This is a genomic window from Paraburkholderia sp. GAS334 (assembly GCF_050436625.1).
Classification (GTDB): domain Bacteria; phylum Pseudomonadota; class Gammaproteobacteria; order Burkholderiales; family Burkholderiaceae; genus Paraburkholderia.
Genome location: NZ_JBNDMO010000001.1, coordinates 227,888 through 285,558 on the forward strand (window position 1 = coordinate 227,888; position 57,671 = coordinate 285,558).

Annotated in this window: 46 protein-coding genes (2 of these 46 running past the window's edge); 33 read left to right on the forward strand and 13 right to left on the reverse strand. The window is 62.9% G+C overall.

Annotation, left to right across the window (positions count from 1 at the left end):
* A protein-coding gene (locus P3T21_RS01000) for a flavin reductase family protein (RefSeq protein WP_429254064.1) crosses the window boundary here: on the forward strand, positions 1-294 show its end. The gene continues 324 nt to the left of window position 1, outside the view; 294 of the gene's 618 nt are visible here — the last part of the coding sequence; the start codon falls outside the window, past its left edge; its stop codon occupies positions 292-294.
* 122 nt (positions 295-416) lie between these two features.
* Here P3T21_RS01000 and P3T21_RS01005 read toward each other — a convergent pair whose 3' ends face one another.
* The 3 genes from P3T21_RS01005 to P3T21_RS01015 form a co-directional block, all read right to left on the reverse strand.
* Positions 417-2,384 carry a methyl-accepting chemotaxis protein gene (locus P3T21_RS01005; protein ID WP_429254065.1) on the reverse strand — a complete coding sequence of 656 codons (1,968 nt, stop codon included), beginning with the start codon at positions 2,382-2,384 and terminating at the stop codon, positions 417-419.
* Positions 2,385-2,507: 123 nt separating this feature from the next.
* Complete coding sequence (locus tag P3T21_RS01010; protein ID WP_429254066.1) at positions 2,508-4,961, reverse strand: heavy metal translocating P-type ATPase; 2,454 nt, start codon at positions 4,959-4,961, stop codon at positions 2,508-2,510.
* Positions 4,962-5,197: 236 nt separating this feature from the next.
* The gene (locus P3T21_RS01015; RefSeq protein ID WP_429254067.1) at positions 5,198-5,839 is read right to left on the reverse strand and encodes an FMN-binding negative transcriptional regulator; all 642 of its coding nucleotides are present in this window, start codon (positions 5,837-5,839) and stop codon (positions 5,198-5,200) included.
* 250 nt (positions 5,840-6,089) lie between these two features.
* Between P3T21_RS01015 and P3T21_RS01020 the strand changes: the two genes are divergently transcribed.
* Positions 6,090-7,502 (forward strand): DUF1254 domain-containing protein, encoded by a 1,413-nt coding sequence (locus P3T21_RS01020; protein WP_429254068.1) that lies wholly within the window; start codon positions 6,090-6,092, stop codon positions 7,500-7,502.
* Between the two features lie 247 nt (positions 7,503-7,749).
* A complete protein-coding gene (locus P3T21_RS01025; protein WP_429254069.1) occupies positions 7,750-11,541 on the forward strand; it encodes a DUF748 domain-containing protein in 3,792 nt (1,263 codons plus the stop codon).
* 37 nt (positions 11,542-11,578) lie between these two features.
* Here P3T21_RS01025 and P3T21_RS01030 read toward each other — a convergent pair whose 3' ends face one another.
* Positions 11,579-13,144, reverse strand: a complete 1,566-nt coding sequence (locus P3T21_RS01030; protein ID WP_429254070.1) for a PLP-dependent aminotransferase family protein — start codon at positions 13,142-13,144, stop codon at positions 11,579-11,581.
* Positions 13,145-13,272: 128 nt separating this feature from the next.
* On the opposite strand from P3T21_RS01030, the gene P3T21_RS01035 reads away from it, so the two are divergent.
* From P3T21_RS01035 to P3T21_RS01065, 7 genes are all read left to right on the forward strand, one after another.
* Positions 13,273-14,364: an ABC transporter ATP-binding protein gene (locus P3T21_RS01035; RefSeq protein ID WP_429254071.1), complete on the forward strand. Its 1,092-nt coding sequence runs from the start codon at positions 13,273-13,275 to the stop codon at positions 14,362-14,364.
* Between the two features lie 75 nt (positions 14,365-14,439).
* Entirely contained in the window at positions 14,440-15,489 is a 1,050-nt protein-coding gene (locus P3T21_RS01040) for an ABC transporter substrate-binding protein (RefSeq protein ID WP_429254072.1), read from the forward strand.
* A 269-nt stretch (positions 15,490-15,758) separates the two neighbouring features.
* Positions 15,759-17,030 (forward strand): ABC transporter permease, encoded by a 1,272-nt coding sequence (locus P3T21_RS01045; RefSeq protein ID WP_429254073.1) that lies wholly within the window; start codon positions 15,759-15,761, stop codon positions 17,028-17,030.
* 19 nt (positions 17,031-17,049) lie between these two features.
* A complete protein-coding gene (locus P3T21_RS01050) occupies positions 17,050-17,886 on the forward strand; it encodes an ABC transporter permease (RefSeq protein ID WP_429254074.1) in 837 nt (278 codons plus the stop codon).
* 233 nt (positions 17,887-18,119) lie between these two features.
* The gene (locus tag P3T21_RS01055) at positions 18,120-18,887 is read left to right on the forward strand and encodes a hypothetical protein (protein WP_429254075.1); all 768 of its coding nucleotides are present in this window, start codon (positions 18,120-18,122) and stop codon (positions 18,885-18,887) included.
* 106 nt (positions 18,888-18,993) lie between these two features.
* Positions 18,994-19,626, forward strand: coding sequence for a response regulator (locus P3T21_RS01060; RefSeq protein WP_429254076.1), 633 nt, complete (start codon positions 18,994-18,996; stop codon positions 19,624-19,626).
* A gap of 11 nt (positions 19,627-19,637) precedes the next feature.
* Entirely contained in the window at positions 19,638-20,408 is a 771-nt protein-coding gene (locus tag P3T21_RS01065) for an Hpt domain-containing response regulator (RefSeq protein WP_429254077.1), read from the forward strand.
* 128 nt (positions 20,409-20,536) lie between these two features.
* Here P3T21_RS01065 and acnA read toward each other — a convergent pair whose 3' ends face one another.
* The 6 genes from acnA to P3T21_RS01095 all read right to left on the reverse strand — a co-directional run bounded on the left by acnA (position 20,537) and on the right by P3T21_RS01095 (position 28,872).
* Positions 20,537-23,254: an aconitate hydratase AcnA gene (gene acnA / locus P3T21_RS01070; RefSeq protein ID WP_429254078.1), complete on the reverse strand. Its 2,718-nt coding sequence runs from the start codon at positions 23,252-23,254 to the stop codon at positions 20,537-20,539.
* A 49-nt stretch (positions 23,255-23,303) separates the two neighbouring features.
* Positions 23,304-24,755 carry a bifunctional 2-methylcitrate dehydratase/aconitate hydratase gene (locus P3T21_RS01075; RefSeq protein WP_429254079.1) on the reverse strand — a complete coding sequence of 484 codons (1,452 nt, stop codon included), beginning with the start codon at positions 24,753-24,755 and terminating at the stop codon, positions 23,304-23,306.
* Positions 24,756-24,777: 22 nt separating this feature from the next.
* Positions 24,778-25,266, reverse strand: coding sequence for a hypothetical protein (locus P3T21_RS01080; protein ID WP_429254080.1), 489 nt, complete (start codon positions 25,264-25,266; stop codon positions 24,778-24,780).
* A gap of 100 nt (positions 25,267-25,366) precedes the next feature.
* On the reverse strand, positions 25,367-26,542 hold the full coding sequence (prpC, locus tag P3T21_RS01085) for a bifunctional 2-methylcitrate synthase/citrate synthase (RefSeq protein WP_429254081.1): 1,176 nt from the start codon (positions 26,540-26,542) through the stop codon (positions 25,367-25,369).
* A 124-nt stretch (positions 26,543-26,666) separates the two neighbouring features.
* Positions 26,667-27,683 (reverse strand): HpcH/HpaI aldolase/citrate lyase family protein, encoded by a 1,017-nt coding sequence (locus P3T21_RS01090; protein WP_429254082.1) that lies wholly within the window; start codon positions 27,681-27,683, stop codon positions 26,667-26,669.
* Between the two features lie 205 nt (positions 27,684-27,888).
* Positions 27,889-28,872 carry a malate dehydrogenase gene (locus P3T21_RS01095; RefSeq protein ID WP_429254083.1) on the reverse strand — a complete coding sequence of 328 codons (984 nt, stop codon included), beginning with the start codon at positions 28,870-28,872 and terminating at the stop codon, positions 27,889-27,891.
* Positions 28,873-29,378: 506 nt separating this feature from the next.
* On the opposite strand from P3T21_RS01095, the gene P3T21_RS01100 reads away from it, so the two are divergent.
* From P3T21_RS01100 to gltA, 7 genes are all read left to right on the forward strand, one after another.
* Positions 29,379-30,203: a GntR family transcriptional regulator gene (locus P3T21_RS01100; protein WP_429254084.1), complete on the forward strand. Its 825-nt coding sequence runs from the start codon at positions 29,379-29,381 to the stop codon at positions 30,201-30,203.
* Positions 30,204-30,348: 145 nt separating this feature from the next.
* Positions 30,349-30,762: a succinate dehydrogenase, cytochrome b556 subunit gene (gene sdhC / locus P3T21_RS01105; protein WP_429254085.1), complete on the forward strand. Its 414-nt coding sequence runs from the start codon at positions 30,349-30,351 to the stop codon at positions 30,760-30,762.
* 2 nt (positions 30,763-30,764) lie between these two features.
* Positions 30,765-31,133 (forward strand): succinate dehydrogenase, hydrophobic membrane anchor protein, encoded by a 369-nt coding sequence (gene sdhD / locus P3T21_RS01110; RefSeq protein WP_429254086.1) that lies wholly within the window; start codon positions 30,765-30,767, stop codon positions 31,131-31,133.
* A 4-nt stretch (positions 31,134-31,137) separates the two neighbouring features.
* Positions 31,138-32,913, forward strand: coding sequence for a succinate dehydrogenase flavoprotein subunit (gene sdhA / locus P3T21_RS01115; protein ID WP_429254087.1), 1,776 nt, complete (start codon positions 31,138-31,140; stop codon positions 32,911-32,913).
* Positions 32,914-32,937: 24 nt separating this feature from the next.
* Positions 32,938-33,642: a succinate dehydrogenase iron-sulfur subunit gene (locus P3T21_RS01120; RefSeq protein WP_090536777.1), complete on the forward strand. Its 705-nt coding sequence runs from the start codon at positions 32,938-32,940 to the stop codon at positions 33,640-33,642.
* 1 nt (position 33,643) lies between these two features.
* The gene (locus tag P3T21_RS01125) at positions 33,644-33,916 is read left to right on the forward strand and encodes a succinate dehydrogenase assembly factor 2 (protein ID WP_429254088.1); all 273 of its coding nucleotides are present in this window, start codon (positions 33,644-33,646) and stop codon (positions 33,914-33,916) included.
* 83 nt (positions 33,917-33,999) lie between these two features.
* On the forward strand, positions 34,000-35,301 hold the full coding sequence (gltA, locus tag P3T21_RS01130) for a citrate synthase (RefSeq protein WP_429254089.1): 1,302 nt from the start codon (positions 34,000-34,002) through the stop codon (positions 35,299-35,301).
* 122 nt (positions 35,302-35,423) lie between these two features.
* On the opposite strand, the gene P3T21_RS01135 is transcribed toward gltA, so the two are convergent.
* Positions 35,424-38,333, reverse strand: a complete 2,910-nt coding sequence (locus tag P3T21_RS01135; protein ID WP_429254090.1) for an autotransporter outer membrane beta-barrel domain-containing protein — start codon at positions 38,331-38,333, stop codon at positions 35,424-35,426.
* Between the two features lie 160 nt (positions 38,334-38,493).
* A complete protein-coding gene (locus P3T21_RS01140) occupies positions 38,494-39,357 on the reverse strand; it encodes a helix-turn-helix domain-containing protein (protein WP_429254091.1) in 864 nt (287 codons plus the stop codon).
* Between the two features lie 134 nt (positions 39,358-39,491).
* On the opposite strand from P3T21_RS01140, the gene P3T21_RS01145 reads away from it, so the two are divergent.
* Complete coding sequence (locus P3T21_RS01145; RefSeq protein WP_429254092.1) at positions 39,492-40,736, forward strand: DUF1479 domain-containing protein; 1,245 nt, start codon at positions 39,492-39,494, stop codon at positions 40,734-40,736.
* A 99-nt stretch (positions 40,737-40,835) separates the two neighbouring features.
* Here the strand turns inward: P3T21_RS01145 and P3T21_RS01150 are convergent, their stop codons facing one another.
* Positions 40,836-41,786: a substrate-binding domain-containing protein gene (locus P3T21_RS01150; protein ID WP_429254505.1), complete on the reverse strand. Its 951-nt coding sequence runs from the start codon at positions 41,784-41,786 to the stop codon at positions 40,836-40,838.
* Between the two features lie 426 nt (positions 41,787-42,212).
* Between P3T21_RS01150 and leuC the strand changes: the two genes are divergently transcribed.
* The 15 genes from leuC to P3T21_RS01225 form a co-directional block, all read left to right on the forward strand.
* A complete protein-coding gene (gene leuC, locus P3T21_RS01155) occupies positions 42,213-43,622 on the forward strand; it encodes a 3-isopropylmalate dehydratase large subunit (protein ID WP_429254093.1) in 1,410 nt (469 codons plus the stop codon).
* A 5-nt stretch (positions 43,623-43,627) separates the two neighbouring features.
* The gene (locus P3T21_RS01160) at positions 43,628-43,786 is read left to right on the forward strand and encodes an entericidin A/B family lipoprotein (RefSeq protein ID WP_429254094.1); all 159 of its coding nucleotides are present in this window, start codon (positions 43,628-43,630) and stop codon (positions 43,784-43,786) included.
* Positions 43,787-43,867: 81 nt separating this feature from the next.
* Entirely contained in the window at positions 43,868-44,521 is a 654-nt protein-coding gene (gene leuD, locus P3T21_RS01165; RefSeq protein ID WP_429254095.1) for a 3-isopropylmalate dehydratase small subunit, read from the forward strand.
* A 92-nt stretch (positions 44,522-44,613) separates the two neighbouring features.
* Positions 44,614-45,681 (forward strand): 3-isopropylmalate dehydrogenase, encoded by a 1,068-nt coding sequence (leuB, locus tag P3T21_RS01170; protein ID WP_429254096.1) that lies wholly within the window; start codon positions 44,614-44,616, stop codon positions 45,679-45,681.
* Between the two features lie 345 nt (positions 45,682-46,026).
* Positions 46,027-47,148 carry an aspartate-semialdehyde dehydrogenase gene (gene asd, locus P3T21_RS01175; RefSeq protein ID WP_429254097.1) on the forward strand — a complete coding sequence of 374 codons (1,122 nt, stop codon included), beginning with the start codon at positions 46,027-46,029 and terminating at the stop codon, positions 47,146-47,148.
* 137 nt (positions 47,149-47,285) lie between these two features.
* Positions 47,286-49,598 (forward strand): FimV/HubP family polar landmark protein, encoded by a 2,313-nt coding sequence (locus P3T21_RS01180; RefSeq protein WP_429254098.1) that lies wholly within the window; start codon positions 47,286-47,288, stop codon positions 49,596-49,598.
* Positions 49,598-50,404 (forward strand): tRNA pseudouridine(38-40) synthase TruA, encoded by an 807-nt coding sequence (gene truA / locus P3T21_RS01185; RefSeq protein ID WP_429254099.1) that lies wholly within the window; start codon positions 49,598-49,600, stop codon positions 50,402-50,404. Before P3T21_RS01180 ends, truA begins: the two co-directional genes overlap by 1 nt.
* On the forward strand, positions 50,401-51,129 hold the full coding sequence (locus tag P3T21_RS01190) for a phosphoribosylanthranilate isomerase (RefSeq protein WP_429254100.1): 729 nt from the start codon (positions 50,401-50,403) through the stop codon (positions 51,127-51,129). Before truA ends, P3T21_RS01190 begins: the two co-directional genes overlap by 4 nt.
* 60 nt (positions 51,130-51,189) lie before the next feature.
* Positions 51,190-52,383 carry a tryptophan synthase subunit beta gene (trpB, locus tag P3T21_RS01195; protein ID WP_429254101.1) on the forward strand — a complete coding sequence of 398 codons (1,194 nt, stop codon included), beginning with the start codon at positions 51,190-51,192 and terminating at the stop codon, positions 52,381-52,383.
* An 11-nt stretch (positions 52,384-52,394) separates the two neighbouring features.
* Positions 52,395-53,282, forward strand: a complete 888-nt coding sequence (locus P3T21_RS01200; protein WP_429254102.1) for a DNA-methyltransferase — start codon at positions 52,395-52,397, stop codon at positions 53,280-53,282.
* Between the two features lie 74 nt (positions 53,283-53,356).
* On the forward strand, positions 53,357-54,172 hold the full coding sequence (gene trpA, locus P3T21_RS01205; RefSeq protein ID WP_429254103.1) for a tryptophan synthase subunit alpha: 816 nt from the start codon (positions 53,357-53,359) through the stop codon (positions 54,170-54,172).
* Between the two features lie 82 nt (positions 54,173-54,254).
* On the forward strand, positions 54,255-55,127 hold the full coding sequence (gene accD, locus P3T21_RS01210) for an acetyl-CoA carboxylase, carboxyltransferase subunit beta (RefSeq protein WP_429254104.1): 873 nt from the start codon (positions 54,255-54,257) through the stop codon (positions 55,125-55,127).
* Between the two features lie 163 nt (positions 55,128-55,290).
* Positions 55,291-56,601, forward strand: coding sequence for a bifunctional tetrahydrofolate synthase/dihydrofolate synthase (folC, locus tag P3T21_RS01215; RefSeq protein ID WP_429254105.1), 1,311 nt, complete (start codon positions 55,291-55,293; stop codon positions 56,599-56,601).
* A 28-nt stretch (positions 56,602-56,629) separates the two neighbouring features.
* Entirely contained in the window at positions 56,630-57,544 is a 915-nt protein-coding gene (locus P3T21_RS01220; protein ID WP_429254106.1) for an SPOR domain-containing protein, read from the forward strand.
* Between the two features lie 7 nt (positions 57,545-57,551).
* Positions 57,552-57,671, forward strand: the 5' end (the start) of a protein-coding gene (locus P3T21_RS01225; RefSeq protein WP_429254107.1) for a CvpA family protein. It continues 375 nt past the right edge of the window; 120 of the gene's 495 nt are visible here — the first part of the coding sequence; its start codon is at positions 57,552-57,554; its stop codon lies off the right edge, out of view.

Below are 57,671 nucleotides of genomic sequence, written 5' to 3' on the forward strand. Positions count from 1 at the left end.
CTATCGGGGCTGACGCCCGCGGCGGGCCGTAACATCGCGGCGCCGCACGTCGCGGAAGCGCCGGCCGCGCTCGAATGCAAACTGCTGCAGATCGTCCGGCTGCACTCGCTCGACGGCAAGCCGATGGACAACTATCTGGCGCTGGGTCAGGTAGTCGGCGTGCATATCCAGAAGGCGTTTCTGAAGGACGGCCTGTTCGACACACACGCCGCGCAGCCGGTCATGCGCGCCGGTTATCGCGCCGACTACGCGCAGATCGGCGAGATGTTCCAGATGTTCCGGCCGACCGCCTAGGCGCATTCACGCGCGACAGACCTGGCACACCTGACACACCTGACACTCCGGCGCGGGCACGCCGGATCGGCTGGCTTCAACAGCGCCAGCCGGCCGCGTGGTCGACCGAGGCCGAGCGTGTATCACTCCCGCCCGGACGCACCCACCTTGAACACGCTGACCACCTGCGCGAGCCGCCCGGCCTGATCGCGCAGGTCGGCGGCCGCGCGTTCCGCCACGCCCACAATCGTTGCGTTCTGCTGCGTCGCCTCGCCGATCTGCGTGACGGCGAGATTCACCTGCTCGATGCCGCCCGACTGTTCGCGCGAGGCGACGCTGATCTCGCCCATGATGGCTTGCACGCGTCCCACCTGTTCAACGATGCCGTTCATCGTCGAGCTGGCTTCTTCAGCGATCCGGTAGCCGGATTCGACGCGCGCCGTCGATTCGCCGATCAGCGCTTCGATTTCCTTGACCGCTGCTGCGCTGCGCTGCGCGAGCGCGCGCACTTCGGAAGCGACGACCGCGAAGCCCTTGCCGTGCTCGCCCGCGCGCGCTGCTTCGACGGCCGCGTTCAGCGCGAGGATGTTGGTCTGGAACGCGATGCCTTCGATCACGGTCGTGATGTCGGCGATCTTTTGTGACGAACGGCTGATGTCGCCCATCGTCGATAGGACGCGCTGCACTGCGCGGCCGCCGTCGAGCGCGGCCGCAGACGCGCTCGTGACGAGTGTGTTCGCCTGCGCGGCGTGGGCGGCGTTCTGCTGCACCGTCGACGTGATCTGTTCCATGCTCGCCGCGGTTTCCTCCAGGCTGCTCGCCTGCGTCGCGATGCGCGCGGCGATATCGCCGCTGCCGGCGGCGATTTCCGCCGTGCCGTGCGTCATGTCCGCGGAAGCGCCGCGCACCTGCGTGACGATTCGCGCGAGCCCTTCGCCGATGCCGTCGATGGCAGTCAGCAGGCGACCGATCTCGTCAGTGCGGCCGTTCGCGACACGCACGCTCAGGTCGCCCGCAGCAAGACGTTCCGACGCCTTCGCGGCTTCGTCGAGCGGACGGCTCACCATCCGGCGCACGGCGATGAGGAAGAACGCCGCGAAAGCCGCGACCAGCACGAAACCGGCGATGAGAAAGCGGTTGCGCGTGGCCACGACTTCGTCCATCACTTCGTCGCGCGGCGCAATGCCGCCGACGAGCCATTGCCATTCCGGCACGCTGATAAAGGAGACGTACTTGTCGCGCGCATGCGTTTCGCCGAGCGTCGTGTCCGTCGACGTGTACGCCAGTCGCCCTTCCTTCGCGTCAAGCATCTGTTTGTACGGCGCATTCGCGTCGTCGGCGGCCTGGCCGGTGGCGGCCGGATGGACGATGAACTTGCCGCGGTCCGGCCCGTTCGACGCATTCAGGACGAAGTAGTAACCGCTGTCGCCGATCTTCAGCTGACGGATGCCGTCTTCGATCGACTTGATCTGCGGACCCACGTCGACGCCGACGAAGAGCGCACCGATCACGCGGCCACTGGCGTCCATGACGGGTTTGTATTGCGTGATGAAACGTTTGCCAAACAGCGCGGCAAGACCGGTGTACGTCTTGCCGGCCAGCACCAGCGAATACGCCGGGCCCTTGCGGTCGAGCGGCGTGCCGATCGCGCGTGAGCCATCCTGCTTCTTCAGCGATGTCGTGACGCGCACGAAGTCGTCGCCGGTGCGCGCGAACACGGTTGCGATCGCGCCGCTGCGCTCCAGAAACTGGTCGGGAATCGAAAAGTCGAGATTGAGCGGCTTGTCGCCGGCTTTCATGGTCGGCGTGGCGACGCCGTTGATGTCCACCTTCTGGGTTTCGTCGACCGTATAGTTCGGCGGCAGGAAGCTCGCAAAAAGCGTCATCGAACGGCCGACTTCGGCGACAAGGCTGCTGTCGAACAGCGAGATCATCGCGGCGATCGAGCGATCTTTTTCGCCGATGCGGGCCACCACCTGCTCGCTGACCTGGTCGCCGGCGGAACGGGTGACGGCCCACGTGAACGCCGCGAAAATGACCGCCACGATCGCGCACGAGAGCATGGCCAGCCTGGCGCCGACGCTCGCGCGGCGCAGAGAAAGAATATCCATGGATTTTTGGCGTTAGAAGGACAGGACACCGTCTGCGATGCGGCACGCGCGACGGCATGACAGCTATCCCCGTTTATCGGCCACCAATCCTGATTTCTTTAACCTTACACAACAATTGCGGTTTTAGTCCTTGACTCGCCAGGTCCGCAGCAGCAGCGCATTTGTCACGACGCTGACGCTCGAGAACGCCATCGCGGCGCCCGCCAGCATCGGATTGAGCAAGCCGAACGCGGCCAGCGGAATGCCGATCAGGTTGTAGACGAACGCCCAGAACAGGTTCTGCTGGATCTTGCGCCACGTGCGGCGCGAGATATCGATTGCCGCCGCGACCAGCGCCGGGTCGCCGCGCATCAGTGTGATGCCGGCCGCCTGCATGGCGACATCGGTGCCTGTCGCCATCGCGATGCCGATATCGGCGGCGGCGAGCGCGGGCGCGTCGTTGATGCCGTCGCCCGCCATCGCAACGATGCCGGCCGTGCGGATCTTGAGATCGCGGATCACGCGGGCCTTGTCGTCCGGCAACACCTCGGCGTGGAATTCGTCGATGCCGAGCGCGGCCGCGACACTTGCCGCGCTGCCACGGTTATCGCCTGTCACGAGCACGCTCCGGATGCCCATCTGTTTGAGATGATTGATGGCTTCCTTCGCGGTCGGTTTGAGCGTGTCGCCGAATGCGATCAATGCCAGCGTGGCGGGCGGCGTATCGACGCCCATCAGCCACGACACGGTATTGCCTTCGGCTTCCAGTTGCTGCGCGCGTTGTGTGAATGCGTCCGGCACGGTAGTGCCGAGTTCGGCGAGCCAGCGTGCACTGCCGATCGCGAGCCTGCGTCCGTCGACATCTGCTTCGACGCCACGGCCCGGCACGGCGCGCGCGCCGCTGGACACCGCATGCCGCGCGCCTTCCGCCCGCCCGTACTCCGCCGTAACCGCCCGCGCCAGCGGATGGTCGCTATGCCGCTGCACGGCCGCAGCGAGCGAGAGTGCTTCGTCGCGCGCCATCCCGATAGCTTCGAACGCGGTGACCGACGGCTGGCCAAGCGTCAGCGTGCCAGTCTTGTCGAATGCCACCACGTTGACGCGATGCGCGATTTCGAGCGCTTCCGCGTCCTTGATCAGCACGCCCTGGCGCGCGGCGACGCCGGTGCCGGCCATGATCGCAGCGGGCGTCGCGAGGCCGAGCGCGCACGGACACGCGATGACCAGCACGGCGACCGCGTTCAAAATGGCGGTCTCGAATCCCGCGCCCGCGAGCAGCCAGCCGCCGACCGTCAGTGCGGCGATCACGAGAATCACCGGCACGAAGATCGCGCTCACGCGATCGACGAGCCGCTGGATCGGCGCCTTCTCCGCCTGCGCCGATTCGACGAGCCGGATGATGCGGGCGAGCGTCGTTTCCGCGCCGATCGCGGTCGTCGTGACGGCAATCGCGGCTTCGCCGTTGATCGAGCCTGCGGTGACGGTGTCGTCCGGCTGCTTCGCGACCGGCAGGCTTTCGCCGGTAATCAGCGATTCATCGATATGCGTACGGCCTTCGAGCACGGCGCCGTCCACGGGCACACGCTCGCCCGGTCGCACGATGACGATCGTCCCGACGCGCACCTGCGCGAGCGGCACTTCGCGTTCTTCCGCACCGACGCGGATGCGCGCCCGGTCGGGCCGCAGCGCGTTGAGGGCGCGGATGGCGTCAGTGGTGTGGCGCTTCGCGCGGGCTTCGAGCCACTTGCCGAAGCGAACCAGCGTGATCACGACGGCGGAGGCCTCGAAATACAGATGCGCGATGTCGCCCGGGTGCGTGACCAGTTGATAGACGCTGATCCCATAAGCCGCCGACGTGCCGAGTGCGACCAGCAGATCCATATTGCCCGCACCGGCGCGCACCGCCCGGTACGCGGCCCGGTAGAAACGCGCGCCGAACACGAATTGCACGACGCTCGCCAGCGCGAGCTGCAGCGCCGCGGGCAGCATTGCGTGCGCGCCGAACCATTCGCCGACCATCGGCACAATGAGCGGCAGCGTCAGCAGCGCGGAGAGCAGGACGGCGTAGAACTCGCGGCGGGTTGTATCGCGGGCACGGTCTGCCACCGCGGAGACAGCACCGGCATCCGCGGTGGCCGTTTCCCCAACGATGGGCGTCGCTTCGTAGCCCGCCTTCCTGACCGCTTCGACCAGCTGATCCGTACTCACGGCTTCGCGCAGATTGACCGTCGCCTTTTCCGTGGCCAGATTGACCGAGACGCTGCCGACGCCCGGCACGCGCGCGAGCGCCTTTTCAACGCGCGCTGAACACGAAGCGCAGGTCATGCCGCTAATCGAGAATTCGGTCACTTCATGCGCGACCGGTGCGGCTTCATAGCCCGCTTTGGCGACGGCGGCGACGAGTTCGTCAGCGGCGACGGCCGGGGCTGCTTCGATGGTGGCGATTTCAGTCGCCAGATTGACGGATGCACGCGTCACGCCGGGCACGTGTGCGAGGGCTTTCTCGACGCGGTTCGCGCACGAAGCGCAAGTCATGCCGCCGATGTCGAGTTCGACGGTGGCCGGCACGATGCGCTGGTGAGTGGAAAGATCGGTCATGGTTGAGTCAGGGTCCGGTGGGGGCAGGGTCGCCGCCCGATAGACCCAGTATCGACATTCCAATGATGGGAAGGTCAAGGGCTAATGATGCGATCTGCGGGCATTCCGGCGCAAAGCCTTATGCGAAAAGGCTCCGCGCGGCATCGGTGCAGGCTCGACGCAGGTTCGACGCGATCAAAATGGCTCAAGCGCGGCTCAGGCAGCCTGAAGTAAGCCCGCGCAAACTCTGAAGCCGCTCAGATCGCAGGCGGCGCCTTCAGCATGGCTTTGGCCACATCCCGCTGCTCGTCGCTGCCACGTTCGCGCAGCGCCTCGGCGGCGCCGCGGCGATCGGCCGTTTCCTTGTTCTGGCCCAGTTTCCATTTTCCGGTGAGCTTCGTCACCTCGATTTCGATGCCGACAATCGCGCCGACCATCTGCGAAAGGAAATCGGCCGGCGCATCGCCCATCTTCCACGGCTTCGGCTCGTTCGCTTCCATCTTGCGCGTCAGTCGCGCCACCAGACCGCGCACGAAAGTTTCATCGTCGTGGATGACAATCCTGCCGTGCGCATGCACCACCATATAGTTCCAGGTGGGCACCTGGCGATGCGTCTCATGCTTGCTGGGATACCACGTTGGCGATATGTACGCGGTCGACCCCTGAAAGATCACCAGCGCGTCGGGCCTTTCGGCGGCTTCGCGCCATAGGGGATTAGCCCGCGCGACGTGCGCCCTCAACGTGCCAAGCGGCCCGCGCGACGGATCGAACTCGAACGGCACATGGTTCGCGTCGAGGCCGTCTGGTCCGTGGGTGACGAGTGCGCCGAATGGATGACGTTCGATCAGACTGTGCAGTACCTCGGGACGCTTTTCTTCGAAATGGGCGGGGATGTACATACAACGCTCCGGGGCGAAATGACGACTTTTTGAATGTGCGAAAGGTGCCCGGGTTAGTGTAAAAACCGGGTTGGCGAATGCAGAACGAGTCTTTACGCGCCTTTGCGCTTGCCTGGCCGTCAAGGATACGATACAACCCGATGTCGGGATCAGAATCGCGCGGCTTCACAGATAACCCGGGGGGGCGCCTGTGAACAGGATCGCATGATCGTCGGCACCCAATGGACCGTCTGTTCCGCAAGATCATCGAATGATAAAAAATCGACGAGAACTGTTTTCCTTTCACTGGACCTGCGCGTCGCTTGCAGGCCTTGCGTTCCTCGCCGGTTGCGCCTCGACGCCGGCGTCCTCGCCGAAAACTGCCGGCTGGATCAAGGACGAGGTCGCCGATTCCTATGTATTCGGCTATCCGCTGGTGCTGATGGACGTCGCGCGCGAGGCCGCCACCGGCACCGATCCGGGACAGGCGCCGGTCAATACGCTGCGTCACGCGCAGGCGCTGCCGCCTGTCGGCGCGGCCCGCCCGTCCACGCCGAGTATCGACACGCTCGATTCGACCGGCTGGCTCGATGTCAGCGCCGAACCCGTCATCGTCGCGCTGCCCGATTCGCACGGCCGCTATCTCGACGCCCGCGCGCTCGACATGTGGACGAACGTGATCTGGTCGACAGGTGCGGATTCGGGTGTGCGCCCGGCCAGTGCAAAATCGCAAACCATTGCATTCGTCCAGAAGGACTGGCACGGCGACCTGCCCGGGAACGTGAAGCGCGTCGAGGTCACGACGCGCTACGTGTGGTTTACCGCGCGCATCCAGACGAACGGCTCGCGCGACATCACAGCGGTGCGCAAGCTTCAGCGCAGTATCCGCGTGGCGCCGCTCAGCGTGTTTAACGGTGATACGCGTGTGGCCTCGGTCGTGACGCGCAACATGATGCCCGAGATAAGCGCAGCGGGCGCGCCGCCCGCGAAGGTGGCCGCGCTCGACGCCGCCGGCTTCTTCGGCCGTCTGGCGCAGGCGCTGGCGGACAACCCGCCCGCGCCGGACGATCCGCACGCGCTGAAAATCCTCGCGGATCTCGGCGTGACGCCGGGCGCGCCGTTGCAGTTGCCCGCCAGTGCCGGCGACGCCATGGCCGCCGGTCTTGCCGAAGGTCACGACCGCGTTGCAACCGCGCCGTCGAACGTGCTGGCGGCCAACGGCTGGAGCTGGTTCGGCGATGGCGTCGGCAACTACGGCCCGGATTACGCATTGCGCGCGTACGCGGCGTACACGGCGCCGGGCATCGGCACCAGGGACGATGAAGTGCGGGCAGCCGTCGCGCAGGACAGCGACGGCCATGCGCTGAATGGCGCGAACCGTTATGTGGTCCACTTTGCGCCGAACCAGGTGCCGCCGGTACGCGGATTCTGGTCGATCACCGCCTATACGAAGGACGGCGCGCTCGGCGAAACGACGCCGCCGCGCGTGTCGGTTGGCGATCGAAACGGCGCGAAGCGCAACCGCGATGGCTCGCTGGACGTGACGGTTTCGGCGGCGCGCGTGAAGGCGGCGAACTGGCTACCGGCGCCGCGCGCGGACTTCCAGCTGGTGATGCGTCTCTACGCACCGAAGCCGCAGGCCGGCGACGGTTCGTGGCAACCGCCGGAAGTCGTCCGGCAGTAAGGTGGCAGATGAGGCGTCACATGATCCGTCACGTGAGGCGTCATAAGAGATGACACACGCATGTCCGCAGCGTCTCGACACCCGGACATGCAACACGCATGCGGCCTGATTACGCTGCAAGCAGTTCGTGAACGGTTCGTGAACGTTTTGCCAGGTTTGTTTCGCGTGTCAGATCGAAGACGTATACTTCTCGCAGTCTGACCTTCGTCATCGCGGTGGGCCGCCGCCGCATCACCTGCGACCTGGAATGGCAAGCCCCAACAAAGCGTCTCTCGTATCTTCCCTGCAGGCCGTGCGCGGCGTCGCGAACGGCCGCCGTACCCGGCGGGTCATCATCGGCCTGTTGATCTTTCTGGTGCTGTTCGGCCTTCTGGGCTTTTTTGCTGCGCCACCACTGATCCGCCATATCGCCGAACAGCAGTTGAGCAAACAACTCGACCGTCCGGCCACCATCGGACGCATCGCGCTCAATCCCTACACGCTGAATTTCGAAGCCGACCGCGTTCATATCGGCGAGCGCGGCGGCGCGGGCAATTTCATCGATATCGAGCGGCTGATCCTGCAGCCCTCCTGGTCGTCGCTCTTTCGCGCGTCGCCGATCATCGATGAAGTGAAGGTCGATTCGCCCCGTTTTCATATCGTTCGATACGACGCGCAGCGGTTCAATTTCACCGACCTGATCGATAAATTCGCGAAGCAGCCGTCGAAGCCCGACAACAAACCGACGCCCTTCTCGGTGTCGAATATCCGCGTCGAGAACGGCCGGATCGAGTTCGACGACCAGCTGCTCGGCGTGCAGCATCTGGTCGATCGCTGGTCGATCGGTATTCCGTTTATCGCAACATTGCCGTCGAAAACGGACATTTTTGTCGAACCGATGCTGCGGGCGCGCGTCGACGGCAGTCCGCTGGCGATCGACGGCCGCACCAAGCCGTTTGCAACGTCGCGTGAATCGGAAGTCGCGCTGCGCTTCGACGGGCTCGACGTGCCGCGCATCCTGTCGTACGTGCCGGCGAAGCTGCCGGTGATCGTGCAGGCGGGCAAGCTGTCGAGCGACCTGAAAGTGCATTTCGTGATCGCCAACGATACGCCCTCGCTGAGCATCACCGGCACGGCTGATCTCGCCGATATCGACGTGGTCGATGAAAGCAAGGCGCCGTTCTTTGCGGCGCGCGGACTGCATGTGGCGGCGGCGTCGCTGGAGCCGTTAAAGAGCGTGTTTCGCTTCGACGATATCCGGCTCGACGGGCCCAACGTGCATCTTTCGCGCGACAAGTCAGGCGTGTTGAGCGTGCAGAGGATGTTCGCGCCGGCGCCGGCTTCGGATTCGGCGGAAAAGGTGGCGACGGCCAAAGGGGCCGCCAGCGCACCCGCTGCGGCTTCAGGTTCCGCTTCCGCGCCGGCGGCGCCCACGCCCGCAGAAGAAAAGGCCGTACCGCCGCTGGATCTGTCCATCAAGCGTTTCGCGCTGAACGACGGCGTGGTGCAGTACCTGGATCAAGGCGTGCCCACACCAGTCACGTTAGGGTTCAAGGACATCCGCGTGTCGCTCGATGATTTTTCGACGCTTGGCAAGCCATCCGCGAAGTACACGTTCGGCACGACGTTCACCGAAGGCGGCTCGCTAAACGCGGCTGGCGCGTTCGGTCTCGCCGCTAGAACCGCAGACTCGAAGATCGACCTCAAGTCCGCGCACCTGCCGCTGCTGCAACCGTACATCAATGGCGTGACGGCCGCCCAGGTCGTCGACGGCACGCTCAGCGCGACCGTGAATGTCCACGCCAACTGGGAAAAATTGCCGGCTGACTTGCAGGTCGGCGAAACCGAATTGAACCTGCAGTCGCTGAAGCTGGCCACGCAGGGCACGAAAGAGCCGGTCGTCGCGCTTGCGCAGGGTCGTGTCCAGGTGGCGTCGGTCGACGTGTCCGGACGCAAGGCCGATATCACGGGCGTCGACGTGACCGGACTGACGGTGACCGCGCAGCGCCAGAAGGACGGCAGCATCGACCTTGCGTCGCTCGCCGGTCGTCACGAGACGCTTGGCGAGCACACGGCCGTGCGCAAGGTGCAGAAAGCGGAGGAGCAGGGGCCGGCATGGCACTACCGCATTGGCGAACTGAACCTGAAAGACGCCACCGCGAACTTCACCGATAACTCGACTGAGCAGCCGGTCAAGGTCAGCGTGACGCCGTTGCAGCTGAAAGTGCGGCAGATCAGCGACGACCTCTCCAAACCGTTGCCCATCGATCTGCAGGCAACGTTCAACCGTAACGGCACGCTCGGCGTGACCGGCGACGTCACGGCAACGCCGCTCAAGCTCGCGCTGAAGGTGAACGCGAACCGCCTCGATGCCGCGGCGTTCGAGCCGTATTTCGGCAACAAGCTCAATGCAACGATTGCGAGCGCGCTGCTGAACGCGACCGGCGATCTTGCCCTGAGCCAGTCGGGCAAGGCAGATAACGCGTTGAGCGCTTCTTACAAGGGCGACGTCGCGCTCGTCGACGTACGCATGCTCGACAAGGTCACGTCGGACCCGTTCGCCGGCTGGCGCTCGCTCGCGCTCACGAACCTCAAGGCGAACTACGACGCGCGGGGCACCGACGTCGATGCCGGCAAAGTCACGTTCTCGAACTTCTACGGCCGCGTGCTGCTCGATGCACAAGGCAAGCTGAACCTGAAGGATGTCGTCGCCCAGCAATCCGGCGCGGCCAGATCCCTCACACGCGACAAGAGCGGCAAGGAGCCGATTCCGCTGACGCCGCAAGCCGCGTCGGATTCGACGCTCGCATCGGCGCCCGCGCCCGCTTCGACGTCCGCAACGGTCACTGCCGCGACCGCACCGACGAGTCCGGTGAAAATGCACTTCGGCCAGCTCGTGCTGCAAAACGGCCGCGTGACGTACACCGACAACTTCATCAAGCCGAATTTCACGGCGAACCTCGTTGCGATTCAGGGGACGATCGGCGCGTTCGGCACGCAGTCGACGACGCCCGCGCCCGTCGACGTCGCCGCAAAACTGGCGGCGAACGGTCCGCTGTCGATTCGCGGCACGGTCAATCCGTTGATCCCGAAACCGGCGCTCGATCTGACCGCGAGCGCGCACGATGTCGAACTCACGAACCTCACGCCGTATTCAGCGAAGTACGCGGGTTACCCGATCACGAAGGGTAAGCTCAACGTCGATCTGCACTACAAGCTCGACAACGACCAGCTGACCGCGAACAATCACCTGTTCATCGATCAGCTTACGTTCGGCGATCACGTTGACAATGACACCGCGACGAAGCTGCCGGTGCGCCTCGCGATCTCGCTGCTGAAAAACCGGCGGGGTGAGATCGATGTGAACATTCCGGTATCCGGCTCGCTGGCGAATCCGGAGTTCAGTATCGGCAGCCTGATCTGGAGCGCGATCGTGAACCTCGTCGAAAAAGCCGTGACCGCGCCGTTCTCGCTTCTTGCGAATGCGTTTGGTGGAAGTAGCGAAGAACTGGGTTACGTCGAGTTCGATCCGGGCTCGGCGAAACTCACGGACGCATCGACCGCGAAGCTCGACACGATCGCGAAAGCGCTCGAAGACAAGCCGTCGATCCGCATCGACCTGATCGGCCGCGTCGATCCGGCCACTGATGAACCCGCACTGCGCACGTTGTACGTCGACCGTCTGGTGAAGCAGCAGAAGATCAAGGACACGGTTGGCAACGGCGAGAGCGTCGATCCGCTGACGATTACCGTCGACCAGAAAGACTACGACAAGTATCTGACAAAGGCGTATAAGGATGCCGACTTTAAGAAGCCGCGCAACTTCGTCGGCCTGACGAAATCGATGCCGAACGATGACATGAAGAGCGCGATCGCCGAACACGCGCCGATCAACGAAGCGAGCCTGCGCGAGCTTGCACAGCGGCGGGCTCAGGCAGTGCAGCAGTACTTCGACGGCAAGGTCGACAGCAGCCGGGTCTTTATCGTCGCGCCTAAGCTCAACGCCGAAGGCATCAAGGACAAGGGCGCGACGTCGCGGGTCGATTTTGGCCTGAAATAAGCGTTGTTTCCCCGACGCTTTCAGGCGCGCCGTGAGATCACGCGGCGCGCGTCGGCTTGCGCAACGCTGTCTGTTCGATGATGCGCGCGAGCGTCGCGAACGCCGGGCCGATCTTTTCGTTCGGCACGCACGCGTAGCCGAGCAGCAGACCGCGTCGCACCGGGCCCTCGCCGCTGTAGTACGCGGTGAGCGGACGCACGATCACGCCGGCATCGTAGGCGGCCGCGACAACCTCACGGTCGTTCGCATGATCGGGCAGACCGAGCACCAGATGCAGGCCGGCCTCATCGCCCATGACGGGCAGCGTGCCGCCGAAATGCGCGGTGATCGCGTCGATCAGGATCTGCCGCCGTTCGCCGTACAGCGCGCGCATGCGCCGCACGTGCGATGTCAGATAGCCGTCCATGATGAATTCGGTCAGCACCGCCTGCTGCATCAGCTGGCCTTCGCGATACAGCTCCGCGACGCCCGTGCGGAACGTGTCGACCAGGTGTTCCGGCGCGATCATGTAGCCGATCCGCAGCCCCGGAAACAGCATTTTCCCCAGACTGCCGACGTAGATTACCTGACCCGATTCGTCCAGACCCTGAAGCGAAGCGAGCGGCCGGCTGCCGTAGCGGAATTCGCTGTCGTAGTCGTCTTCGATGATCCACACGCCGTGTTGCCGCGCGAATTCGAGCAGCGTGCGGCGACGCGCGAGGCTCATCACCATCCCAAGCGGGTACTGATGCGACGGCGTGACGAGCGCAAGACGTGGCGGATTCTGCAGATCCTGTTCGCGTGGATTCAGACCTTCCTCGTCGATGGGCACCGGCACCAGTGTCAACCCTGACGATTGCAGCACGCTGCGTGCGCCCCAGTAACAGGGCTCTTCGACCCACGCGCGGTCGCCGACGTCGGTCAGCAGCCGGACCGCGAGATCGATCGATTGGTGAATACCCGTAGTGATGATGATCTGATCGGGCGTGCAGTTCACCGAACGCGCGACCCGCAGATAGTCCGACAGCGCACGGCGCAGCGGCCGGTAGCCGCCGCCCGGTGCATACGTCAGCAGATCGGGATTCGCTTCCTTCCACAGCCGCGCCTGCAGACGGCTCCATGTCCGCGCCGGAAATTCGGCGACGTCCGGCACGCCGGGCATGAACGCGCCCCATTGCTTCAGCGATACGCCCGCCTTGTCGATCAGCCGGCTGCCGCGCGACGACAGGCCGCGTCGCTCGCGTGGTGCTTGCGGCGGCAGTGTGGCTTCGCCGGCGGCCGTTGCCGTGCTGTTCGCGCCGGCCGGGGCCACCACCGAAGGCGGAATGCGCCGCGCGCTGACGGCCGCGCTATCGGGCCGCGTGTCGGCGACATAGGTGCCGCTTCCGGTCGTCGAGATCACGTAGCCTTCGGCGGTCAGCTGGTCGTACACGTGCAGCACCGTGTTGCGCGCGATGCCAAGGTCGCCGGCGAGCGTGCGCGAACTCGGCAGCTTGGCGCCGGGCGGAAACTGGCCGGTCAGGATGGCCTGCTGCATCAGCCGCAGGACCTGCCGGTAGACCGGTTCGGTGGCCGTCCGGTCGAGCCGCGCGGCAAGCCAGTCCGACAAAATGACGGTGTCCAAGTGGTTCTATCCGGAATAATGAAATGGTTCCATATTGTAGAACCGGAACGGGCTATAGTGGATCACGCGATTAATGCGATGGCCCCCTTTCGGGGGAACCAGCGTGGATGGAGAAGGAGACGTAGACGATGAAATCCGAAGAAGTGATCGTCAGCTTTCGCGGCGTTCGCAAGACGTACGATGGTGAAACCCTCGTCGTCAAACAGCTCGACCTCGACATTTATCAGGGCGAATTCCTGACGTTGCTCGGGCCTTCTGGCTCCGGCAAAACGACCTGTCTGATGATGCTCGCCGGTTTCGAATTTCCGACGGGCGGCGAGATCTGGCTGGACGGCACGCTGCTCAACACTGTGCCGCCGCACAAGCGCAACATCGGCATGGTGTTTCAGAACTACGCGCTGTTCCCGCATCTGACGGTCGAACAGAACGTCGCGTATCCGCTGACGGTGCGCAGGCTCTCCGCCGAAGAACGCGCTCACAAGGTCGACAACGCGTTGAAGATGGTCCGCATGGAGAGCTTCGCGAAGCGGTATCCGGCGCAACTGTCGGGCGGCCAGCAGCAACGGATCGCACTCGCCCGCGCGCTCGTGTTCGAACCGAAGCTCGTGCTGATGGACGAGCCGCTCGGCGCGCTCGACAAGCAGCTGCGCGAACACATGCAGTACGAACTCAAGTCGCTGCACGAGAAGCTTGGCGTGACCTTTGTCTACGTGACGCACGATCAGGGCGAAGCGCTGACGATGTCGGACCGTGTCGCCGTATTCGACAAGGGCATCGTGCAGCAGCTCGATACCGTTGACCGTCTGTATGAATCGCCGTGCAATGAGTTCGTCGCGAACTTCATCGGCGATTCGAACAAACTGCGCGGCACGATTGCGAACGTCGACGGCGAGTTCTGCGATTTCCATCTTGCAGACGGCACGCGTCTGAAAGGCCGCAACATCGGCGGCGCGCAGGCAGGCACGCCGGCTGTTGCATGCATCCGGCCCGAACGCATGAAGCTGGCAGGTGGCGCGGGTCGCAATGGTTCGAACGCGCTCGCGGGCGAAGCGCGCGGCCTCATCTATTTTGGCGACCACGTACGCATGCGGTGCGGGTTGCCTCAGCAGGACGAGTGTTTCGTGAAGGTGCCGCTCGGCACTGAAATGCTCGATACCTTTGCGCCCGGCGCACCGGTCGCACTTGAATTCGCGCCCGAGCATCTGCGCGTGTTCGCCTGATCTGCATCCCGTTGCAACGTAAGAAACGAGTACGACAACAACCCTGACAGACCACCAGAAGAGAGAGGACACATCATGTTGAAGTTCGGGAAAACACGCTGCGCTGTCGCCGTCGGTGCGTTCGCACTGGCGCTCGGTTCGGCACAGGTTATGGCTGCGGAGCTGACGGTCGTCAACTTCGGCGGAGCGAACGGCGACGCGCAGAAAGCTGCGTTCAACCAGCCGTTCGAAGCATCGACTGGCACGAAGGTCACCGCCGTCGAGTACAACGGCGAGCAGGCCAAAGTGAAGGCGATGGTTGAAGCGAAGCACGTGAACTGGGACGTCGTCGAAGTGGAATCGGGCGATCTCGGCCGCGCCTGCGATGAAGGCATGTACGAAAAGCTCGACTGGTCGAAGATCGCGAAGAAGTCGGACCTGGTGCCGGAATCGCCGCAAACGTGCGGTGTCGGCTTTTTTGTGTGGTCGACGGCGATGGCCTACAACGCCGACAAGCTGAAGACGGGCCCGGCAAGCTGGGCTGACTTCTGGAACGTGCAGAAGATCCCCGGCAAGCGCGGCATGCGCAAGGGCGCACGCTACAACCTCGAATTCGCGCTGATGGCTGACGGCGTCGCGCCGAAAGATGTGTACAAGGTACTCGGCACGAAGGAAGGTCAGGACCGCGCGTTCAAGAAGCTCGATGAGCTGAAGCCGAATATCCAGTGGTGGGAAGCGGGCGCACAGCCGCCGCAGTTCCTCGTCGCAGGCGACGTGGTGATGACGACGGCCTACAACGGCCGTATCGATGCCGCGCAGAAGGAAGGCAAGAACCTGAAGGTCGTGTGGAACGGCAGCATCTATGACCTCGACTACTGGGCGATTCCGAAGGGCTCGCCGAACAGGGATCTGGCCGAAAAGTACATCGCTTATACCGTGTCGTCGAAGCCGCAGCAGGAATACGCGAAGCACATCGCGTACGGCCCGGTGAACGAGGCGGCGATCAAGGCGCTCGACGCGAAGACGCTTTCGAACCTGCCGAACTCGCCGGCCAACGGCAAGAACGCAGTGCTGCAGAACCCGGCGTTCTGGACCGACCACGGTGACGAGCTGGAGCAGCGTTTCGCTTCGTGGGCTTCGAAGTAAATACGTAGCAAACCATGTAGCAAAGTCGTAGCAACCCAGGATGGCGCCGCTTCGCTGCACGAAGCGGCGCCGCATCGAAGCAGGATCGCGCGTTCATGATCGTGTACGAAGTTGAATGACGCGCGGTTCGATGCAACGCATGCAATGCAGCAAACAACTTGCATGGGACCAGAGTAGGTGCTCTGCATCAACTCTGGTCGACCGCAAGCAACTTGCATGGGACCCGAGTAAGACGCTAAAGCGTCAACTCTGGTCGACAGGAGACAGGTGTGACCACCGTGACGATTGCCGTCGATTCCACGCCCGAATCGTCGAACAAACTGAAGCGCGAGCTGAAAGCCGCGGGAGCGAAGAAGCGCGCGATGGCGTTGTTGCTGATCGCACCGCTGGCCATTTTTCTGCTGCTGATTTTCGTTGTGCCGATTGGCGCGTTGCTGACGCGCGCGGTACAGAACCCGGAAATCGCAACCGCATTGCCGCACACGGTCGCGGTATTGCGTGACTGGGACCGCAAGTCGCCGCCATCGGATGCTGCGTACGCCGCACTCGCCACCGATCTGACCGCAGTCTCGGACGGCGAATCGATGGGCGCACTCGCCCGGCGCCTGAACACTGAAATTCCCGGCTACCGTTCGATGGTCGCGAAGACCGCGCGCGCAATGCCGCTCAACGACGACGCCGGCCACGCACTCGCGCCCGCGCAGGTCCATGCAAAATTCGTCGAAATCGACGAACGCTGGAACGATGTCGCGTACTGGCAGGCGATTGCCAAAAACGGCGGCCTGTATTCGCCGTTCTACGTGCTGGCTTCGCTCGATCACAAACAGGATGCGTTCGGCCATATCGTGCAGACCAATCCTGAACAGCAGATCTATCTCGCCGTGTTCAGCCGCACCTTTGTGATCGGCGCGGCCGTCACGATTTTCGCGTTGCTGCTCGGCTATCCGCTTGCGTACTGGATTTCGACGCTCTCTGAACGCCGCGCGAATCTTGTGATGATTCTCGTGCTGATTCCGTTCTGGACGTCGATCCTTGTGCGCGTTGCCGCGTGGATCGTGATCCTGCAAAGCGAAGGGCTGGTGAACAAGGCGCTCATGGGCACCGGACTGATTCAGGCGCCGCTCGCGCTGCTGTTCAACCGCGCGGGCGTCTACATTTCGATGACGCACATCCTGCTGCCGTTCATGATCCTGCCGCTCTACAGCGTGATGAAGTCGATTCCGCCGACGTATCAGCGCGCGGCGATTTCGCTCGGTAGTCATCCGTTCGCGGCGTTCTGGCGCGTGTATGTGCCGCAGACATATCCGGGCGTCGGCGCGGGCGCACTGCTCACGTTTATTCTTGCGATCGGTTACTACATCACGCCCGCGCTGCTCGGCGGACCGAACGACCAGATGGTCAGCTATTACGTCGCATACTTCACGAACACGACGATCAACTGGGGCATGGCGTGCGCGCTCGGCACCCTGCTGCTCGCCGCGACGCTTGTGCTGTACGTGATCTACGGACGCTTTACGCGTTCCTCGTTGAGCCTCGGTTGAGCGTTCGCGGAGACTCCTGATGAAACTCGCCAAGCCCCTGTTCGCACCGCATACGTCGCTCGTCGAACGCGTGTGGTATTTCGCGCTGCGCGGCCTCGCTGTGCTGACGTTGCTGTATCTGATCCTGCCCGTGCTCGCCATCGTGCCGCTGTCGTTTTCGTCGAGCACGTTCCTCGTCTATCCGATTCCAGGCTGGTCGCTGCGCTGGTATCAAAACCTGATCGCGTCCGACGAATGGCGCATGGCCGCGAAGAACAGCTTTATCGTCGCACCTTCTGCAACGATCCTGGCGACGGTTCTCGGCACCGTCGCCGCGATCGGTCTGACGAAGGCGAACTTTCGCGGCAAGGCGTTGCTGATGGCAATCCTGATTTCGCCGATGATCGTGCCGGTCGTGGTGGTCGGCGTCGGCATGTATCTGTTCTTCGCGCCGCTGGGTCTCGCGAACACGTATATCGGGCTGATCATGGCGCACGCATCGCTCGGCGTGCCGTTCGTCGTGACGACGGTGGTCGCGACGTTGCAGGGCTTCAACTACAACCTGGTGCGTGCGAGCCTGTCGCTGGGCGCGAATCCGGTGAAGACGTTTTTCCGCATCACGTTGCCGGTGATCGCGCCGGGTGTGATTTCGGGTGCGCTGTTTGCGTTTGCGACTTCGTTCGATGAAGTGGTTGTCACGCTGTTTCTGGCCGGCGCCGATCAGACGACGCTGCCGCGCCAGATGTTCACCGGCATCCGCGAAAACATCAGCCCGACAATCGCCGCGCTCGCGACGATCCTCATCATTTTCTCGACGTGTCTGCTGCTCGTGCTCGAATGGCTGCGCGGCAGGAATGCGGCGCGGGCGGTGGCCTAGCACTGCTGCGACATCGATGTCGCGCGGCGCACAGTTCCTTCGTGCGCCGCTTTCTCAAGCATTCTCAAGGCGAGTCGCCCGACTCGCGATCTGAAGCCGTGATCTGAAATCGCCGGACGTCGAATCCGGAATGATCGGACGATGCGGTCGGAAATTTCCGCATCCGCGCGCAGGGCGTCGAACCTATCCTCCTCAGGTTCTACTTCACACACGTCGCCTCGTCGCGGGAAGCAATGAAACTCCAGTTTACGGTGCTCACGTGCGCATTGCTGCTGTCGGCGTGCGCCGATCAGGCCGCGCGGGCGCGCCTGGGCATTCAGGATCCGGCCGTGCTGCAAACCGGCTTCGGCGCCGCGCAGGATGCCGCGGCAGGCGCGCCTGACCGCGAATGGCTGGACACGTTTGGGCCCCTCACTAACCGTGGCTCCGCGCTGGCCAGCCTGCAGCAAAGGCTCGATGGAATCACCGGAGACGGCTACTTCCACGCAAAGGCGCATTGCTGGATCGCCGCGGGACGGCAGGAGTTCGACGCGCGCGATCAATGGGGCTTTGTCGAGGAAACGATCGGCGCGGCCGCAGTGCTGACCACGAGCCTTGAGCGGGGCGCCGCAATATCGGCCGCACGGCCGCCGATGCGGACGCTCGTGACGGTGCGCCCCGACCTGTGGGGCATCGTCGAGGTGGTCCGGCGCGATCCAGCGTTCGCCGCCTGCCAGGCCGCGCAGGCGCCGCTCGCCTGCGCCGAGGTGGAGTTGATGCACGCCGGACACGACGCGTGGCGGCGCAGTTTTGACGCAGCCGAGGCGCGCGTGCGCAGAACCTGTTGCGAACGTCGGCGGAAACGACGCTCGAATGCGCGAAGACGCGAACTGGAGCGTCGGCATCGGTGGCGCGCCCGCGTGTATCGGACGCTTCCGCCGCCGCCTCTCCGGCACGCGGTAAGGACGCGACGCCTCTCTCAAACACGCCTCGCGCGCCTGGCTTTCCAGGATGATGGATGAAACGGCTGCTGTACCATCTCGCGACTTGTTGCCGCAGACATGTTCCACGCGTCGCGTCCACCGCATCGACAGTTGAAATGCGCGGCGTTCATCGAGGGAATACTGGTTGGCTACTATCCTGATCGTCGACGATCACCCCGCGTTCCGGTTTGTGATCAAGGCTCATGTTCTGCAACTGCTCGGCGTTACCGAGGTGATCGAGGCCGATAACGGACAGGACGCCATAGACATGGTCCGGCGACACGCCCCCGATCTCGTCGTGCTCGATCTCGACATCCCGCGCATCAGCGGCCTTGATGTCGTTCCCCGCCTGCAACTCATTCGTCCCGGGATTCGTGTGCTCGTGCTGTCCGGCCAGGATTCGGCGACGTTCGCGCCGCGCGCGATGCGCGCCGGCGCACGTGGCTTCGTCAGCAAATCGCAGGATCTGAAGGAGATTGTCCGCAATATCGAATCGCTGCTTGCGGGCTACACGGTTTTCCCGGTCGTGCGCCAGGCAGGCACACGTACTGGCAACGCGGTCATGACCGACGAAGAGCGGCTTGCGCTCTTATCCGACAAGGAAATTGCGATTCTGCAGATGCTCGCCAGAGGGATGTCGAACAAGACGATCGGCGAAGCGCTGTTCATCAGCGACAAGACCATCAGTACCTACAAGACGCGTCTCCAGGAGAAGCTGGGGCTGTCGTCGCTGGCGGGACTGATCGAGTTCGCCTCGCTCCACAAGCTGATCGACTGAGCGGGCGAGGTATGGGTGTGAGTCCTGTGACGTCGTCCGGAACGCTGTCGGGCCGCGTGCTGGTGGTCGAGGACCACGCGTTCAACCGCCTCGCGATCGAGGTGCAGCTCGAAGGATGGGGCGTGTCGTGCGTGGCCGTTTCGTCCGGCGAGGAAGCGCTCGAGGTGCTGCGGCGTCAGTCGTTCGATCTGCTCATGACCGACCTGCACCTGCCCGGCATGAACGGCGTCCAGCTGGCGGAATACGTACGGGAAGTTTCGTCGATGCCGCTCGTGCTGCTGACGGGACGCGAGGATATGCGCTACGCCGACGCGGCCTCTGGTTTGCCGTTCGACGCCGTTCTCATCAAGGCGAGCCAGTTCGATGCGTTGTACACGTGCCTGTGGCAACTGCTGCCGCGTTTTGCGGGTACGCCATCCGCGCCGCTCGCAAGTCCCGTGAACGACGGCGATACGGCCCTCGCATTCGACTTCAGCGAACTTGACGCGCTGGCCAGCCGCGGCGTCGACGTGCGGGCGCTGGTGCGCGACTGGCGGCGCGTGCTGGACGAGGATCTGACGCATCTCGAAGCCGCCCGAAGGCAGGACGATCCCGAAGCGGTGCGCCGACTGTTGCACCGGATCAGCAACGCAGCGAGCGTTTTCAAGGTGCGCGAGCTGATGGCCGTTCTCGAACACGTGGGCGCCGCTTCGCCTGCGTTCATGATGCAGGCGCTGGACGGGATCGTTTCCCGCATCAAAACGATGGAAGAGCAGGTCGACGCCTGGCGCGACGCGCGCTGATTTTCCCGTTCGCCGCCAGGCCGCCGGAAGAAGCCCCCCAAAAGCCGAAAAAAAAAGCCCGACCAGGTCGGGCTTCGTAAATTGTCGCGGCCCCGAAGAGCCGCGACACCTGCAAAACAGCTTGAAACTTACGCTGCGAGCAGCGAGCGCAGCACGAACGGCAGAATGCCGCCGTGCTTGTAGTAGTCGACTTCGATCGGCGTGTCGATACGCAGCAGCACCTGCACGCGTTGCTCCTTGCCGTCCTTGCGATGGATCACGAGCGTCACTTCCTGCTGCGGCTTGAAGTCCGCGCCGAGGCCTTCGATGTCGTACGTTTCTTCGCCGGTGATGCCGAGCGACTGGACGCTGTCCGAGCCCTTGAACTGCAGCGGCAGCACGCCCATGCCGACCAGGTTCGAACGGTGGATCCGCTCGAAGCTGCGGGCGACCACAACCTTCACGCCCAGCAGTTGCGTACCCTTCGCTGCCCAGTCACGCGACGAGCCCGTGCCGTACTCTTCGCCTGCGAAGACGACGGTCGGCGTACCTGCGTCGATGTACTTCATCGCGGCATCGTAGATGAACATCTGTTCGCCGTCCGGCTGGTGAATCGTCAGGCCGCCTTCGACGCGCGTGCCGTCTGCCTTCGGCGGGATCATCAGGTTCTTGATCCGGACGTTCGCGAACGTGCCGCGCATCATCACGTCGTGGTTGCCGCGGCGCGAGCCGTAGCTGTTGAAGTCGGCCTTCTGCACGTCGTTTGCCTTCAGCCACTTGCCTGCCGGCGAGTCTTCCTTGATCGAGCCTGCCGGGCTGATGTGGTCGGTCGTGACCGAGTCACCGAAGATGCCCAGCGCGCGCGCGCCCTTGACCGCAGCGATGCTCGCCGCCGGCGTCATCGAGAAGTCCTTGCCGAAGAACGGCGGCTCAGCGATGTACGTCGACTTCGGCCAGTCGTAGACCTGACCTTCTTCGCCTTCGATCTTGCTCCACAGATCGCCCTTCTTCGTCAGGTGGGCGTAGTTCGTGCGGAATGCGTCGGCGTCCAGTGCGAACTTGAGCAGTGCGTTGACTTCGTCGCTCGTCGGCCAGATGTCGCCGAGGAAGATGTCCTTGCCGCCCTTGCCCTTGCCAACCGGTTCCGTCATCAGATCGCGTGTGATGTTGCCCGCGATTGCGTAAGCCACGACCAGCGGCGGCGATGCCAGGAAGTTCGCGCGGATGTTCGGGTGAATACGCGCTTCGAAGTTACGGTTGCCCGACAGCACGGCTGCCGCGATGATGTCGTTCTTCGTGATCGCTTCGTTCAGTTCCGGCGTGAGGTCGCCCGCGTTACCGATACAGGTCGTGCAGCCGTAAGCGGCGAGCGTGAAGCCGAGTTTGTCGAGGTACGGCAGGAGGCCCGTCTTCGTCAGGTATTCGGTGACGATACGCGATCCCGGCGCGAGCGATGTCTTGATGTGCGGTGCCACCGTCAGGCCGGCTTCGACCGCCTTCTTCGCCAGCAGACCCGCAGCCAGCAGCACGCTCGGGTTCGACGTGTTCGTGCACGACGTGATTGCGGCGATCAGGATGTCGCCGTTCTTCACGTTCACGCCGTTCGACGTGGTGTATTGCGCGTCGAGGTCAGCGGACTTCTTCGCAAAGCCGTTTTCGCCGACCGGCTTCGAGAACAGTTCGGTGAAGTTCGACTTCACGTTGCCGATTTCGATACGGTCTTGCGGACGCTTCGGACCTGCCAGCGACGGTGCAACCGTGCCGAGGTCGAGCGTGACGACCTTCGTGTAGTCGATCTGGCCAGCCTTCGGAATACCGAACAGGTTCTGCGCCTTGAAGTAGTTCTCGAAAGCGGAGATTTCGGCGTCGGTGCGGCCCGTGCCCTTGAAGTAGTCGATCGTCTTTTCGTCGACCGGGAAGAAGCCCATCGTCGCGCCGTATTCCGGCGCCATGTTGCCGATCGTCGCGCGGTCCGGCAGCGACAGCGACTTCGTGCCTTCGCCGAAGAATTCGACGAACTTGCCGACGACCTTTTCCTTACGCAGCAGTTCGGTGACGGTCAGCACCAGATCGGTGGCCGTCACGCCTTCGCGCAGCTTGCCCTTCAGTTCGACGCCGACGACGTCCGGCGTCAGGAAGTACACCGGCTGGCCGAGCATGCCGGCTTCCGCTTCGATACCGCCCACGCCCCAGCCGACCACGCCGATGCCGTTGATCATCGTCGTGTGGCTGTCGGTGCCGACGAGCGAATCCGGGTAGTACACGGTGTCGCTGCCGTCAGCCTTCTTGTGCACGCCGCGTGCGAGGTATTCCAGGTTCACCTGGTGAACGATACCGACGCCCGGCGGCACGACCTTGAATGTGTCGAATGCCTGCATGCCCCACTTCATGAACTGGTAGCGCTCGTTGTTGCGCTGGAATTCCAGTTTCATGTTCAGGTCGAGCGCGTTCTTTTCGCGGAAGTGATCGATCTGCACCGAGTGATCGACAACCAGATCGACCGGGACCAGCGGCTCGATCGACTTCGGGTCCTTGCCCACGCGCTTTGCCACGCCGCGCATGGCAGCGATGTCGGCGAGGAGCGGCACGCCGGTAAAGTCCTGCAGCACGACGCGCGACACGACGAACGGGATTTCGTCGACGCGTGCTGCGTTCGGCTTCCAGTTGATCAGCTGCTCGATGTGTTCTTCGGAGATCTTCTTGCCGTCGTAGTTACGCAGTACGGATTCCAGCACGATGCGGATCGAAACCGGCAGACGGTCGATCTTGACGTTGAGTGCCTTACCAAGTTGCGGCAGCGAATAGAACTTGGCTTTGCCGGAACCGCTGTCGAATTCCTTGAGCGTTTTGTGGAGATTGTGGGCCATAATTTTTCCTGGGGTTTTCGAGGAAATGACGTTGCTACGTTTCTACTAACTAGATCACATACAGATCGACGTATTCATTGACCGGCATGGCTTCGAGCCTTGCCTGATCCAGCGACACGTCGAGAATCGCCTGTTGCTGCTTCGCCGGAAAACGTCGGGCGAGGTTGGTTCTGAACTTCTCGACCAGCAGCGGAATGCCGTCTTCACGGCGCCGCTTGTGGCCAATCGGGTATTCGACGACCACTTCGTCGAACTTCGATCCATCATCGAATTCGACCGTGAGGGCGTTCGCGATCGAACGCTTCTCCGGGTCGTGATAATCCTTCGTAAACTGAGTATCTTCGACGCATTCCATCTTGTCGCGCAAGATGTCGATGCGCGGGTCCTGCGCGATCGAATCTTCGTAATCCGCAGCCGTCAGACGGCCGTGAATCAGCGGCACGGCGATCATGTACTGGATGCAGTGATCGCGGTCGGCCGGATTGTTCAGCGGACCCTTTTTATCGATGATGCGGATCGCGGCTTCGTGCGTACGGATTGTGATCTTCCTGATGTCTTCGACTTTCTTGCCCTTTGCATGAAGTTGTTCATGCAAGGTCATCGCCGCTTCCACCGCAGTTTGCGAGTGAAACTCAGCCGGGAACGAAATCTTGAACAGCACATTTTCCATCACGTACGAACCGTATGGGCGCTGGAATTTAAACGCATTGCCCTTGAAGAGCACGTCGTAAAAGCCCCACGTTCCAGCGGTCAAAACGGACGGATAGCCCATTTCGCCCGTCTTCGCGATCAGCGCGAGACGCACGGCGCGTGAGGTCGCATCGCCTGCGGCCCACGACTTGCGCGAACCCGTGTTCGGCGCGTGGCGATACGTGCGCAGCGCGTGTCCATCGACAAACGCCAGCGAAACCGCGTTGATCAGCTCATCGCGCGTCAGACCGATCAACTGGCCGACTACCGCCGTCGAAGCCAGCTTTACCAGCAGCACGTGATCGAGACCAACCTTGTTGAACGAGTTCTCAAGCGCGATGCAGCCCTGAATTTCGTGCGCCTTGATCATGCCGATCAGGACGTCTTTCATCGTCAGCGGCGTTTTGCCGGTGGCGATGGCGTTGCGTGACAGCCAGTCAGCGGTGGCGAGAATGCCGCCGAGGTTGTCCGACGGATGACCCCATTCAGCAGCGAGCCACGTGTCGTTGAAGTCCAGCCAGCGGATCATCGCGCCGATATTGAACGCGGCCTGAACCGGATCGAGCTGGAACGACGTACCCGGCACCTTCGCGCCGTTCGGGACGATCGTGCCCGGCACGATCGGTCCCAACAGCTTCGTACAGGCCGGGTAGGTGAGCGCTTCGAGTCCGCAGCCGAGCGTGTCGATCAGGCAGTTGCGCGCCGTTTCGAGCGCGAGCGTGCTGTCGACCTTGTATCCAAGTACATAGTCGACAATCTCGACGAGAACTTTGTCCGGTTCAGGCCGGACGTTGGAGATCGGTGCGGACATCGAGGCTTCCTGGTGAGGACGCTCAGTTAGACTTGTTCAGTTCGTTCGACTGCGTCGGAGCCGGCGCGCCTTGCTGCATGGCGGTCGTCTTGCACTCGTCGGCGAGACGCGAACTGTCCTTGTCCGAGAACAGCATGGCCTTGGTCGGGATCACGACCAGATCCATGCCGGTGGCGGCGTCGTGGAAGCGGTCAGCGCCCGTCGTCGTGGCTTCGCGCGGCAGGTTGTAGTTCTTCGAACCCCAGTGCACGACGACGATCTGGTCACGTTTCATGTCGCCCTTCATGTCGAACGACAGGCCTTCGTTACACGACCACTTTTCCGAGCCTTCCGGTACCGGATCGACCTTGGCTTCGGCGGCTGCCTTCGGCTTGCGCTTGATCAGACGCTTCGGCGACGGTGCCTTCGGCTTGGCGGCGCCAGTTGCGGTCTGCGCGAAGGCGGCAGGCGTGGCGACCAGCAGCGTCGAGGACAGTGCGCCAATAACGGTGGCGATGAGCAGCTTTTTCATGGGAGAAACCTTTCTATCTAGTATCAGTTAAACGGTGGACGGCCGAACCGCGCAACCGCCAGGGTTGAACTGCACGCGCTTTTTGAGCGCACAGCGGACGCTATTTTCGCTTATTTAGCGACACGAATCGTAAATTCTCGGGGCCAGTGTAGTTTGCGCTCGGGCGGATGATCTTGTTGTCGATGCGCTGCTCGATGATGTGCGCCGCCCAGCCGGACGTGCGCGAGATCACGAAGAGCGGCGTGAACATGGCCGTCGGCACGCCCATCATGTGATACGACACCGCGCTGAACCAGTCGAGATTCGGGAACATCTTTTTCGCATCGGCCATCACTGCTTCGAGCCGCTCGGCGATGTTGAAGAGCTTCAGATTGTCCGCTTCCTTCGACAGCTTCTTCGCCACTTCCTTGATGACCTTGTTGCGCGGATCGGAGATCGTGTACACCGGGTGGCCGAAGCCGATCACGACCTCCTTGTTCTCGACGCGGCGGCGGATATCGGCTTCGGCCTCATCGGGCGTGTGGTAACGCGACTGGATCTCGAACGCGGCTTCGTTGGCGCCGCCGTGCTTCGGGCCGCGCAGCGCACCGATCGCGCCGGTGATCGCCGAATAGATGTCCGAACCCGTGCCTGCGATCACGCGGCCGGTAAAGGTCGACGCGTTGAATTCATGCTCGGCGTAGAGGTTCAGCGATATATGCATCGCCTCGACCCACGACTTCGACGGCTCGACGCCATGCAGCAGATGCAGGAAGTGGCCGCCGATCGAATCGTCGTCGGTTTCGACCTCGATGCGCTTGCCGTTGTGCGAGTAGTGGTACCAGTACAGCAGCATCGAGCCTAACGACGCCATCAGGCGGTCGGCGATATCGCGCGCGCCGGGCAGGTTGTGGTCGTCCTTCTCGGGCAGCAAGGTGCCCAGCACCGACACGCCCGTGCGCATCACGTCCATCGGATGCGCGGACGCGGGAATCCATTCCAGCGCGGCCTTCAGGTTGGCGGGCAGACCGCGCAGCGCTTTCAGCTTCGTCTTGTACGCCGTGAGTTCAGCCTGTGTCGGCAGCTTTTCGTGCACGAGCAGGTAGGCGATCTCTTCGAACTCGCAGGTCGTCGCGATGTCGAGAATGTCGTAGCCGCGATAGTGCAGGTCGTTGCCGGTCTTGCCGACCGTGCACAACGCCGTGTTGCCGGCCGTCACGCCCGACAGTGCAACGGACTTCTTGGGTTTGAATGCGCCGCTTTCTGGTGTTGCCGCGGCTTGTGTTGTCTCGCTCATCTCCAGCAATCTCCTGTATGCCCGCTCGTTTGAGATGCAGCGGTATGTCGATTACCTGCGGCCCGACAGTCGCGACGCTCCAGCGGAAAGTCGCGCTTTTGAATGGTTTCGTTGCTTTGATCGCTCACGACACAGCACCCACGGACGCAACAGCAGCGCCGAACAGCGGTTCAGCTTCATCCGGCACCGTGCGGCCCGTCGAGCGCGCGCGACGCAGCACCGACCAGTAGTAGCGATAGCTCGCGCGGTCGTGCAGCGTGTCGTGATGACGCGTCGGGCCCCACTGCGCGGATTGTGCGGCCAGCAGGATTTCGGCAGCGGTGGTGATTTCTTCGTCACGCGGCGCGAACGCCGCGACGATCGCCTGAATCTGCGCCGGATGGATGCTCCACATGCGCGTGTAGCCGAATTCGTTGCGGGCGCGGCTCGCGTCGCTCGCGACGACGCTCATGTCGCGAATTTCGGTGCTGACATTGTGCGACGGAACCTTGCCATGCGCGTGGCATGCCGCCGAAATCTCGAGCTTGGCGCGCCGCACGAGCGGATGGTCGAACTGGCCGGGCGAACGCATGGCGCTGTCGGGAATCGCGCCATCGTGCGCCGAGACGAAGTCCATCAGGCCGAAGCTGAGCGCCTCGACGCCCGGCAAAGCAGCGAGATCGAACACGCGGGAAAGCGCGCCGTGGGTTTCAACCAGCAACTGAACGGAGACGGGCTGCGCGATGCCGAGCTCGCGGCGCGTGGCTTCGATGAACGCGCACATTTCGGCGGCATCGGGCACGTTGCGGATCTTCGGAAGGGTGATGTACGCCGGCGCGCGCTTCGCGGCGCGCAGGATCAGGCGCACGTCGTCGCGCCAGTGAGGATGCTGGAAATCGTGAACCCGCACGCCGACGCGGCCGAAGCGGTCATGCTCGCTGCCGAGCAGCGACGCGACCAGCTCCGCGTGTTCCGCCTCGCGGCCGACCTGCGCGCCATCCTCGCAATCGAGCGTGATGTCGAATACGGGCCCCAGCTCCTGCTGCAAGGCCAGCGATTTCAGCATCAGCTTTTCGCTGCCGGCGTAGTGATCGCAGGCAGGCAGAACAGCGGGTGGCGCTTCGCCTTCGAACAACACTTCGGCGGGGGAAAGGGCGCGCATCTTCGGCGTCAGGGGCGTGGGTGTCTGTTGATCAAACTGATTCGGGCGCGCTCTGCGGGACAGAAGCCCGGCAAAACGCGTTCGGATCAGGTGCGAAAGCCGGGATTGACGCTGGGTTGGAACAAGCCGTCATTCGCGCATCCGCACGTGAAAAAACCGGAACCCGTCGCACTGCAACGGAGCTCCGGTTCGTCTGCATCAGCGATTAACCAAGCAGATGCTGCACGCCGTCGCGCTCTTCGAGCAGCTCGTTCAGCGTGTGGTCCATCTTTTCGCGCGAGAAGGCGTCGATGGCGAGGCCTTCGACACGCTTGTACTCGCCGTTTTCGCACGTCACCGGCACGCCGTAGATGATGTCTTCCGGAATGCCATACGAACCGTCCGACGGAATACCCATCGTGACCCACTTGCCGTTCGTGCCCAGCACCCAGTCACGCACGTGATCGATCGCTGCGTTCGCTGCCGATGCTGCCGACGACAGGCCACGCGCTTCGATGATCGCCGCGCCGCGCTTGCCGACGGTCGGGATGAACGTGTTGCGGTTCCATTCCTCGTCGTTGATCAGCTTGGTCAGGTCCTGACCTTCAGCCGTTGCAACGCGGAAATCCGGGTACATCGTCGGCGAGTGGTTGCCCCACACAGCGAGCTTTTCGATCGAAGCGACCGGCTTGCCCGACTTCGCGGCCAGTTGCGACAGCGCGCGGTTGTGGTCCAGACGCAGCATGGCGGTGAAGTTCTTCTTCGGCAGATCCGGCGCCGACTTCATCGCGATGTATGCGTTCGTGTTGGCCGGGTTGCCGACCACCAGCACCTTGACGTCGCGGCTCGCCACTTCGTTCAGCGCCTTGCCCTGAACCGTGAAGATTTCGGCGTTGGCGGACAGCAGGTCCTTACGTTCCATGCCTTTCGAACGCGGACGGGCGCCAACCAGCAGGGCGACGTCGGCATCCTTGAATGCAACCTTCGGATCGTCGGTGATCACGACGCCCGACAGCAGCGGGAAGGCGCAGTCATCCAGTTCCATCACGACGCCTTTGACGGCGGCTTGCGCTTGCGGCAGGTCCAGCAGTTGCAGGACGACCGGCTGATCCTTGCCGAGCAGATCGCCATTGGCGATGCGGAATAGCAGGGAGTAAGCGATTTGACCTGCGGCGCCGGTGACGGCAACGCGCTTTGCGGGCTTAGCCATTGAGAATTCTCCAGGACGATGCGTTAGACGCTAAGGGAAAACGCCATTCTATATGCGCGTTGCTCGAAGCGTCGGTTAAACACAGCGGAATTCGCGGCGCGCGTACAGCCTGTAATGAAGCTGGAAGGCGTGCTGCGGCGAGACCACCATGCCGGAAAACCTGTGCCTGTGCGGCCGAGCGGGGAAAACGGGAAGCGGCGTGCGCTGCATCTGGCCGCTGCATGACGCGGGCCCTGCAACAGCGTGTTCCGGAAGCGTCTGACGAAGCACTGACGACGGGCGAATCGAAACCTGAACTGCGTGAGGGAACGACGTGGTACAGGGCGGCTTTCACAGCGCGGCGGTCATGCAAAAAAGCGTGGCTCGACCACCCGCAAACCCTTGCTCGACAAGGAGTGTAGGAGTCGGGCGACGCAAAGTCAACATTATCTTATGTCTTATATAAGACATAAGTATTGCCGGGAAATCTCTGGACGAGGAGCGGCGCTTTATGATGAAATGTGTAAATGACTTCGAACCCGGCGAGCACCGCGAATCCGATCGGCCCGGCCGCGGCTGGCCCGGGTGCGCCTGCTGCTGTGCCCGCTTCTGTGCCTGTCTCCGCGCCGGCTTCGTCGCCCACGTTCAGTCCACTCTACCAGCAGATCAAGGGGCTCATTACGCAGAGCCTTGAATCCGGCGAGTGGAAGCCTGGCGAGATCATTCCAAGTGAAGTCGAACTCGCGGCACGTTACAAGGTGAGTCAGGGCACCGTGCGCAAGGCGATCGACGAACTCGCCGCTGATAACCTGCTGGTTCGCCGTCAGGGCAAGGGCACCTTTGTTGCAACGCACAACGAAGACCGCGCCCAGTTTCGCTTCCTTAGATTGCTGGCTGATGACGGTGTCGAGCATCCGCACGTCAGCCGTCTGCTCGAATGCCGGCGGCTCCGCGCTTCGGCCGATATCGCCCGCCAGCTCGACCTGAAGCCGGCCGACCCGGTCGTGCTCATCAAACGCCTGCTACAGTTCGACGGCGAAACCACTGTACTCGATGAAATCTGGCTGCCCGGCGGCGTGTTCCGCGGGCTGACGCTCGAGCGTCTTTCCGAGTACAAGGGCCCGCTGTACGCGATGTTCGAAACGGAATTCGGCACGCGCATGATCCGCGCGACGGAAAAGATCCGCGCAGTTGCAGCAGACCCGTCGGTTGCGGACCTCCTGCACGTGCCGGCCGGCTTTCCGCTACTCTCCGTCGAACGCGTTTCGTATACCTATGGCGATCGTCCCGTCGAAGTGCGGCGCGGATGGTATGTCACAACCGGGTATTACTATCAGAATGACTTGAACTGAATGACGGCGCTGCGCCGCGCGCGCAGCCCGTATGAAGACGCCTTTATCGCGCGTGTCGCAACAGTGTTGAGCGTTGTTACGCTGCAGCGCGAAAAGAAAAGGCGCTAAAATCGCGGATTAGTGTGACTACAAGTAGGGGTCTAGCATGGCTGAAGCCGTAAAAAAACCGAGGCCGGAGTTCCGGAACATCGGTATCGGGCAGATATTGACGGCATACCGTCTCCCACTAGCGGGGCGCGTGTCGATCCTGCACCGCGTGAGCGGTGGGCTGCTTTTTGTTTTTCTTCCGTTCCTGCTGTACCTCTTCGATCAAAGCCTCACCTCAGAACTCAGCTTCGAAGTCTTCAAGGGTTTCCTCTCCAACATCATCGTCAAGCTCATCACGCTCGTTCTCGCGTGGGCCTTCCTGTTTCACTTCTGCGCCGGTATCCGTCACCTTGTGATGGACATGCACTACGCAGTTTCGAAGGAAGGTGGCAAGCAGACGTCGGTCGTCGTGCTGGTTGTGTCGTCGCTGCTCACGATTGTGTTTGCGGCAAAACTGTTTGGAGCGTTCTAAAAATGGCAGCCAATAACCGGATCGGCTCGAAGCGTCTCGTCGTCGGCGCGCATTACGGCCTGCGCGACTGGCTCGCGCAGCGCATCACTGCCTGCATCATGGCGGTCTATACCGTCGTCCTGCTTGCGCTGTTCTTCGGCGCACACGATTTCTCGTATGACGGCTGGGCATCGATCTTCGCGATGCAATGGATGAAGCTCGCCACGTTTGTCACGCTGGTGTCGCTGTTCTATCACGCGTGGGTTGGCATCCGCGACATCTGGATGGACTACATCAAGCCCACGGGCCTCCGTCTGTTCCTCCAGGCGCTGACGATTGTCTGGCTGCTCGGGTGTGCAGGCTACGCTGCGCAGATTCTCTGGAGAGTGTAAAAGAATGGCTGCAATCAAAAATTCTCTGCCGCGTCGCCGTTTCGACGTGGTTATCGTCGGCGCGGGCGGCTCGGGGATGCGCGCTTCGCTGCAACTCGCGCGCGCGGGCCTCTCGGTCTGCGTGCTGTCGAAGGTGTTCCCGACGCGTTCGCACACGGTGGCTGCCCAGGGCGGCATCGGTGCATCGCTCGGCAACATGAGCGAAGACAACTGGCACTATCACTTCTACGACACGATCAAGGGTTCCGACTGGCTCGGCGACCAGGACGCGATCGAGTTCATGTGCCGCGAAGCACCAAACGCTGTCTACGAACTCGAACACATGGGCATGCCGTTCGACCGTAACGCGGACGGCACGATCTACCAGCGCCCGTTCGGCGGCCACACCGCGAACTACGGCGAAAAGCCGGTGCAACGCGCCTGCGCGGCGGCTGACCGTACCGGTCACGCGCTGCTGCACACGCTGTACCAGCAGAACGTCGCGGCGAAGACGCAGTTCTTCGTCGAATGGATGGCGCTGGATCTGATCCGCGACGCCGATGGCGACGTGCTCGGCGTGACCGCGCTGGAAATGGAAACCGGCGACGTCTACATCCTCGAAGGCAAGACCACGCTGTTCGCCACGGGCGGCGCAGGCCGGATCTTTGCGGCATCGACCAACGCGTTCATCAACACCGGCGACGGCCTCGGCATGGCGGCCCGTTCGGGCATCGCGCTGCAGGACATGGAATTCTGGCAATTCCACCCGACCGGCGTGGCCGGCGCGGGCGTGCTGATCACCGAAGGCGTGCGCGGCGAAGGCGGCATTCTGCGTAACGCGGACGGCGAGCGCTTCATGGAGCGCTACGCACCTACTTTGAAGGATCTGGCGCCGCGCGACTTCGTTTCGCGTTCGATGGACCAGGAAATCAAGGAAGGCCGCGGCGTGGGTCCGAACAAGGACCACGTGCTGCTCGACCTGTCGCACATCGGCGCCGACACGATCATGAAGCGTCTGCCGTCGATCCGTGAAATCGCGCTGAAGTTCGCGAACGTCGACTGCATTAAAGAGCCGATCCCGGTCGTGCCGACCATCCACTACCAGATGGGCGGCATTCCGACGAACATCAACGGCCAGGTCGTGGGTACGTCGAAGGGTCACGAAGATCCGGTCAACGGCTTCTACGCTGTCGGCGAATGCTCGTGCGTGTCGGTCCACGGTGCGAACCGTCTGGGCACGAACTCGCTGCTCGACCTCGTGGTGTTCGGCCGTGCGGCCGGCAACCACATCGTCAAGCACGTGAAGGAAATCAAGGAGCACAAGCCGCTGCCGGCCGATGCAGCCGACTTCGCGCTATCGCGTCTCGACAAGCTGGAGAAGTCGTCGTCGGGCGAATACACGCAATCGGTCGCGAACGACATCCGTTCCACGATGCAGGCGCATGCCGGCGTGTTCCGCACGTCGAAGCTGCTGGCCGAAGGCGTCGAGCGGATTCGCGAAGTGGCTGAACGTGTAGACAACATCCACCTGAAGGACAAGTCGAAGGTGTTCAACACCGCACGCGTCGAAGCGCTCGAAGTGGCGAACCTGATTGAAGTGGCCCGCGCCACGATGGTCTCCGCTGAAGCGCGCAAGGAAAGCCGCGGCGCGCACGCGCAAAACGACTTCGAACATCGCGACGACGAAAACTGGCTGCGCCATACGCTGTGGTTCAGCGAAAGCGACCGCCTCGACTACAAGCCGGTTCACATGCAACCGCTGACCGTCGAATCGGTGCCGCCGAAAGCGCGGACCTTCTAAGGCACAAGTCAAAGGAATTCAAAAATGGCCAAGCGTACATTTGAAATCTACCGCTACGATCCGGATAAGGACGCGGCTCCGCGCATGCAAACGTACGAGATCGAAATCGATTCGCACGAGCGCATGCTGCTCGACGCGCTGCTCAAGCTGAAAGCTGTCGACGAAACGCTGTCGTTCCGCCGTTCGTGCCGCGAAGGCGTGTGCGGTTCGGACGCGATGAACATCAACGGCAAGAACGGTCTCGCGTGTCTGCAGAACATGAACGATCTGCCGCAGAAGATCGTGCTGCGTCCGCTGCCGGGCCTGCCGGTTGTGCGCGACCTGATCTGCGACTTCACGCAGTTCTTCAACCAGTATCACTCGATCAAGCCGTACCTGATCAACGATACGCCGCCGCCGGAAAAAGAGCGCCTGCAGTCGCCGGAAGAACGCGACGAACTCGACGGCCTGTACGAGTGCATTCTCTGTGCAAGCTGCTCGACGTCGTGCCCGAGCTTCTGGTGGAATCCGGACAAGTTCGTGGGTCCGGCGGGCCTGTTGCAAGCCTATCGTTTCATCGCAGACAGCCGCGACGAAGCGACGGGTGAACGCCTCGACAACCTGGAAGATCCGTACCGTCTGTTCCGTTGCCATTCGATCATGAACTGCGTCGATGTGTGCCCGAAGGGCCTCAACCCGACGAAGGCGATTGGCAAGATCAAGGAATTGATGGTTCGCCGCGCTGTCTGAGATGGACGGATTACCGCATCAGTCCGACCCTCTTCGCCGCGCGCGTCTTCGCTGGCGCGCGCGGCGCGGTTTGCTGGAAAACGATCTGATCTTCGAACGTTTTTTCGGCCGATATGAGCATGACCTCAGCGATGCCGACGTAGGTGCACTTACGCGTCTGCTCGAGCTGAGCGATAACGACCTGATGGACTTGCTTCTCTCGCGCAAGGAACCAGAAGGCGACCTTGCCGACCCGGATATCAAACGGGTGCTGGAGCTGCTGCGCGCTGTGTGAGCGTCACGCGCGTGCGCACGGTTGTTTTATCCCGGCGTGCAATTATCGAAACCCTGTTTCCATACTTCGATTGAGGATGTGCTATGACCCCGTCAGATGTTAAAGCCACGCTATCGTTCAGCGACAATTCGCCGAGCGTTGAAATGCCGATTTACAAGGGCACGATGGGCCCGGATGTAATCGACATCCGCAAACTGTACGGCCAGACCGGCAAGTTCACGTACGACCCGGGCTTCATGTCGACGGCGGCGTGTAATTCGGCGATCACGTACATCGACGGCGACAAGGGTGAACTGCTGTATCGCGGCTACCCGATCGACGACCTCGCACAGAACGCCGACTTCCTCGAAACCTGCTTTCTGCTGCTGAAAGGCGAACTGCCCACTGTCGCGCAGAAAAAGGAATTCGTCGACACCGTCACAAAGCACACGATGGTGCACGAGCAGATGCACTTCTTCTTCCGTGGCTTCCGTCGCGACGCGCATCCGATGGCGGTGCTGGTTGCAGCAGTTGGCGCGCTGTCGGCCTTCTATCACGACTCGCTGAACATCAACGACCCGCGTCACCGCGAAGTGTCGGCGATCCGCATGATCGCAAAGCTGCCGACGCTCGTCGCCATGGCGTACAAGTTCAGTATCGGCCAGCCGTTCGTGTATCCGAAGAACGATCTGTCGTACAGCGCGAACTTCATGCACATGATGTTCTCGAACCCGTGCGAAGAATACAAGGTCAACGACGTGCTGGTGCGCGCGCTCGACCGTATCCTGATCCTGCACGCTGACCACGAACAGAACGCATCGACGTCGACGGTTCGTCTGGCTGGCTCGTCGGGCGCGAATCCGTTTGCGTGTATCGCGGCTGGTATCGCGTGTCTGTGGGGCCCGGCACACGGTGGTGCGAACGAAGCCGCACTGAACATGCTGGAAGAGATCGGCTCGGTCGACAACATTCCTGAGTTCATCAAGCAGGTGAAGGACAAGAACTCGGGCGTGAAGCTGATGGGCTTCGGTCACCGCGTGTACAAGAACTACGATCCGCGTGCGAAGCTGATGCGCGAAACGTGTCACGAAGTGCTCGAAGAACTGGGCCTGCACGACGACCCGCTGTTCAAGCTGGCCATGGCGCTCGAAAAGATCGCGCTGGAAGACGAATACTTCGTGTCGCGCAAGCTGTACCCGAACGTCGACTTCTACTCGGGTATCGTGCAACGCGCGCTGGGCATTCCGACGTCGATGTTCACGTGTATCTTCGCGATGGCACGTACGGTCGGCTGGATTGGTCAGTGGAACGAGATGATCGCCGATCCGGAACAGAAGATTGGCCGTCCGCGTCAGCTGTTCATCGGCGAAACACCGCGCGAAGCAAAGCCGATCGAAAAGCGTTAATCGGCAGGTCGTACCGGCTGCAGCGGATGGCTATTCGCTGCAGCGCACACAAAACGCCCCGACGGAGTTTCCGTCGGGGCGTTTTGTCTGGTGGCGCGTGACGCGACGCGATTGCGGCGGCGCTAGAAATCGTAGCGTGTGCCGATCGTGCCGCTAAAGCCGCTGACGTTTCCGCCGAGCACCGCCCCGAGCTGGGCGCGCACGCGCCAGCGGGCGTTAAGGCGTCCGTTCAGTCCGACGTTGATATCGGCGAGATTGCGCGAGCCGTCGACGGAAACCGTCCGGTTGTTCATCGCGAGCTGCGTCTGTCCGCGGGCATAGCGCCAGGCGCCTTCGATAAACGGCGCGACGCGCGTTGTCGCGGACGTATCCAGCGAGCCGCCAATCCGGACGCCCAGCCGCGTCACGATGCCGTTGGGACTGGAAAAACTCACTGTCGTGCCGGTTGCCTGCTCGAACACTGTGTGGTCGAAATAGCCATTCCAGATGAACTGCGCGAGCGGGGTGACGACAATGCGTCCTCCACTGAACGGACCCAGCGCGTAACCGCTTTCGAGCGATGCCGACACGGTCTGCGAATGGTAGGACTGGCCGGGAAGCGCGTCGCCCTGCACGCTGTTGTTCTGCGTGCCATAGAGCAGCCAGCTGTCGACATAAGCGCCGAGGCGGCGTACGTCGTCCTGAAACCACGTCGCATAAAGGCCGGCTGCATAGCTGTCGACGCCTCCGGTCGCGCGGTTCACGTTGTCCGCAGCGGTCGCGCGGGTGTCGACGTGGCCATAGCCCGCCATCGCGCCAAGGTGGATGCGGTCGTTGTCACCCCTAAGCGGCCACACGCCGATATCCGAGCCGAGATGCAGCAGCCATCCCGTATCCGACAGATGGACACGGCCGCTGGCGGCATCTGCGGATTGGCCGCTACCCTCGATCCGGACCCACGCGCTCGATGGATGACGCGCGTTTGAGTCCGTATCGGTCGTGTCTGCCATGTCGGCTGTGTCGCCGATCCGGTCGTGCAGCGCATGATTGAAGAGCGTCGCGGCCGCGTGCGCGTTGCTCAGGTAAGCGCCAATCTCAGGTCGATAACGAGGCTGCGGCGGACCGGGCGGCTGCGGCGGTTCGGGTGGGGTTGGCGGCGCCGGTGGCGTGACCGTCGAGCGCAGATACCATTGCCCATCCGATGCATCACGTTCGAGCGCGTACTCGTAGAGACCAGCGACCGCGCGGCCCGCGAGCACGAATGCGGTCGACGTCGATGTCGCACCCTGCGCCAGCGCGACAACGCGAATGCCCACATTCGTCACATCACCGGCGCCGCCGACGTTCGAAACATGCACGGCGGTGCTGCCAGCCGCCTGAGCGCCACTTCCGCTGATGAACAACCGGTCACTCGGCGAGTCATCCCCGCCGAGTCGCGTGTTCAGCAGCAGGTTGCCGGTGCCGGAGTAACTTCCGCCAACCAGCAGACGATTGCCGGGTTGTGCGCCGCGCAGATCGATCGTGCCGTCGTTTCGCAGCGCGCCGGTGATGGTCAGTGTTCCGCCGCCCTGGCCGCGCAACGACGGCGCGGCGTCGGCGGCTGTGAGCGTGCCGAGATTGAGCACGTCCCCCGTGACGAAGCCGTATCCGCCGAGCGTGCCGCCCGCGGCGATCGCGACGCCCGTCGCGGTGACAAGCGAAGCGGCCGGATGCGCGGCATCGCCGACCAGCAACGTCCCGCCGCCGTCGATCAGCACGCCGCCGGGATCGACCTGCACCGTGCCAGTCAGCCGTAGTACGCCCTGCTGGACAAGCAGCGCGTCGGACGCGCTGCCGGTGAGCGTAACGAGTCCGGAAAGTGTCCAGTCATTGCCCACCATGACGAGCGAGTCGAAGCCCGATATCGCGCTGTTTTCGCTGCCGCTGTCGGCCAGTGCCAGCTGGTTGCCAGAACCGTTGCTGACGAGCGCTCCGTTCACGACCGAGCCGGGGCCGACCACGAAAATGCCGAGCTTCGGCAAATTGACATCCTTGCCGAGGGCGATCAGGTTGTTGTCGCCGGAAAGCTGGATTGCTGTTGTGCCGCCCGTCAGCGTGCCGACGTTGTAGATAGTGTTGTCGTCGCCGGTGAGTGCGAGCGCAACACCGGCATCCGTACCGGCGACGATGCTGCCCGCGTTGACGATCACGTTGCCATTGGCGCTCGCGGATATCGCCGTGCCTTGCGGATTGCGAATCACGCCGTAGTTGAGCGTCTGACTTTGGGCGGCGCTCTTCAGCAATACGGCGGGCTTGCTGGTACTGCCGCCTTCGATAACCCCCGTGGACGTATTGATGATCGAGTAAAGACCGCTGCCGAAGAACCAGATCGCGTAACTGGACGTCGAGATCAGACCAGCGTTCAGCAGGGTGACGTTAAATGCGCCGTTAGACACGACGCCATACGTGCCATTGAGGACGCCCGTCGCGCGGTTCTGGACCCGCGCGCCCTGGCCCGTATAGACGGCGGAAGACAGCGTGCCGGTAATCTGGCCTTCGTTGTAGACATCCATCGACGCCACATCGGTATGCACCCCATCCGGGCCGGAGATGATGCCGCCAGCGTGGTTGTAGACCACGCCTCCGTTGGTGAACTGAACGCCGGAGGGTCCATTGGCGCTGGACGCGTTCGACTGGATCACGCCGAAATTGTCGACGCGCGCGCTACCGGGATCCAGACTGCCCAGCTTCAGGGCGCTGCTGGGGGGTGTACCTGTTGTGACGAGCAGCGTTCCGTAGTTCGTCAGTTGCCAGTTCTGCGTGGCGCCGCCCGTTATGACTGGCCCTGTGTTGTCAATCGTGGTGCCTGGCGCGACCATGAAGACGGCTTCGCCCGGCCAGGTTGCATCGAGATTGACAGGTATGCCGCTGCTGGCAGGTAACGTCACCGTTGCGCCGACGGGCGCGGCGGCGACCAGAAGCATCAGATACACGTAGTGCCGCCTGCAGCCCGACGCCGGTGCAGACCCTGGTTCGGCCTGCCGGCCGGCGGCTGTGATCGCGAACAGATGCATAGCAACGCCACGCTGTAGGTCCGCAGCGGGCGTGGGTCCGTCCGCCTGAACGAAGCCTGGGGGAGGAGCCGGTGAGCCCGTTGCGGAGCTATCTGGAGTTTGTGTTTGCGTCCTGTTGTGCGTTATAGCTCAGGGAGCGATGGCTGTCGACCGGCGCCATTCAGCCGCGTTTCGCCCGCCGCTCCAGCGAAGGCGAGCGCCTGTCCAGCGCCACCGGCGCTTCAGGCTCCGGCGCACGCCCGTGCATTTCGAAGAAGCGTCGCCAGGCGCTCGGTGTCATGCCGCGCGCCGCAAGAAACTGCCGGTTGAAATTGGCGAGGTTCGGAAAGCCGGCTTTCGTCGCAATCATCGCAACAGGCCAGGTCGTCTCCGTGAGTTGCCGCGTTGCATAACCGAGGCGCAACCGGATCAGATAGCGACCGACGCTCTCGCCGACATGCTGGACGAAATATCGATGCAGCGAGCGCTCCGAAAGACTCGCGACTGCGCACAGTTCCGCGATGCGAAGCGGCTCGTTGAAGCGGCGATCGAGCAGATCGAAAACGCGGTTCAGTCGCTCGGCTTCGGACGCCGTGCCGGATGCAGTCATGCGCGCTGACGGGTTCGCGCGGATATGCGCAGAAGACGACGCAAGCGGCACGGCGTCTTCGGCACCGGCGAGTTCGGCGAGCGTGTCCAGCACGGCCGAAAGCCGCGTGCGAGGTGACGCATCGAGCAGCAGAGGCAGCCTCGCGCGCATCGCCGCGGCGCACCCTGCGCCGAAGCTCAAACCCGGCGCGCGTGTGTCGATGGGTTCCGTCGACGACCACGTGTGCGGCATATCGGGCGGCACGAGCACGAGATCGTCGCCTTCGTAACGGGCGACGTGGTCGCCGATAAACCGCTGGCCGCGGCTGTTCATCGTGAGCGTCAGTTCGTACTCCGGGTGGTGATGCCACTCGAACGGAATCTGCGCAAGCTGCCGGTGGTACACGCGCACGGAGCAGCCGTCGGGAATCGTGACGCGTTCGTATTGCGGCTTCATCGATCGAATCCGGTCACGGTCAAAGACGCCGGGAATGGCTGGATTGTATCGGTAACTGGCCGGATAGCACATCCCGCATTCACCCAGGACGCCTAATCTGGCGGGACACAATCGATAAACCCAGGAGACAGGCAATGCCCCTCATCATCGACAACCTGCCGGACGCGATCCGCTCGACCAAACGCACGCTGCGTGCCGCGCTGCCGAACCACCGGCAGGTATTCCAGGAAGTAGAAGGCGCGATGAAGCAGCAGATCGACGCCATCGTGAGCGAGCGTGAACGCGGCGTCGGCACCATTCCGACGCTCGACTATGCGGCGATCGCGGCTGGCAATGTGGATCCGCACATCGTCGCGCAGATCCGGTCGCGTGGCGCATGCGTCGTGCGGCGCGTGTTCGATCCACAGCAGGCCGGCGACTGGAACGATGAAATCGGCCAGTACGTCGAGCGCAATAACCTCGACGAGCGGCTCGCCAATCGTGCGGAAGACAAGTACTTCGGCTCGCTTTCGTCGAGCAGGCCGCAGATCTACGGCGTGTACTGGTCGAAGCCACAGGTCGAAGCGCGGCAGTCGCAGGAATTGACGCGCACGCGTGTGTTTCTCAATCGACTGTGGCGCTCCGAAAGCGAAGGGCGTCAACATTTCGATCCTGAGCGCGTGCCCGTCTACGCCGACCGGTTGCGTCGGCGGCCGCCTGGATCGGAATCGCTGGGGCTTTCGCCGCATACGGATGCCGGCTCCGTCGAGCGCTGGCTCGATCCGAATTTCCGGCAGGTGTATCGGCATGTGCTGTCAGGCAACTGGCGCGAATACGATCCGTTCGATGCTGCGTTTCGTCCTGACGTGCAGGAGATTCCGTCGCCGGCCGTGTGCTCGATGTTCCGCACCTTCCAGGGCTGGACAGCACTGACGCCGCAAGGTCCGGGCGATGGCACGCTTCAGTTGATCCCGATTGCGAATGCGATGGCGTACGTCGTGCTGCGCGCGTTGCAGGACGATGTACCTGACGACGAACTTTGCGGCGCACTACCGGCCCGCGCGCTGTCGATCAATCCGCAGTGGCATGGCCTTCTGCTCGAAGCCGTGACACCGGTTCCACACATGCAGGCCGGCGACGCCGTGTTCTGGCACAGCGACGTCGTGCATTCGGTTGAAGACGCGCATCGCGGCACGGGTTACAGCAACGTGATGTACATCGCCTCCGCGCCGTGGTGTGCGAAAAACGAGGCCTCTCTGAAGCGTCAGTTGCCGAGCTTTCTGCGCGGCGAAAGCCCGCCCGATTTTCCGGCCGATCACTTCGAAACGGATTTCATTGGGCGCGCTCAGGAAAGCGATCTGACGCCGATGGGGCGCGATCAAATGGGCTTCGACCGGTAGCGGGTTTGTTTTTACTTCATTGAACCGTCGAGATCGGCACTATCGAGCAAGGCGACACAGACGGGCCGCATCGCTGACGGTCCGCCATTCCGGGTTTCGCTATCGATCGTCTTTTGTGACCAGTTGCAACGGCGTCTCGATGAATCGGGATAATTCGCGCTGCTTGCGATTTTCGGTAATAGCCTTGAGTGCGAAATCAACGCCGAACACGGCCTGTCTGTCGGCGAACTGGTTCATCGTTGCAACGACAAGGCCCTTGCGAAGCAGGGGCTTTATGGCATCGATATCGTTGTAGCCAGTGATGTACACACTGCCCGTTCTGCGTGCACCACGAACGGCGTCGACCGCCCCCATTGCCATATTGTCGTTGCCGCATAGAAGCGCCCGAAGCCGCGGGTAGGCGTTCAGAATCCTCGACGCGGCCTCGTTACCGTTTCGGTATTCCCAGGCGCCGGATTGTATGGCGACGATCCTGGCGCCCGCCGCGCTCATCGCATCTTTGTAGCCGGCCGTGCGCTGCTGCGCGTTGCGGTCAGCGGATATGCCTTCGATGATCCCGACTTCGTCGCCCGGTTTGAGTTTTGTTGCCAGATAGTCCCCGACTATCCTCGCGCCCTTTCTGTTGTCAGGTCCGACGAAAGGGACCGGGATGCCGGCAGCGTCATCGAACGGGTTGTCGATCGCAATCACGATGATTCCGGCGTTGATGGCGCGGGTTACCACAGGTATCAGCGCTTTCGAATCGGTGGGGGCGATGACGATGGCGCTCATCCTGGCGTCGATCAATTCATCGAGGATGCGCATCTGCGCGGAGGTATCGGCTTCTGTTGTGGTCCCCCGCACGGTAAGGTCAAGTTGCGATGAATAGTGCTTCTGATAGTTCTGCGCGCTGTTTGCCATCGCGACGGTGAACGGGTCGGCGAGCGACTTCAGCACAAGGGCAATCGTCACCTTGCCGACCTGCGTCGCCTGGGCACCTCTTGCCGATATCAGACCGGCCGCTGCGAGCGTGCCAGCGAAGAGCATGCGGCGGCGCATCCTTTGAGCCATTGATCTTTTCTCCTCCGGCGCGAAGCCGACTGTACGGCACGCGCATTTGTACACCCGCTTCCCTATAGGGTCACACGGGCAATCCTGCTCATATTCTTCCATAACGCGTGGGTCACCAGATCGGCTGCGCAATTAACGAGTTCGCGAGGAACCTGAGGAAATGAATCGACCGTTCGAGGCCTCCGAAGTCTGTCGAAGGCGTATGTCGACGGAGCCTGCACGCTGAGGCGACAGAACAGGCTTCATTTGCCAGGAACCAGATCGCCGCAAAGCCTTGCCGGGTAACGTCGATACAGGTATCGACACTACCAGCCAACTCCATGTTTTTTATCGGTTTTCTTCGCGCCTGTGAGCATCGGGTGTCATCTGCGTGGCATAATTGACCGGACACGGATTGCCCTCGCAGTTATTACTACCCCGCATACCATGGCACAGACTCTCTACGACAAATTGTGGAACACGCATGTGGTCCACACGGAAGAAGACGGCACGACGCTTCTCTATATCGACCGTCACCTGCTGCACGAAGTCACGAGCCCGCAGGCGTTTGAAGGCCTGAAGCTGGCTGAGCGTCCGGTGTGGCGCATCAGCGCGAATCTGGCCGTGTCCGACCACAACGTGCCGACCACGGATCGCAGCCACGGCATCACTGATCCGGTGTCGAAGCTGCAGGTCGATACGCTCGACGCGAACTGCGACACGTACGGCATCACGCAGTTCAAGATGAACGACCTCCGTCAGGGCATCGTGCACATCATCGGGCCGGAGCAGGGCGCCACGCTGCCGGGCATGACGATTGTCTGCGGCGATTCGCACACGTCGACGCACGGCGCGTTCGGCGCACTGGCGCACGGCATTGGCACATCGGAAGTTGAGCACGTTCTCGCGACGCAAACGCTCTTGCAGAAGAAGAGCAAGAACATGCTCGTGAAGGTCGAAGGTGCGCTGCCGCGCGGCTGCACCGCGAAGGACATCGTGCTCGCCATCATCGGCAAGATCGGCACGGCAGGTGGAACGGGCTATGCCATCGAATTCGGCGGCTCGACGATCCGCGCGCTTTCGATGGAAGGCCGCATGACGGTGTGCAACATGGCGATCGAAGCGGGCGCGCGCGCCGGCATGGTCGCCGTCGACGACACCACGATCGAATACCTGAAGGGCCGTCCGTTCTCACCGGAAGGCGTCGAGTGGGATCACGCTGTCGAATACTGGAAGCAGTTCACTTCCGACACCGACGCGAAGTTCGATCGCGTCGTCGAACTGAATGCCGCTGAGATCGTGCCGCAGGTCACATGGGGAACGTCGCCGGAAATGGTGACGTCGATTGACGGTCGCGTGCCGGATCCGGAACGCGAAAAAGATCCGGTCAAGCGCGACGCGATGGAGCGCGCCTTGAAGTACATGGCGCTCGAACCGAACCTGCCGATCGAATCGATCAAGCCGGACAAGATCTTTATCGGCTCGTGCACGAATGCTCGCATCGAAGACCTGCGTGCAGCTGCATATGTCGTAAGGAAGCTGGGCCGCCGGGTCGCACCGAATATCCGTCTCGCGATGGTCGTGCCGGGCTCGGGTCTCGTGAAGGCGCAGGCCGAACGCGAAGGCCTCGACAAGGTGTTTCTCGATGCCGGCTTCCAGTGGCGCGAACCCGGCTGCTCGATGTGTCTGGCGATGAACGCCGACCGGCTCGATCCGGGCGAGCGTTGCGCTTCGACCTCGAATCGCAATTTCGAGGGTCGTCAGGGTGCGGGTGGCCGCACCCATCTCGTGAGCCCCGCGATGGCCGCCGCCGCGGCGATCGAAGGGCATTTCGTCGATATTCGCAAGCTTGGATGAATCGCATGATGAACAGTATCAATCGCCTCACGTTGTTGCGTCGCCTCGCGCTGGGTTCGCTGGTGGCCGCGTTGCTAGGTCTTACGGGCTGCAACACGGTGCACGGATTCGGCGAAGACATGTCGCATCTCGGCAACTCGATCAGCAATCACGCTGAGAAATAAGCGGATTTTGATTTTTTCCGGCGATGGCCTGGCTGCTCTGCGGCCACGCGCATCGCCCGCTTTTGAACAGGCGCAAGCGTCATGGATAAATTCACTGTACACACCGGCGTCGTGGCGCCACTTGATCGCGCGAACGTCGATACCGACGCGATCATTCCGAAGCAGTTCCTGAAGTCGATCAAGCGCAGCGGCTTCGGCCCGAACGCGTTCGACGAATGGCGTTACCTCGACCACGGCGAGCCGGGCCAGGACAATTCGAAGCGCCCGCTGAATCCGGACTTTGTGCTGAACCAGGCGCGTTACCAAGGCGCTTCGGTGCTGCTGACGCGCGAGAACTTCGGCTGCGGCAGCTCGCGTGAGCACGCACCGTGGGCGTTGCAGCAGTACGGCTTTCGCGCGATCATCGCGCCGAGCTTCGCCGATATCTTCTACAACAACTGCTTCAAGAACGGTCTGCTGCCGATCGTGCTGACCGAACAGCAGGTCGACCATCTGTTCAACGAGACGTACGCGTTCAACGGCTTCAAGTTGACGATCGATCTCGAGGCGCAGGTTGTGCGCACGCCGGATGGCGGCGCCGGGTATCCGTTCGAAGTCGCGGGCTTCCGCAAGTACTGCCTGCTGAACGGTTTCGACGATATCGCCCTCACGCTGCGTCACTCGGACCTGATCCGTCAGTACGAAGCGGAGCGGCTTGCAAAGCAACCGTGGCTGAATCACCGCATCGTCGGATAAAGCGTAAAGCGTCTGGCTGGCGCGCTGATCGATCAGAGTGATCTGACGATCGATCGGGTACGCCTGCGCACTAACGAACACAAGGAATTCGCATGAAGATCGCAGTGTTGCCGGGTGACGGCATTGGTCCGGAAATCGTCAAGGAAGCCGTGAAGGTGCTGAACGCGCTCGACGAAAAGTTCGAGCTCGAAGAAGCGCCGGTTGGCGGTGCGGGTTATGAGGCGCAAGGCCATCCGTTACCGGAATCGACGCTCGCGCTCGCGAAGGCATCCGACGCGATTCTCTTCGGCGCCGTCGGCGACTGGAAGTACGACAAGCTCGAACGCGCGCTGCGTCCGGAGCAGGCGATTCTCGGTCTGCGCAAGCACTTGCAGCTGTTTGCGAACTTCCGTCCGGCGATCTGCTATCCGCAACTGACAGGCGCTTCGTCGCTGAAAGAAGAAATCGTGTCGGGCCTCGACATCCTGCTCGTGCGCGAACTGAACGGCGACATCTACTTCGGCTCGCCGCGCGGCGTGCGTGAAGCGCCGGATGGTCCGTTCGCCGGCGCGAAGGAAGGCTTCGACACGATGCGCTATTCGGAACCGGAAGTGCGCCGTATTGCGCACGTCGCGTTTCAGGCGGCGCGAAAGCGCAGCAGGAAGCTGACTTCGGTGGACAAGGCCAACGTGCTCGAAACGTCGCAGTTCTGGAAGGACGTGATGATCGACGTGTCGAAGGAATACGCGGACGTCGAGCTGTCGCACATGTACGTCGACAACGCGGCGATGCAGCTGGTGAAGGCGCCGAAGTCGTTCGACGTGATCGTCACGGGCAACATGTTCGGCGACATCCTGTCGGACGAAGCCGCGATGTTGACGGGCTCGATCGGCATGCTGCCGTCGGCTTCGCTCGACAAGAACAACAAGGGCCTGTACGAGCCGTCGCACGGCTCCGCGCCGGATATCGCCGGCAAGGGCGTGGCGAATCCGCTGGCGACGATCCTGTCGGCCGCGATGATGCTCCGTTATTCGCTGAACAGGGCGGAACAGGCTGAGCGCATCGAAACCGCGGTGAAGAAAGTGCTGGAGCAGGGTTATCGCACCGGCGACATTCTCACACCGGGTTGCAAGCAGGTCGGTACGGCAGCAATGGGCGACGCGGTGCTCGCAGCGCTGTAAGCCGTATTGATGCGTGGTATCGCGTAGTACAGCGCAGTAAAGGGCTAACGGAGCGCGAAGCGGCCCGTTAGCCTGCAAAACAGCGGGATTTGCGCGGTTTGGCGCCAGATTGCGATTTTCGTGTATATTCATGCGATGGCGTTTCCTCAAATCTCCTCGATTTCGAACCTCCACGGCAAAACGGCCCGTGCGGTTGAGTTCGCCATTACTGTCAAAACGCTCGTCAAAACGATTACCCCGAAAACGATCACGAAGCGCTGATCGTCCGTTGTGCCCGCCCGTCTTCCCCGCGCGGTCACTGCGGGCAAAGTTGCGGGGAAGCCTCCACTCGAAGGGTATGAAGTCATGAACGTAGGTCTCGTAGGTTGGCGCGGTATGGTCGGCAGCGTCCTGATGCAACGTATGCAGCAGGAAGGCGATTTCGATCTCATCGAACCGGTGTTTTTCAGCACCAGCAATGCGGGCGGCAACGCGCCGTCGTTCGCCAAAAACGAGACGAAGCTCAAAGACGCGTCGAGCATCGACGACCTGAAGAAGTGCGACGCCATCATTTCCTGCCAGGGCGGCGACTACACGAACGAAGTCTTCCCGAAGCTGCGCGCAGCGGGCTGGAACGGCTACTGGATCGACGCGGCTTCGTCGCTGCGCATGAAGGATGACGCAGTCATCATTCTCGATCCGGTCAACCTCGAAGTGATCAAGAACGCGCTGGTCAAGGGTCAGAAGAATTTCATCGGCGGCAACTGCACGGTCAGCCTGATGCTGATGGCGCTCGGCGGCCTGTTCCGCGAAAACCTCATCGACTGGATGACGGCCATGACGTATCAGGCCGCATCGGGCGCGGGCGCGCAGAACATGCGCGAACTGCTGCAACAGATGGGCACGCTGTACGGTGCCGCGAAGGAAGACCTCGCGAATCCGTCGTCGGCGATTCTGGATATTGACCGTCGTGTGCTGGAAGCAATGAACAGCGACCGCATGCCGACCAGCAACTTCGGGGTGCCGCTCGCCGGCTCGCTGATTCCGTGGATCGACAAGGATCTCGGCAACGGCATGTCGAAGGAAGAATGGAAGGGCGGCGCGGAAACCAACAAGATTCTCGGCAAGCCGGCCATGGGCGAAGCCGGTTCGATTCCGGTCGACGGCCTGTGCGTGCGGATCGGCGCAATGCGTTGCCATTCGCAGGCGCTGACGATCAAGCTGAAGAAAGACGTCCCGCTCGACGAAGTGAACAGCATCCTCGCGTCGGGTAACGACTGGGTCAAGGTCGTGCCGAACGAACGCGAAGCATCAATGCGCGATCTGTCGCCGGCAGTCGTGACGGGCACGCTGACGGTGCCGGTCGGCCGTCTGCGCAAGCTCGCGATGGGCGGCGAATATCTGTCGGCGTTTACGGTGGGCGACCAGCTGCTGTGGGGCGCGGCGGAACCGCTGCGTCGGATGCTTCGCATTCTGCTCGACAAGTAAAGTAAACTACGCGGTTACGACGCGTAGACATTCAGAAAGCGTCGCGCTTGCGCGGCGCTTTTTTCATTGTGTGCTCCGAATTCCTGTCACCATCCAACCTTAAACATGGGCAGCGCGAAGCCGCGCCAGAGCTCCCGATGACCGTTCGATTTCATTCCCTTCCCGCTATGGTTTCCTGTGTTCGCGCGGGCCGTCTGGCGGCCGCCGTTGCCTTTGCATTTGCATTGAGTGGTGCCGGCGCGGATATCGCGCGCGCAGCGACGACGGACGCGGCCAGCGTGCCTGCCGTCGTCGAGTCCGACGCGCAGTACACGGTGCGTCCGGGTCAGTCGCTGAACGACATTGCGATTGCGCTCACGCAGTCGCACGATCGCGCGACTTTGGCGCGCGCGTCGAAGGCGATCTTCGATGCCAACCCGAATGCGTTCATGGGACACGATCCGAGCCGCATGCGGCTGGGTGCGGTGCTGAATGTGCCGTCGCTGGATACGTTGGGTGTCGTGGCCAGTGCGCCGGTTGCCGGGTCGGCTACCGCTGGGGCGTCGGGTTCGGTTGCAGGTTCGGCTTCCGCTGCGGCTTCTGCGGTGTCTGCTTCGCCGGCTTTAGCGGCTTCGGCGTCCACGTCCGCCACGATTACGCCGCCTTCATCGGCGAGTCAGGCCGCTGCGGCGAATACCGCGACTGTGAACGGTGCGAGCGTGCCGACGGGCGCGAGCGCGGCTGTGGCTTCGTCCGTAGCGGCGACCGGGGCATCGCAGCCCGCTGAACCGTCCGCGCAACCGCTTTCGACGGCTAGCGGCGCGCACGTGTGGACCGGGGCGATCCAGTCGGCCAGCACGCCGTCTGAAGGCGCGTCCGCCGCCGTGGCGCCCGCGACGACCGCTGTTGCGCCGCAGGTGGCGTCGCAGGCACGCACGTCGGTTTCCAGTCTCCAGCAACTGCTCGCGCTGAAGAACCGCGTGCTGATGGAATTGCAGAAGCACGGCATCGTGCCGGTAGTGAAGGCACCGCAAGCGGGCAGTGCGGCCGCTGCGCCGGCGAATTCGACGCAGCAGGGCAACCCCGGCGCGGCTTCCGCAAGCGCTGCGACGGCCAGTTCGGCCGTTGTGGCCGGCAACGTCGGCGCGGGTGCGGAGGGAATGTCGCCGGAACTGGTCGCAGGGATCGCGGCTGCAGTGGCGGCGGTCATCGCGCTGATCCTGAGTCTGACGGTGTGGCGCCGGCGTCGGCCGGCAGCGAATGCCGCCGGTGCGTCGCCGGTCGAAAGCGGAGTAGCCCCCAGCCGGGGCGCGGCACCGGCCGCGCCGCGTGCAAAAGAAGATGTGCAGGCCCAGGCCTTCCCGCCGGTGCCGCATGACACGCTCGAAGGCGCAACGGGCTCAGCGAGTCTCGCTGCCGCAGCCGGACTGGGCGCCGAAGCGTTGCCGCTGGAACAGATCGATCCGGCGTCGCATGCGCTGGACGAGGACGAAGGCGCGCGATACATCGGCTCCGGCGCGCGCGACGATGCGGCGTACGACACCGAAGCGGCAGAAGAGACCCCACAGCACATCGCGACTGTTCTGCCAGCCGAGACCGCTCACGTCGAAGCGCCCGGCGAGCACATCGAGCCGGCGGCGCACGCGGAGCCCGTACAACCGGTCCTGGACGCATCGCCGCGTCACGCAGCGGCTGCTCATGCCGAAGCGCCGGCATCGCCGGTTGCCGAACCGGACGCACGCGTCGCAGCGGACGTGCATCATGACGCGCCGATCCAGCATGCTGCGCACGATGAACCACCGGTCGATCACGAAGCGGCTCGCGCTGTCGACGTAGGCGCACATGCACCGCTGGCCTCTGCGGAGGCCGCCGATTTGGCGCGCGCGGAGCCGCAGTTCGAAGAGAAGCCTTTCGGGTCGCAGCCGCCGGTCCCTGAACTCGACGTCGCTTCGTCGTCGACCTCGCAAACGCCGTTCGTCGGTCTGCCGCACGCCACCGAATTCCCGCGCGCCGCTGCCGCGGCGCTCGGCAGCCTCGATATGTCGCTGCCGCCGCGCACGGAATCGTCGTCATCGCAGGCGCCGGCCGCAACCCAGCCGGTTGCGGAGCCGGATGCCACGGCTCGACAGGCCTTTGCCTCGCCGCCCGTAGCGCCACGTGTCGCAGACGAAATCGGGGCCGGCACAGCTGGCTCCGCCGCGATCGCAGGTCTTGGCGCGATGCCGTTCGGCGCGCTGAAGCTCGATTTCGACCTCGAATTGCCGCCGGGCCCTGCGCAGTCACTTCCGGCGTTCACGCAGGAAGATCTCGCGAAAATCGCGCGCAACAAGCTTGAACTCGCCGCCGAGTACATCGAACTCGGCGATCTGTCGGGCGCCCGCGCGCTGGTCCACGAAGTGATCGAGTCGAACGACGCCTCGACGCGCAACGAAGCGCGCGCGCTCCTGTCGACGCTCGCGCCGCTTTCGTAATGCGCATTGCTCTCGGCGTCGAGTACGACGGCACGGCGTTTTACGGCTGGCAGTCCCAGCCGCATGGCAAAACCGTGCAGGACGAACTCGAACGCGCACTGCGCGAATTCGCGCAGACGCCGTTGCAGACGGTCGTCGCGGGGCGCACCGATACAGGCGTGCATGGGCTCGGTCAGGTGGTCCATTTCGATACCGGACTGGAGCGCGCGCCGTTCTCCTGGGTGCGCGGCACGAACGCTTTCCTGCCGAAAACGGTCGCCGTGCAATGGGCGCAGCCGATGCCGGACACGTTCCACGCCCGTTTCTCGGCGTTCGAGCGCACGTACTATTACGTGTTGTATGTGCATCCGGTCCGTTCGCCGATGCTGACGGGCCGGGCCGGCTGGATCCACACGCCGCTCGATGTCGACGCGATGCGCGCCGCGGTCGCCTGCCTGATCGGGGAACATGATTTTTCGGCGTTCCGTTCGTCGGAGTGCCAGGCAAAAACGCCGGTCAAGCATCTGTATCAGATCGACATCCGCCAGCAGGGCGACTTCATCCACTTCCGTTTTCGCGCCAACGCGTTTCTGCATCACATGGTGCGCAACCTGATGGGATGTCTTGTCGCGGTTGGCCGTGGACGTCATCCGGCGAGCTGGCTGGCCGACGTGCTCGCCAGTCGCGACCGGAATAACGCGGCGCCGACCTTCATGCCCGATGGCCTCTATCTCGCGCAGGTCGGCTATCCTGAGGCATTCGCGGTGCCGGCCGCGCACGCAGGCAGCGTGCCGTGGAGCACCGTATGGACGCAACCTGAATCATGACAACTCTCCCGCACGACCAGGCTGACCAGGCCAACCCGGCGCAGGCGCCAGACGCCGCGCTCCAGCATCGAACGCATCGCACACGCATCAAGCTGTGCGGCCTCTCGACGGTCGAGCACATCGCCCACGCGATCGATCTCGGCGCGGACGCGATCGGTCTCGTGTTCTATCCGGCCAGCCCGCGTTCGGTGAGCGTCGCGCAGGCCGTCGAACTCACCCGCGATATTCCGCCGTTCGTGTCGGTCGTGGGGCTGGTTGTGAACGCATCGCCGGAATGGATGCGTGAGGTCGCCGCGAACGTGCCGCTGACGATGCTTCAGTTCCACGGCGACGAGACGCCGGAGCAGTGCGAATCGCTCGCGAACATTGCGGGTTTGCCTTGGTTGCGCGCGATACGCATCGGGGCCGATACTCAGCGGGCCGATTTGGTAGAATCGGCGCTTAACTATTCAGCAGCCAGCGCCCTCCTGCTCGACGCACTCGTCGACGGTTATGGCGGCGGCGGACAGGTTTTCGATTGGTCACTTATTCCTCCAGAGCTCGCGCGTCGGGCCGTTTTGAGTGGTGGGTTGAACGCGCAAAACGTCAGTGATGCGATTCATCGCGTGCGCCCGTACGCGGTCGATGTCTCAAGCGGCATCGAAGTACCGGGCGCGAAGGGCGTGAAAGATCACGCCCGGATGGCGGCCTTCGTACGCGCAGTGCGCGAAGCGGACGCCGGGTGATTCAGGTAGTGCTCCGGCTCGCAGAGCCGCGAAGCGCTCCATTCTGAGAAGAGTGACGCAATGTACAACTTGCCCGATGAAAGAGGCCATTTCGGCCAGTATGGCGGCGTGTTCGTCGCAGAGACGCTGGTTCATGCACTTGATGAACTGCGCGCAGCTTACGAGAAATTCCAGAAAGATCCCGACTTTATCGCCGAATATGAGCGCGAATTAAAGTATTTTGTCGGTCGTCCTTCCCCGATTTACCATGCGCAGCGCTGGAGCCAGATGCTTGGCGGCGCGCAGGTGTTCCTGAAGCGCGAAGATCTGAACCACACGGGCGCCCACAAGGTGAATAACGTGATTGGCCAGGCGCTGCTCGCCAAACGCATGGGCAAACCGCGCGTGATCGCGGAAACCGGCGCAGGCCAGCACGGCGTGGCGACGGCGACGATCGCAGCGCGCTTCGGCATGGAATGCGTGGTCTACATGGGCTCGGAAGACGTGCGCCGTCAGGCCGCCAACGTCTACCGGATGAAGCTGTTGGGCGCGACCGTCATTCCGGTCGAATCCGGCTCGCGCACGCTGAAGGACGCGCTCAATGAAGCAATGCGCGACTGGGTAACGAACGTCGAAAACACGTTCTATATCATCGGCACCGTGGCCGGACCGCATCCTTATCCGATGATGGTCCGCGACTTCCAGCGCGTGATCGGCGACGAATGCAAGGTGCAAATGCCGGAACTGGTCGGCCGTCAGCCGGACGCGGTGATCGCATGTGTCGGCGGTGGATCGAACGCGATGGGCATCTTTTATCCGTATATCGACGACAAATCCGTGCAGTTGATCGGCGTTGAGGCCGCTGGCGATGGCATCGATACGGGGCGCCATGCGGCGTCGCTGATCGGCGGCAGCCCGGGTGTGCTGCACGGCAACCGCACGTATCTGCTGCAGGACGAAAACGGCCAGATCATCGAGACGCATTCGATTTCCGCGGGCCTCGACTATCCGGGCGTCGGCCCCGAGCACGCATGGCTCAAGGACATTGGCCGCGCGCAATACGTCGGCATCACCGACGAAGAGGCGCTCAAGGCGTTCCACGACTGCTGCCGGATCGAAGGCATCATTCCCGCGCTGGAGTCGAGCCACGCGCTCGCGTACGCAGCGAAACTCGCACCGACGTTGCCGAAGGACAAATACCTTCTGGTCAACCTGTCGGGTCGTGGCGACAAGGACATGCATACGGTCGCTGAGCGATCGGGCATCAAGTTCTGAGCGCCGCGACGATGCGCGACGAGTTCGACGAGCCGCAACCGACCATCGAAGCCCGCGCGGCTGACCTGGTCGGTGCGCCAGCAGCTTTGCCGCAGGTGCCTTCTGCACCGAAAGGCATCGACTTGTTGAACCGCGATTTTCTGACCGATGCAGCGAACCTGCCGGATGGATCGATCGATCTGATCCTCGCCGATCCGCCGTATGGGCTCGGCAAGGACTACGGCAACGATTCGGACATGCGTTCCGGCGAGGATTTTCTCGCCTGGACGCGCGAATGGCTGGATCTGGCGATTCCGAAGCTGAAGCCGTCCGGTTCGCTATACATTTTCTGCACCTGGCAATACGCGCCGGAAATTTTCGTTTTCCTGAAGTCGCGGCTGACGATGGTCAACGAAATCGTCTGGGACCGGCGCGTGCCCAGCATGGGCGGCACGACGCGCCGTTTCACGTCGGTGCACGACAACATTGGTTTCTTCGCGGTGTCGAAGGATTACTACTTCGATCTCGATCCCGTCCGCATCCCGTACGATGCCATCACGAAGAAGGCGCGTTCGCGTAAGTTGTTCGAAGGCAGCAAGTGGCTGGAGCTTGGCTATAATCCGAAGGATGTCTGGTCGGTATCGCGGTTGCATCGGCAGCACGCTGAGCGCGTCGATCATCCGACCCAGAAACCTCTGGAAATTGTCGAGCGGATGGTGCTGGCGAGTTGTCCACCGGGCGGGCGCGTGCTTGACCCGTTCATGGGCAGCGGCACCACCGCAGTCGCCTGCGCCCGTCAGCGGCGCGAATTCGTCGGCTATGAGATCAATGAAAGTTACTGCGCGATAGCGCGCGAACGCGTCAGCGCGGTCGTGCCGGTTGCGCCGGTCAAGCCTGCTGCTGCGGCAGCAGCTACCTGAAACGGCCCGGCCACACGATCCATGCGCAGACAACGCGCAGTTAGTGCGCAGTTAGCGATTTTCGAGAAAATTCCATGTCCCGTATCAAGAACACATTTTCGGCGCTCGCCGAACAGGGTAAGAAAGGCCTGATCCCGTTCATGACGGCAGGCGATCCCGATCCGGCCCGCACGGTCGAATTCATGCACGCGCTCGCCGCCGGCGGCGCGGACGTCATCGAACTCGGCGTGCCGTTTTCCGACCCGATGGCCGACGGCCCGGTGATTCAGGCATCGTCGGAACGTGCATTGGCGAAGGGCGTATCCCTGCGCACGGTGCTCGCGGACGTAAAGCGTTTCCGCGAGAAGGACGATAAAACGCCCGTCGTGCTGATGGGATACGCAAATCCGATCGAGCGCATGGGCGCCGATGCGTTCGCCACGGCAGCAAAGGACGCAGGCGTCGACGGCGTGCTGGTCGTCGACTACCCGCCTGAAGAATCGGTGACGTTCGCCGAAAAAATGCGTGCTGCAGGCATCGATCCGATCTTTCTGCTCGCGCCCACATCGACCGATGACCGCATCGCGGAAGTCGGCAAGATCGCGAGCGGCTATGTCTATTACGTGTCGCTCAAAGGGGTCACCGGAGCGGCAAATCTGGACGTTTCCAGCATCGCAGGTAAAATCCCGGCCATCAAGTCGCGCGTTCCCCTGCCGGTGGGCGTCGGTTTTGGCATCCGGGACGCCGAAACGGCGCGTTCCGTGGCCGAAGTCTCCGATGCCGTCGTGATCGGCAGCCGGATCGTACAGTTGCTGCAACAGGCGTCGCCTGAAACCGCTGCCGACACGCTGAAACGCTTCATCGCGGAAGTGCGTCAGGCGGTCGACAGCATCAGCACGGTCGCGCGATAACAATTACTTTTGTCGTCTTTCGCAAGGCGGCGGGTACGTCCCGCTGCCTTGCGCATACAAGAAGACCTATGAGGGATAGAACATGAGCTGGCTCGACAAACTGCTGCCGCCGAAAATCAAGCAAACCGATCCGAAGAACCGCAAGGGGATTCCGGAAGGGCTGTGGATCAAGTGCCCGTCGTGCGAAGCGGTGCTGTATCGCAACGACGTCGAGGCCAATCTGCACGTCTGCCCGAAGTGCGACCACCACATGCGCATCGGCGCGCGTGAGCGGCTCGACGGTTTGCTCGATCCGGAAGGCCGCTATGAAATCGGCCAGGAAATCCTGCCGGTCGACGCGCTCAAGTTCAAGGACAGCCGCAAGTACCCGGACCGCCTGAAAGAGGCGATGGAAGATACCGACGAAACCGACGCCATGGTCGTCATGGGCGGTGCGATTCACACGCTGCCGGTGGTGGTGGCGTGCTTCGAGTTCTCGTTCATGGGTGGCTCGATGGGCTCGGTGGTCGGCGAGCGCTTCGTGCGCGGCGCGCAGAACGCGCTCGAACAGCAGGTGCCGTTCATCTGCTTTACCGCCTCGGGCGGCGCGCGGATGCAGGAAAGCCTGCTTTCGCTGATGCAGATGGCGAAGACTACGGCGATGCTCACGAAGCTGGCCGACGCCAGGCTGCCGTTCATCTCCGTGCTGACCGATCCGACGATGGGTGGCGTGTCGGCGAGCTTCGCGTTCCTCGGCGACGTCGTGATCGCAGAACCGAAGGCGCTGATCGGCTTCGCCGGCCCGCGCGTGATCGAGCAGACCGTGCGCGAAAAGCTGCCGGAAGGTTTCCAGCGCGCCGAATTCCTGCTGACGAAGGGCGCGATCGATATGATCGTCGACCGTCGCAAGCTGCGCGAGGAAATCGCCCAGCTGATGGCGCTGCTGACGCGCCAGCCGGCCGACGCCGTTGCCTGATCCGGGTTGAATCTGCAGTAGCCGTCGGTGCCTCTTGCGATATTGCGAAGAGGCTCCGCAAATGTAAAAAAGAAGCGCGCCGCGAGAGCAATCAAGCGGCGCGCTGTCGTTTCCGGGATAATGTCGGCCTTGCTGGTTAACCTGCCTTGTCCGGCTGCAACCGATGACCTCATTCTCGACTCTCGACGCGTGGCTCACGCACCTTGAATCCGCGCATCCTGTCGGCATCGACATGGGTCTTGGCCGCATCAACCAGGTGCGCGACGCGCTGCAGCTTTCGTTTGCCTGCCCGGTGATCACGGTCGGCGGCACGAACGGCAAGGGCTCGACGTGCGCGATTCTCGAGTCGATCCTGCTGCGCGCGGGATATACCGTCGGTTGCCATACTTCGCCGCATCTGCTGACGTTCAACGAGCGCGCTCGCCTGAACGGCCAGAACGCCACCGACGCCGAGCTTCTGCCGCACTTCCACGCGGTGGAACAGGCACGGAAGAGCCTGCCTGAGCCCGTTTCGCTGACGTACTTCGAATTCACGACGCTCGCGATCATGCACCTGTTCGCGTCGCGCGGGCTGGATGTGGTGATCTTTGAAGTCGGCCTCGGCGGCCGGCTGGACGCGGTCAATATCCTCGATACCGACTGCGCGATCATCACGAGTATCGATATCGATCACACCGACTACCTCGGCGACACGCGCGACAAGATCGCCTTCGAAAAGGCCGGCATTTTCCGCGCGGGCAAGCCGGCGATCTGCGCCGATCCGATTCCGCCGCAGACGCTGATCGATCACGCCGAAAAGATCGGCGCCGATCTGTGGCTATTCGGCCGCGATTTCCGTTACGAAGGGCAGGCGGGCAGCGAGCGGCAGCAATGGAGCTACGTCGGCCGTACGATGCGGCGCTCGGCGCTCGCGTATCCGGCGCTGCGTGGCGCGAACCAGTTGATCAATACCTCGGCGGCGCTGGCCGGGCTTGAAGCGTTGCGCGACCGCGTGCCGGTTTCCGCGCAGGACATCCGGCTCGGGCTTGCGAACGTCGAGCTGCCGGGCCGGTTTCAGGTGTTGCCGGGCCAGCCGGCGATCGTGCTCGACGTCGGCCACAACCCGCACGCGGCCGCCGTGCTTGCGCAAAATCTCGGGAACATGGGCTATTTTCCGTACACGTACGCGGTGTTTGGCTCGATGCGCGACAAGGATATCGCCGGGATCCTTCAGCATCTGAAAGGTGAGATCGACCACTGGTGCGTGACCGATCTGCCGACGCCGCGCGGTGCGTCCGCCGTCGAGCTCGAGGCGGCTCTGCGCGAAGCAGGCGTCACAGACGGCCCGGATAGCAGCGTAAAACGCTTCGATTCGCCCGCCGAAGCTTTTCAGGACGCACGAAAACGTGTCGCTGACAATGGTAGAATTGTGGTTTTCGGCAGTTTCTATACGGTGGCGGGTGTGATGGCCTACCGTAAATCGCAGCAACACTGAACGCGCGCAGCCTCGAACCAGGCCATTCATGGGAATTTTCTCGTTCGGTAAGAAAGACGACGCGCCCACCCGGCGCGGCGCAAACTCCAGTTCAAGCAAGGCTACCCGTGGCGAGCGGGTGGAGCGGCGAACCCGCCGCACGGAGCGGTCCAGCGAAGCGGATGCGATGCTGCTCGACCCCACACTTCCCGAGAAGCAGCGCGCACGGCGCCGGCTGGTCGGCGCGATTGCGCTGGTCGTTGCCGCGGTCGTCGTGCTGCCGATGGTGCTCGATTCGCATCCGAAGCCCGTCACCGACGACATCTCGATCGATATTCCGAGCCGTCCCGCGCCCAGGGCGAGCGCGAGCAGCGAAGACACGCAGGCAGGCGTCGCGCCGGACAATCCGCCGGCTGATACGACCGTCGCCGCATCCGGGCTGACGCCGGCCGAACCCAGGACAGATTCCGTCGCCAAAGCGCCTGCTACGGCGATTGCGTCCGTCGCACCGGTTGCGCCTGTCACGCCGGCTGCGAAGCAGGCTGCAACGGAAGACACGAAGCCCGCACCGGTCGCGAAGCCAGTGAAGCCGCAGGCGAATCCGGCGCCCGCGCCCGCGCCGCAGACAAAACAATCGACGAAATCCACGCAGACAGCGGACAACGCACTCCAGACCGCCGCAGCTGCGGACGCCGATTCTGGCACGCCGGCAGCGCCGCCTGGCAACCGTTTCGCGGTACAGCTCGGCTCGTTCCCGGACGACGCCAGCGCGCATGGTTGGGCGACGAAGTTGAAAGCGGCAGGTGTGCCCGCATATACCGAGCGTCGGAAGCAATCCGACGGTTCGATGCGTACCTTGCTGCGCGCCGGCCCGTTCGCGGACCGCGCGGCGGCATCGGCGGCGATTGCGAAGGTGCGTGAAGCGGGCCTGACGTCGGGCGCGAACAACGGCGCTGCACAGTAAGCCGCCCATGTTCACTGCCTTCGACTACGCTGTAATGGCGGTCATCGGCCTGTCGGCGCTACGCGGGACGTGGCGCGGGTTTCTATCCGAAATATTCGGGCTGATTGGCTGGATCGCCGCATTTTTG

Coding starts and splice junctions, on each gene's coding strand:
- P3T21_RS01020 (WP_429254068.1), top strand. CDS start 6,090: ATGATAAAAAATCGACGAGAACTGTTTTCCTTTCACTGGACCTGCGCG.
- truA (WP_429254099.1), top strand. CDS start 49,598: ATGCGCATTGCTCTCGGCGTCGAGTACGACGGCACGGCGTTTTACGGC.
- P3T21_RS01190 (WP_429254100.1), top strand. CDS start 50,401: ATGACAACTCTCCCGCACGACCAGGCTGACCAGGCCAACCCGGCGCAG.
- P3T21_RS01040 (WP_429254072.1), top strand. CDS start 14,440: ATGTTGAAGTTCGGGAAAACACGCTGCGCTGTCGCCGTCGGTGCGTTC.
- P3T21_RS01090 (WP_429254082.1), bottom strand. CDS start 27,683: ATGCGCGCCCTTTCCCCCGCCGAAGTGTTGTTCGAAGGCGAAGCGCCA.
- P3T21_RS01220 (WP_429254106.1), top strand. CDS start 56,630: ATGGGAATTTTCTCGTTCGGTAAGAAAGACGACGCGCCCACCCGGCGC.
- sdhA (WP_429254087.1), top strand. CDS start 31,138: ATGGCTGCAATCAAAAATTCTCTGCCGCGTCGCCGTTTCGACGTGGTT.
- P3T21_RS01025 (WP_429254069.1), top strand. CDS start 7,750: ATGGCAAGCCCCAACAAAGCGTCTCTCGTATCTTCCCTGCAGGCCGTG.
- prpC (WP_429254081.1), bottom strand. CDS start 26,542: ATGAGCGAGACAACACAAGCCGCGGCAACACCAGAAAGCGGCGCATTC.
- P3T21_RS01050 (WP_429254074.1), top strand. CDS start 17,050: ATGAAACTCGCCAAGCCCCTGTTCGCACCGCATACGTCGCTCGTCGAA.
- sdhC (WP_429254085.1), top strand. CDS start 30,349: ATGGCTGAAGCCGTAAAAAAACCGAGGCCGGAGTTCCGGAACATCGGT.
- P3T21_RS01145 (WP_429254092.1), top strand. CDS start 39,492: ATGCCCCTCATCATCGACAACCTGCCGGACGCGATCCGCTCGACCAAA.
- P3T21_RS01125 (WP_429254088.1), top strand. CDS start 33,644: ATGGACGGATTACCGCATCAGTCCGACCCTCTTCGCCGCGCGCGTCTT.
- leuB (WP_429254096.1), top strand. CDS start 44,614: ATGAAGATCGCAGTGTTGCCGGGTGACGGCATTGGTCCGGAAATCGTC.
- P3T21_RS01065 (WP_429254077.1), top strand. CDS start 19,638: ATGGGTGTGAGTCCTGTGACGTCGTCCGGAACGCTGTCGGGCCGCGTG.
- P3T21_RS01180 (WP_429254098.1), top strand. CDS start 47,286: ATGACCGTTCGATTTCATTCCCTTCCCGCTATGGTTTCCTGTGTTCGC.
- P3T21_RS01150 (WP_429254505.1), bottom strand. CDS start 41,786: ATGGCTCAAAGGATGCGCCGCCGCATGCTCTTCGCTGGCACGCTCGCA.
- P3T21_RS01080 (WP_429254080.1), bottom strand. CDS start 25,266: ATGAAAAAGCTGCTCATCGCCACCGTTATTGGCGCACTGTCCTCGACG.
- P3T21_RS01010 (WP_429254066.1), bottom strand. CDS start 4,961: ATGACCGATCTTTCCACTCACCAGCGCATCGTGCCGGCCACCGTCGAA.
- accD (WP_429254104.1), top strand. CDS start 54,255: ATGAGCTGGCTCGACAAACTGCTGCCGCCGAAAATCAAGCAAACCGAT.
- P3T21_RS01055 (WP_429254075.1), top strand. CDS start 18,120: ATGAAACTCCAGTTTACGGTGCTCACGTGCGCATTGCTGCTGTCGGCG.
- trpA (WP_429254103.1), top strand. CDS start 53,357: ATGTCCCGTATCAAGAACACATTTTCGGCGCTCGCCGAACAGGGTAAG.
- folC (WP_429254105.1), top strand. CDS start 55,291: ATGACCTCATTCTCGACTCTCGACGCGTGGCTCACGCACCTTGAATCC.
- sdhD (WP_429254086.1), top strand. CDS start 30,765: ATGGCAGCCAATAACCGGATCGGCTCGAAGCGTCTCGTCGTCGGCGCG.
- P3T21_RS01015 (WP_429254067.1), bottom strand. CDS start 5,839: ATGTACATCCCCGCCCATTTCGAAGAAAAGCGTCCCGAGGTACTGCAC.
- P3T21_RS01005 (WP_429254065.1), bottom strand. CDS start 2,384: ATGGATATTCTTTCTCTGCGCCGCGCGAGCGTCGGCGCCAGGCTGGCC.
- acnA (WP_429254078.1), bottom strand. CDS start 23,254: ATGGCCCACAATCTCCACAAAACGCTCAAGGAATTCGACAGCGGTTCC.
- asd (WP_429254097.1), top strand. CDS start 46,027: ATGAACGTAGGTCTCGTAGGTTGGCGCGGTATGGTCGGCAGCGTCCTG.
- leuC (WP_429254093.1), top strand. CDS start 42,213: ATGGCACAGACTCTCTACGACAAATTGTGGAACACGCATGTGGTCCAC.
- P3T21_RS01035 (WP_429254071.1), top strand. CDS start 13,273: ATGAAATCCGAAGAAGTGATCGTCAGCTTTCGCGGCGTTCGCAAGACG.
- gltA (WP_429254089.1), top strand. CDS start 34,000: ATGACCCCGTCAGATGTTAAAGCCACGCTATCGTTCAGCGACAATTCG.
- P3T21_RS01135 (WP_429254090.1), bottom strand. CDS start 38,333: ATGCATCTGTTCGCGATCACAGCCGCCGGCCGGCAGGCCGAACCAGGG.
- P3T21_RS01120 (WP_090536777.1), top strand. CDS start 32,938: ATGGCCAAGCGTACATTTGAAATCTACCGCTACGATCCGGATAAGGAC.
- trpB (WP_429254101.1), top strand. CDS start 51,190: ATGTACAACTTGCCCGATGAAAGAGGCCATTTCGGCCAGTATGGCGGC.
- P3T21_RS01140 (WP_429254091.1), bottom strand. CDS start 39,357: ATGAAGCCGCAATACGAACGCGTCACGATTCCCGACGGCTGCTCCGTG.
- leuD (WP_429254095.1), top strand. CDS start 43,868: ATGGATAAATTCACTGTACACACCGGCGTCGTGGCGCCACTTGATCGC.
- P3T21_RS01160 (WP_429254094.1), top strand. CDS start 43,628: ATGATGAACAGTATCAATCGCCTCACGTTGTTGCGTCGCCTCGCGCTG.
- P3T21_RS01075 (WP_429254079.1), bottom strand. CDS start 24,755: ATGTCCGCACCGATCTCCAACGTCCGGCCTGAACCGGACAAAGTTCTC.
- P3T21_RS01200 (WP_429254102.1), top strand. CDS start 52,395: ATGCGCGACGAGTTCGACGAGCCGCAACCGACCATCGAAGCCCGCGCG.
- P3T21_RS01100 (WP_429254084.1), top strand. CDS start 29,379: ATGACTTCGAACCCGGCGAGCACCGCGAATCCGATCGGCCCGGCCGCG.
- P3T21_RS01095 (WP_429254083.1), bottom strand. CDS start 28,872: ATGGCTAAGCCCGCAAAGCGCGTTGCCGTCACCGGCGCCGCAGGTCAA.